The sequence below is a fragment of the Paenibacillus sp. 7541 genome (assembly GCF_002276395.1).
Taxonomy (GTDB): Bacteria; Bacillota; Bacilli; order Paenibacillales; family Paenibacillaceae; genus Paenibacillus_AQ; species Paenibacillus_AQ campinasensis.
This window is the reverse complement of sequence record NZ_NQLZ01000036.1, coordinates 1-57,671: the sequence shown is the minus strand read 5'-3', so window position 1 is coordinate 57,671 and position 57,671 is coordinate 1. Positions and strand designations below refer to the sequence as shown.

Genomic DNA, 57,671 nt, shown 5'->3' with positions numbered 1-57,671 from the left:
ACAGAATATTTGTAATATTACGCATACTACGATACGATAGAAGTGATTGCAAAAAAAAGCAGATGAAGGAGGTCTTCAATGCACGACATAATGTTCGAGGTTGGCACCGCCTTAATTTTGGTTGCCATCGCCTCCGTAATTGCCGGAAAGCTTAAGTTTTCCATCATCCCTTTTTTGATTGTGCTTGGTATGTTGGTTGGGCCCCACGCGCCAACGATCGGTATCTTTGACTTCAAGTTTATTGACAGTCAAGGCATCATTGATTTTCTAGGGCAAATCGGTATCTTATTTCTGCTCTTCTATCTGGGGCTGGAGTTTTCCGTGCAGAAATTAATCAAATCCGGGCGAAATATCGTTGTAGGCGGGACGGTATACGTGACGCTAAACTTTGCGCTGGGGCTGGCTTACGGCTTTATCGTCCAAATGCCGCTTTACGAAACGCTCATTATTGCCGGTATGCTCTCCGTCTCTTCCAGCGCAATTGTCGCCAAAGTGCTCGTCGATTTACGACGAACCGGGAACTCCGAAACCGAGCTGATTCTGGGCATGATTTTGTTCGACGATATTTTTCTTGCCGTGTTTCTATCAATCATGTCCGGCTTGCTGCTCGGTGGCGCTACCTCCATCGGGGCCACGCTGCTGTCGGTATGCATTTCCATCGGCTACATGCTGCTGTTCTTTGTCATTGCCCGCAAGGGCCCGCCGCTATTGAACAAATGGCTGCGAATTACGTCTAACGAGATCTTCATCATCGTTGTATTCTCCGTCATGTTTTTTATTGCTGGCTTCTCGGAGAAATTGCACGTGGCCGAGGCAATCGGCGCGCTTCTCTTTGGCCTGGCGCTCTCCGAAACGGAGCATGGCGAACGCATCGAGCAGCTGGTCGTGCCATTCCGCGATTTCTTCGGCGCTGTCTTCTTCTTCAGCTTCGGGCTGAGCATTGATCCGACCACGCTTGGCGATGCCTTCTGGCTGGCGATCGGCGCTGTGGTACTTACGATTATCGGCAATTTGGTTGCAGGTATGATCGCTGGTCGCAGGGCCGGACTATCGCATAAATCATCCCTTAACATTGGACTGACGATCATGGCGCGCGGAGAGTTCACCATCATCGTGGCCAATCTTGGCGTCGCCGGCGGCCTATCGGCCATGATCAAGCCATTCTCGGCGCTTTACGTATTGATATTGGCCATACTTGGGCCACTGTTGACCAAGGAGTCGAAGCATATTTACCGCGGCATTAACCGGATCTTCCGCTGGAGCTCTCCTGAAGAGAAGGTTAAGAGGCGGCAATCAGAATAGCCACTCGCAAGCTGATGTTCATTGTATGAGAGGAGGAACTTATATGAGTTTTATTCGCGAGTCCGAATTACCGGGTATCGGTAAAAAATTTCTTATTCAGACCCGATCGGGAGACAGGCTCGTTGTGATCATCCACAATGATGGCCGAAGAGAGATGTACCATTTTAACGACGATGATCCTGAAGAAACGATATCGCAAATCTCATTGGATGATGATGAAGCCAGACAAATTGCCGCGATTGTCGGCGGCATGGTCTACAAGCCTCAAGCGCTGGAATCCATCGAGGTGTCGGTGGAAGATTTGATCATCGAATGGATCCGCGTGGAGGCCCATTATGACGGTGCTGGCAAGTCGATTGCCGAACTGGAGATTCGCAAGCGGACGGGAGCCAGCGTCCTTGCGATCGTTGGGCGGCAGAACCGTGTCATTAATCCGGGACCCGAGCACATCTTTGCTGCTGGCGCAACCATTGTACTGGCCGGGGAACGGCAGCAGATCCGGAATTTCAAAGAGCTTCTGATCGGCAAACCGTCTAAAGCGACCGAGGACTAGATATTCGATTTAAATATCCTTCGGGCACGCTTGTGGAAGGGCCGCGAGTCTGTTATATTTTTAGTGAACAGATTTTCCAATCCATAATTTAAAGGCAATGTTATCTTGTTGAAGGTACAACCTCGGCGATTTCAAACCGGGTTGTGCCTTTTTTATTTGCCCGCAGCGGCATTAAGGAGGATTGATCTTATGTTTCTGGAAGCTGTGTATCACCGTCCGCGCAAAAACTGGTCCTATGCGTACAACGGCACCACCGTTCATCTTCGGATCCGCACCAAGAAAGACGACATGACCGCCGTCTATGCTCTCGCCGGTGACAAGTACATGTGGGACCACACGATGGAGTATGTCCCGATGACCAAGCTGGCGACAGACGAGCTGTTCGACTACTGGGAATGCGAGGTGACCCCGCCGTACCGAAGAGTGAAATACGGGTTTCTGCTGCAGCAGGGTCATGAGAAGCGCTGGATGACCGAGTATGATTTTCTGACCGAGCCGCCGGCCAATCCCGACCGACTGTTCGAGTACCCGTTCATCAACCCTGTCGATGTGTTCCAGCCGCCGGCATGGGTGAAGGATGCCATCTTCTATCAAATTTTCCCTGAACGGTTTGCCAACGGGGATACCCGCAATGATCCCGAAGGCACGCTGCCATGGGGGAGTGCCGATCCGACGCCAAGCTGCTTCTTTGGCGGTGATCTGCAAGGCGTCATCGACCACCTCGATCATCTGAGCAAGCTGGGCGTGAACGCCGTATACTTCACCCCGCTCTTTAAGGCAACCACCAACCATAAGTACGATACGGAGGATTATTTTCAGATTGACCCGCAGTTCGGGGACAAGGATACGCTGAAGAAGCTCGTAGATCTGTGCCATGAGCGCGGAATTCGCGTCCTGCTGGACGCCGTGTTCAACCATTCCGGCCGAACCTTCCCTCCCTTCGTTGATGTCCTCAAGAACGGGGAGAAGTCCAAATACAAGGACTGGTTCCATATCCGCTCCCTGCCGCTTGAGGTGGTGGACGGCATTCCGACGTATGATACCTTTGCCTTTGAACCGCTGATGCCCAAGCTCAATACCGAGCATCCGGAAGTGAAGGAATACTTGCTGAAGGCCGCGGAATACTGGATTCGCGAAACGGGGATCGACGGCTGGCGGCTCGATGTTGCCAATGAGGTGAGCCACCAGTTCTGGCGCGAGTTTCGCCGGGTGGTGAAGCAAGCGAACCCCGATGCCTATATTCTGGGCGAGGTATGGCATGAATCGTCCATCTGGCTCGAGGGCGACCAGTTCGATGCGGTGATGAACTATCCGTTCACCAACGCCGTCCTTGATTTCTTCATTCATCAAATCGCCGATGCCGAGAAGTTCTCCTTCATGCTCGGCAAGCAGCTTGCCGGGTATCCGCGCCAGGCCAGCGAAGTCATGTTCAACCTGCTGGACAGCCATGACACCGCCAGATTGCTGACCCAAGCGGACGGCGACAAGCGGAAGATGAAGCTGGCGGTGCTGTTCCAGTTCACCTACTTCGGCACCCCGTGCATCTATTATGGGGACGAGGTCGGCCTTGATGGCGGGCATGACCCGGGATGCCGCAAATGTATGGAATGGGACGAGACGAAGCATGACAAGGATCTGTTCGCGTTCTACCAGACGGTCATCCGGCTCCGCCAAGCTCATGCTGCTCTGCGCACCGGCACCTTCAAGTTCCTCACGGCCGAGAAGAACAGCCGGCAGATTGCTTACCTGCGTGAGGACGACCAAGATACGATCTTGGTCGTCATGAACAACGACAAGGCGGGCCACACGCTTACGCTGCCTGTCCGGCATGCACAGTGGACCCATCTGTGGAACGACGATGTCCTGACCGCTGCTCACGGACAGTTGACCGTGAAGCTCCCGGCTTACGGCTTTGCCGTGCTGAAGGCCTCATCCGATTGATCATCATGAGGGCGCCCTCCGTTCACTGCGATACACGCAGCCGAGCAGCGGGCGCCTCTTTTTGTCGCTCCCCCTCCTTCCCTTGACATGATGACATTGACTTGACCCGGTATGAACGTTATAATGCTCATGAGTTCAGTTATTTAGTAAATTAGTAAATTATAAATTTAGTGAACAATTGAGCTGCATGTCATTGAAATCATGAGAACTGGAAGGTGATCCGCTTGAAAATACCGACAACGTTAAAGCATAAACCTGTCATCGTGTCCGAGAACTATGAGAACATCGATGGCCGATACGCCTATGATTCAGATGCGAAGGGGCTCTCTCTGGGGCTTGCGCAGTGGAACGACCGGGGAAAAGTGGATATTTCCGCGAAAGTATGGAGACATACGGGCGGCAAATGGTCCAGGCAGTCCGAGGAGCTTCCTCTCCACCGGGTGATTGACCTTGCGATTTTGATTTGCAGAGCCAAGCTCCATTTTCAAGAGGCCTACCGATATGATCATTTATATGATCCCGACAATCCCGTCATAGACCGGGTAGGGCTGCAAGGGGATGCCATGACGGTATCCGTATCCACCGATAACGAGCATATCCATGAAGATATCAAGCTGTTCAATCAGGCGCTGAGCGAGGATGGCGAACTGATTGGCGAAAGATTGCGCACACTGTCCCGGATGTTGAAGGAGATGGGGTATTAACACTTAGCGTTACCATCCCCGCGGCTAAACTGTTCATGCTTCTATTGATTCATGCCCTGAATCCGTTATGCTATGAATAATAGACCATGTGAACGCTTATAGGAGGATGACGTCATGACCCTTCACTGGATCAAGCAGGACATCGCCGAGTGCACGCGCAGGGGGATCGTATATTTCACATCCGAGCTGGAAATGATGAGCGGCCTTCCCTGCAAAATGTACCGGATCAACGAGGATTACGGGAGCATGTCGGATCATATGCACGACTATTTTCAAATCTGGTACGTTCGCCGCGGCGAGTTTGATCACACGATGGGCGGGCGTAAATACAGCGTCGTTCAGGGCGATATTGTGGTCGTTCCTCCCTACTGCATCCACCGGGTCGAAATGCTTCCCGGCCGGGAGCTTGAGGTGATCGGGTGTGAGTTCACGCCCGGATTCATCAATGAGCAGCTTGCCAGCCCCGAAGAGGGATCCAGGCTGTTTGACCAAGCCTTTATCGAGGCTTTTGTCGCTCCAGAGCATGAGATTCCGCCGAAAATCCCCCTGTCCGGCAGCAGTGATCTGGCCGCGCAGGAGCTGTTGAATGAAATGCTCGGCGAGTACAGCAGGCGTAGCCCCTGCTTCGAAATGCTGCTGAAGGCCAATCTGCTGAAGCTGATGATGATTGTGAACCGGGAACATGACGCCGCCTCCGCTCACGCCAGACCTGCGGGCGGCCAGTACCATGAGCAGATGCTTGGAGCGATTCAGTTCATCCATCAGCATTACGATCAGCCGCTAAGGCTGGAGGAGCTGTGCAGCATGACGATGATGTCGCGCACGAACTTCTGCCGCCACTTCAAGGAGATCACCGGCCGCACCTTCAGCCAATACGTAGCCAGCTATCGCATTCGCATGGCGATGAAGCTGCTGACCGAGCCGGAGCTGACCGTAACGGAGGTATGTTATAAAGTCGGGTTTAACGAGCTGCCCTACTTCTGCCGCATCTTCAAGAAATATACCGGAACGACCCCGGCCTATTACAAGAAAAATAGCGACCGGAGCAGTCGCTAGCATAACGGAACCATCATCGGGAATCGTCTTCACCCAGATTCGACATAGCAGTGGAAAAAATTCGTCACAGAATGAAACTCAGGCAGAGAGCTGGTATTGACTCCTCTGCCTGATTATATACATGGGCTTAGTAGGAAATTAGCCTAAAGCGACATCTCTATCCCTTCTGATTCAAGGTCAGACTTGAGCCATACCGCCATCTACGAACAATTCGACGCCGTTGAACGTCATCACGCATTCGTTATTTGACTTCCCCATTCGCCCTTCGGCTCTAACCAGCTGACGCTTCTATCCACAATTAAATCGCCCAGTATTCTTTCGTAATTCTTACGGTAGGGTTTAATAAACTCTTCCGCAAGCCAGCTATCTCTGGTGCCCTGCCATGTTTCATAAATGATCAAGTCATCCGGCTGATCCAGATCGTCTGAAACAATGGCGCTAATGAATGCCTTCTCGGATGACATCTCTTCAATAAGGGAATATAGCTCCTTGCGGAATTCCTCTTTCTTCCCTGGTTTAGCTTTGAATCGAATATTCAGTTGAACCTGTTGATTGGACATGGCTACTCCTCCTATAAGTTTCATATTTGCAGGGTTTCCGCTGCGGCATTTATCATAACGCTAGATGAATAATTCGTCAGTAATTTAGATTACGTTGAAAAGCATGCAATCGAAAGGAGATTCATACGGATCATGAATCAAGACAGCTCTTGCATCGCTTTTTCGATATGAATCATGACCATTCTACGGCTGGTCACGATAATACCTTCATTGGATAGCTCCTGTAAGGTAAGCGATACCGCTTCTCTTGTGGCGCCGATCATATTGGCCAATTCTTGATGAGTCAGGGGAATATCGATTTTCTGGTATCCATTTTCTTCTATTCCGAACTTCTTAGATAGTCGGTTGAGAAAGTAGAGCACTTTGCCACGCAAATCTCGAAAAACCAATTTCTCCACCAATTCATCCTGATCTCGCAGGCGTTTGCTTAGCTCCGATAGAAATCGTAAAGACAATTCAGAATACTTGACTAAAAGCGGTTCAAATTGTTCAGCCGGAATCGAAAAAACAATCGAGTCTTCCATCGTCTCCACATAAGTCCCTCTTGTGCTCAAGGAAAACGTTTCAACTTCGCCAAACATACCGCCCTCACTTAGGATGCAAACTGTATGTTGTTTGCCGGCCGAATTGGTTTTGTATAACCGAAGTTTACCGGCGATGACGAAAAACAAGCCATTCTTTTCATTACCGGGCGACTGAAGAATTGTGTTATTTGAAAGTTTATACGTATTTGATCTTGTTACCAATTGTTCGATTTCACGGATAATTTCTGCCGGAAGCGATTCAAATATTTTTATTTGTGGCAAAAATGAGGTTACTCTTTCCATTGTCTCATTCATCGTCTCATCGTGTAACATGGTGCTCCTCCTTTCCATGCTGCGAACGACAATCACTCGACTCGCTGCAATCATTATTCCTCATATAACATAATCTATAGCCGGAATGTTACATTCATCATAAACCACCCTTATTTCCTCTTCTGTAACCCAGATTACAAAAGCTTCTGACATAGAACCCTAAGAAAAACAAGAACCTATACCCCTACAAATACTTACGACAACTTATGCTTTAAATTTGCCACTCCCCCGCCCACCTCTGTACGATAATCCAATAAAAAAACACGATAGTGAAATCGAGACCTATCCGCACCATGATATACTCTTGGCAAAACATAAGCTATATGCATTTTCGAAAGGTATCGTATGTTTTCAACTATTCGTGATGATGGAGGGAATATAATGAACAAAATTACAATCGCTGTCATCGGCTGCGGCACCATCGCCAACAGCGCACACATTCCGGCGTACATCGCCAATCCGGATGCCGAGATCAAGTACTTCTGCGACGTTCAGCTGGACCGGGCGGAGCAAGCTGTTACGAAATATGAGTGCGGACAAGCGATCGCTGACTACCGTGTCATTCTGGAGGACCCGGAAGTAGACGCGGTGTCGATCTGCACGCCGAATGATGTGCATGCCTCGATTACCATCGCTTGTCTTCGCGCCGGCAAGCATGTCCTCTGTGAAAAGCCCGCCGCAAGAACCTACGCCGAAGCGCTCGAAATGCAGAAGATCCAGCATGAAACCGGCAAGATTCTTAACATCGGTGTCGTGAACCGTTACAACGAAAGCGTGAACCGGATTAAGAAAATGATCGAAAACGGCGATCTGGGCGAGCTGTATCATGTGTATGCCAGCTTCCGCGCTCACCGCTCCATCCCAGGACTTGGTGGAGCTTTCACCACCAAAGCGATCGCCGGCGGCGGCGCTCTGATTGACTGGGGTGTGCATTTCCTGGATGTGGTCATGTACTGTACCGGCGACCCGCGCCCTATAACCGTATCCGGTCAGGCATACTCCAAGCTCGGCAAGGATATGGAGAACTATACGTATCTGAAAATGTGGGCCGGCCCGCCGAAGGTTGACGGCACCTATGATGTGGATGACTTTGTTACCGCCCTCATTCGGACCGAAGGGCCGACCATCTCGCTTAACGGTGCCTGGGCCCAGAATATCGGGGTCGAGGAAATGTTCATCGACTTCCTTGGCGACAAAGGCGGCATCCGCCTGAAATACGGGGCGGAATTCACGTTCTACACCGCCCAGGACGGCGCTTTGATTGAAACGACGCCGAAGTTCAACCTCGGCAGCATGTTCCAGAACGAAATCGACGGTTTCATCCGCTCGATCCAGACAGGAGAGAAGCAGCCATCACACATCGACACGGTTATCCTCTCATCGCAAATCATCCAGGCTATCTACGACTCCTCCGACAAAGGAGCGGAAATGTCCCTGCTGTCGGCAACAGCCGAGACCAATCGCTAAGCCAGCTCAAATCGCCAGGGAGGCTATCAGATATGAAGACCATCGGATTTATCGATCTCCATCTTGACCAGTTTCACGCGAACAAGTATCCGGGCTGGATCGAACAGGCCAGCGGCGGGAGCATGAAGGTGGCCTACGCCTATGCCAAGCAGGACAAGGAAGGCGGCAAGACAAACGAAGCCTGGTGCCGGGAATACGGCGTGCAGCAGCTATCCTCCATCGCCGAGGTGGTGGACAGAAGCGACTACCTGATCGTCCTGTCCCCGGACAATCCGGAGTATCATGAGGAGCTGTCCCAGCTTCCGCTCGCTTCCGGCAAGCCAACGTATATTGATAAGACGTTTGCACCTGACCGGGACGCCGCCCTTCGCTTGTTTGATCTGGCAGCAAAGCATGGCACGCCGATGTATTCCACATCCGCCCTCCGCTTTGCCAGCGAATACGCAGAGCTGAAGGCGGGGGACATCCAGACCATTAGCAGCTGGGGCCCCGGGGCTTTCTCCAATTATTCGATTCATCAAATCGAGCCGATTGTTCACCTGATGGGCCCAAGCCCGAAACGGGTCATGTTCACCGGCACGCCGGAGTCCCCGTCCCTGTTGATTGATTTCGGAGAAGGGCGGCAGGCGAATGTGAATCATTTAGGCGACAACTGCCCGTTCACCCTTGGAGTGAGGTACACCACCGGGGATTTCAAGCAAGCTTCAGCGCAGTCCAATTTCTTTACTGCCTTCATCGACAATCTCGTTCACTTCTTCCATACTAGCGAGCCTGCCGTTGATCCGGCAGAGACCGTGGCTATCGTCACGATCATTGAGTACGGTTTAAAGGCTGCTGACACACCGTATCGCTGGGTGGAGCTGCCCGTATAACAGACATTGGACAGCTTGGAAGTCAGCACCTTCTATCATGATCAGGGTTCACAGCAAAAGAGCCGCTCTCCCTGGGACGATCCGTCCCGGGACAGCGGCCTTTGCTATTTCAAGGGGCATATGGCGAATGAACAGGCAGGATCACACACACTATTGTCCCCTATATCTCCTTGCGCTGAAAATATAGAAGCCCCGCCATAAAGAACAGTAGGAATCCGCCGACCACCACCAGCATGAGACTCTCAAACGGCAGGTTGAAGGCTCCGAAATCGGCGCCTCCCGTCGGCATCATAGCCAGCAGCGGCTGGGCCCACGGATAATAAGGCGCATACGTCGCCGAATTGGCAACCAGCATATTCGGAATCGTGAAGACCACATTCAGCGCAAGCGGTGCCGCAAAGCTGCTCCAGGCCGTCGATACGGCAAGCTGAAGAGCTGCCAGCGGCAGGCAGGCGATCCAGCCGCCAGCAAGGCACTGCAGCAGCATCCCCCACGGAATTGGCTCTGCATAGCGATTCACCACGCCAACCAGCAGCAATCCACCCAGGAACAGCAGCTGAATCACCGCCAGCAGAATGCATACGACAGAGAACTTGGACAGATACACCGCCCCCCGGGAGACCGGGAGCACGAGCAGCTGCTTCCATCCGCCGCCGGCATGCTCATATCTGCATACCATCGCACTGAAGACCCCCGTCATAATCGGCAGAAACAGCATCGCGTGGAGAATGCTCATCGTGGTTAAGGTTCTTTCCCAACGAAACGCCCCCACCTCCCTTCCATCAAGGATGCCGAGCAGGGTGGATGCTGCGATGCAGAGCAGGATTTGCAGCCATAGTCTGGACCTGGCCAGCTTCAGCCATTCGGCTGACAAGGCTCGGGTATAGGATGACATATCAGTTCACGTCCCTTCGGTTAAAATGAATCAGGCCCATCAGCGAAATGACGAGACCCAGACACAGACCGGCTCCGACCACCTTCACTTCGCCCGGACCAACATAAGCAAGTACCGGCCATTTCAGCGGCATCCAGTTGGGGAACTGGTACGTGAAGACAGACACAACCGATGCCGTAATCCCTATCCCGACAGGCAGCCCCTGGTTTTTGAGTGTCATCGACATCCAGAGCTGAATTGCCAGCAGCGGGATCGCGGCAAGCATCGGCGCGAAGCCAACTCGCGCCAGATCGACATAGGGTATCTCCTGCGGGGACATGCCGAGCAGAAGTCCAAGGACTGCCGTTCCTGCGGAGAGCAGAATGCAGGATACGGTCAGGAGCAGGAACGCCTGCACGAACTTGGCGCTGAATACCGCCGTTCGGGAAATCGGCAGTGCCAGCAGCTGCTTCCATGAACTGAGCTGGTGCTCTACATTCGCCATCAGCGAGCTGATCAGCGTGATGCCGAGAAACAGCGCAATCGGTACAAAATTCGCAATATTATGAAGCAGCCCGCCCCACGGGTCATCCGCATATTGATTCATCAGGTAATCATACCGCAGGCCAAAATTCAAGCCCTGCATCGCCACCAGCCCGATGGGGCCTAGCGCAGTCAGAAACCAGATCCCTTTGCCGCGGATTTTCATCCAGTCTGCAGACAGTGCGCGGAGCATCATATCCGGTTCCCCTCCCCGACGATCTGCATGAAAATATCCTCCAGCGATCTGCGCTTCTCCTCCACCCGATAAACCGCATGCTGATGCTCGACCAGCCGCTTGACAAGCAGCGCCACCTTCGCATCGCTCATGGCCCCAAGCTCCATCATTCCGCGATTCAGCACGCCGGAGCAGCCGAGCTCAAGCGCGTGCATCAGCGCCGCTTCCGGCTCAGAGACCGACAGGCGGAAGCCGCTCGACGCGGCAGCGGTCAGATTGGTGATCGTATCCTGATACACCAGCCGCCCCTCGCGAATGATGCCTACCTTGTCGGCCATCAGTTCCACCTCGCTGAGCAGGTGGCTGGATACCAGCACTGTGATGCCGAATTGACGCGGCATCTGTTTAATGAGCTCGCGGATTTCCTGAATCCCCGAAGGGTCCAGTCCGTTGGTCGGCTCATCCAGAATGAGCAGCTCTGGATGATTCAGCAGCGCTGCAGCAATGCCGAGCCGCTGCTTCATGCCGAGGGAGTAGCCCTTAACCGGCCGCTTGGCTTCCTTGGTCAGCGAGACGATGTCCAGCACCTCAGCGATGCGAGCTTTGGGCCCGCCCGTAATGCGGCGGATCGTCTCCAAATTTTCAATCGCGGTTAAATGCCCGTAATAGGACGGGTATTCGACCAGCGAGCCTGTCCGCCGCAGAATGTCCATCTTCTCCTTTTTCAAATCCTTGCCGAACAGATGGATGGAGCCGCGCGTGGGCTGAATCAGCCCGAGCAGCATGCGGATTGTCGTTGTTTTGCCCGCTCCGTTCGGTCCGAGAAACCCGTAAATGTCGCCGCGCGCGATTTCCAGGTTGAGATCCTCCACCGCTGCGCGTTTTTTGTACAATTTATACAACCCTTTTGTCTGTATGACCATGTCCGTCACATCAATCACCTCGAGAACTATCCTACCTGCCCCAGGTTAAATGACGGTCGCCCCGAAGTTTAAATTTGATTTAAACAAATAGCTTTCCAAGTCGGGTCACCCCTTCGGGCGCACAAAAAAGGCGACCTATCCCCGGCCCTACCGGGAACAAATCGCCGTATAATGCCCCGCACCGCTGTCCTCATGACATGTTCGAGGACCTCGTGACAGGCTGCTCACTGTGATCTTGATCAGTTACAAGGAAGTGTCATCAGACGCAGCATTCGTCAGAAGGGGATTCGACTTCCGCCACACCCTTACCGCCGAGCCCGCAGCCGAGCTGACGATCTCATAGTCCAGCCCCATCTCTCTGGCAAGATGATCAACGATGGCCAGGCCGATGCCTGTCCCCTTGTGCTCGGAGTCCGCATTCATCCCAGGCCCTCTGTCCGAGATGACCAGCATCCGCTCACCGTCCTCACGCCCGGCCATTCGAATGCCGATATAACCTCCCGCTTTAGCGTGACGCACCACATTTTGGAACAGATTATCCACGATGCGCCGGAACCACAGTTCATCTACATCCCACACGACCGGCTCTCCTTCAAGGTCAATGTCAGGCTCAATCCCCGACTTCTCCCATACCGGATACCAGGCTGCCGCGCTCTCCCTCACCAGCCGCAATATATCCACTGGCGAAAGCTTCAGCTCAATCCGGCCGCTGGTCAGCAGATTATAGGACAACAGATTGTCAATCAGCTCCCCCAGATCCCCGATCTTCGATTCCATCAGCGCCAGTGACTCCTGCCCTTTCTCGCTCAGCTGCTCCTTCCCAATCGAAAAAATATGGCTTCGTATCACAGTGAGCGGCGTCCGCAAATCATGGGACAGATTGGCGATGAGTGCTTTGCGCAGCTCCTCTTCCTCACGCTGGCGGCGCAGGCCAATCTTCAGCTGCTGCACCATATCGTTATACCCTTCCTCCAGCTGGCCGATCTCGTCCCGCTTCGTGAGCTGAACCGGCTGTGGGATGCCCGTCTCAGAGTGCGGCGATGTCATCGCCTTGCGCAAGCGGATCAGCCTCCGCCGGATGCCGACGAAGAACAGCCAGGAGACAAGAATGAACAACAGCGACAAACCGGCCATGAAGGCGGCATAGATGGTCGTCTCACTGGCAAAAGGCTGCTGAACGCTAATATATTGTCTCGGAATCCGCATCACCATGAACCCCTGGCCGCTGCCCTCGTCGCCCCCGATAAAAGCCACCACCGTGAACGGATCGTTGCCCACGGCGGTCTTCATGAACTGCACCGTATACTCGGCACTCCATGTATCAGGGATATCCGGCTGTTCCGGGAGCTCGACCCTTACTTCATTCCGGGCGTCAACCCAGAGGATGGACAACTCCGGATATTCCTCTCGAAGTTCACCAAGCCTCTGACCGATGTGCTCCGCGGACGCGCCGCCGAGCTTCGCCGCTTCGGCATGCCACATCTTGACCAGCGGCTCACCGCTCGTATACTTCGCAGTTGGCACATAGACCGTTCTGGAGAAGGTGTCATTCACGAACCAGTAGAATACGGAGGCCAGCGGCATCACGATCGGCATAAACATCATCGCAGCCATAATCAGCAGCAAATACCGGGAAGTCAGCGAGTTGCGAAATCTCCCCTTGGTTTTCCGCCACTTCATGCTCTCACCCGGTACCCGAGACCGCGGACGGTCTCAATAATGGCCGGAGCTGCCGGATCTCGCTCCAGCTTCTCGCGGAGGTAGCGAATATGCACCATCAGCGTTTTGTCTCCTTCGATGTAGGACTCGTTCCAGACCGCCTCATAGATCTGCTCCTTCGTCATGACCCGCCCCCGGTGCTGCAGCAAATACATGAAGATATGATACTGCTTCCCTGTCAGCACAATATCCTCTCCCGAGTCCATATTCACTATCCGGTTCTCCTTTACATAGATGCGGAGATGTTCGATCTCGACCGCTTCCTCGACGTGGGCCGCCGAACGGCGCAGCAGCACCTCGACCCGCGCTGCCAGCTCGTCAGGATGAAACGGCTTCGTCAAGTAATCGTCGGCAAATTCGAGGCCTTGAAGCTTGTCATCAATCGACGTACGTGCAGACAGCATCAGAATCGGCAGAACCGGACAAGCCTTCTTGATTCGCTGCCCCACCGTGAAGCCGTCAAGCCCCGGCAGCATCACGTCCAGGATGACAACGGCGCAGTTATCCGCTTCCTCCACAGCACGTTCCCCGCTGGTAAGCCACGTGACGCTGTACCCCTTTTCCTTCAGAAACTCACTCACCCATTCGCCTATTTCACGGTCATCCTCAATATATAAAATGCTTGCGCTCAAGTAACCTCTCCCCTTCATCCCAAGCTTGTCCGCCGGGCGTCCCTCCGGCTCCTGTTGGCATTCATTGTATCATGAGCAGACCCGCCCTTAAAACGGGTGCTTCGTTTCACCATTACGTTGTAACCTTGTCACCCAGCCTTTTCACTCAGCTATTCCCTCCAGCTACTTTCTCAAGCCATTTTCTTCGGACTACTTTCTTCGGACTACTTTCTTCGGACTACTTTCTCAGGCTACTTCCTTAAGCTGCATCCTTAGCCATTCCTCAACCCCCTCTCTTACGCCACTCTTTTCCGCCGCTCTCTCTGCTAATTCCCCCCTAATATTGTGCAAACGTTTGACTCCAATCGGGATTTTTGGAGAAAAAGAACCCCCTGATCGTGAATCGTCCCGCCTTCCTGCTGTTGCACAGTATATTTACAAGCACACCGTTTAACGTTAATATAGCAGTTGTAACCGTTTAACTCTATCTGTGCCAAAGGATTGGTTAAACCTTTAACACTATGGATCCGGACCGTATTAAATGGAGCCTGCTTCACGATTTTCTTCCATTTAATCAAGCAAACGGTTCCACAGGAGGTCCTTGTTATGAATGTAACGATTAAAGATGTTGCCAAACGGGCGGGAGTATCCCCCTCCACGGTCTCACGCGTGCTCTCCAATCACCCGAGAATCAGCCGCGAAACATCGCAGAAGGTTCGAGACATTATGGAGGAGATGGGCTATCACCCGAATATGATGGCCAAGAGCCTGGTGTCCAAAACGACGGAAACGATATGTGTCATTCTGCCCAAGCCCGCCGAGGAACTGTTTCTGAATCTGTTCTTCATGGAGCTTATCCGCGGCATCGTCACCCAGGCCAACCGTTCCGGCTATGATGTGCTGATCAGCTCGGGCGGCAGTGAGAAGGAAGAAGTTGAAGCGGTGTCCCGCTTGCTCAATGGCCGCCGTGTGGACGGAGCTATCCTTCTGTATTCCAGGCAGGACGACGCGGTCGTTGACTACCTGAAGGCGAATGAATATCCGTTCGTGCTTATCGGGCGCAGCGAGAAGTATCCGGATCTGCTGTCTGTCGACACGGATAATGTACAGGCCGCTTATGATGCGACCAAACACCTGATTACCTTCGGCCATGAGCGGATCGGCTTTGTCAGCGGGCCACCGAATCTGATGGTGTCCCAGGACCGCCTGAAGGGGTATGGCCAGGCATTGGCAGATGCCGGGCTGACCATGCGCAAGGAGTGGATCGTGGAAGGCGAGTTTCTGCAGGAAAGCGGCTATCGTGCGATGTCCTTTTTTATGAATTTGCCGGAGCGTCCAACAGCGCTTGTCATCGTGGATGACATCGTTGCCTTCGGGGTACTGCGGGGATTAAACGAGCTTGGGTATAAGGTGCCCCAGGATGTATCCATCATCAGCTTCAACAATATTTCGTTGTCCGAATTGTCCAATCCGCCGCTCAGCAGCGTGGACATCGGCATCTATAACCTCGGCTACACCGCTTCCCAGGCATTGATCCAGAGCATTCGCAATCCTAACGAGAAGGGCCGCCCAAGCCGCTATATTATCCCGCACCGGCTCATGATTCGCGAATCTTCGATGCACTCTGCCCCGAAGTAGTGGTGCATCGCTTTATTCAATCGTTTGCACATAAGCCGGTTGCTGCTGGATGCGACCTCTTATACCACCCTGCTGCAAGCTCAGGAGAAGTGCTTCCCTGGGCTTGCTCCCTATAAAGCTTTCAATCACACAACTATCCTGATAAATAAAAACGAAGGGAAGTTTCCTCCCCCTCGATCATTTTCCATATCATATGAATGTTGAATCCCTTAACATAGCATCAGTTGCGACTGGGGTCCCTTGAGCGGTCTTTCCGCCGGTTTCCCAAATAAATAGCCCTGGGCTAGTTCGATGCCGATCTGCCGGCAGTATTGGAACTCCTCACGGCGTTCTATTCCTTCTGCAAGCACCTTGGCCCCGAATTCATGGGCCGTTCGTGTAATCATCTGAAGCTGTTGTTGTTTCACACTGTTCTGCTCGCAATGGTCAATCAGGCTGCGGTCGATTTTGACATAATCGGGCTTCAGCAGCACCATCTGCTCCAATGTGGAGTATCCGGCGCCCACGTCATCCATGGCTAAGGAAATGCCGTGTTTACGATAGGTATCAAAAATCGCCTGGAGATGCTGAATATCATCAATTCTTTCCGTCTCAACAACCTCGAACACGAAATCGCACGGGTCCAGATGATGGCTCTCCAGCACGCGGAACGTCTGCACCAGCGATTTCTTCGGGTCCGAAATCGAGGAAGGCAGAAAGTTGATAAACCGCTTTACACCACTCGGCAGCCACTTGGCGCTGGCCTCAATGGCCGCATTGCGGGCTTCACGGTCCAGAAAATAATGCAGACCTGCACGTCGTGCTGTATCAAAGAGCTTCTGGGGAGGGAATGGCCTGCCGTTCTTAGCCGGACGCAGCAAAAATTCATAAGCCACAATCTGCTCGCAGCGGTCTACAATAGGCTGCATATGGCTCGTAAATTGTTGATCCAGGATAATATTCAGCATATCGCATTGATCATTCTCCGGCCCGAGCTGCTCGGCCATCGTCCACGGATGGTGCTGCTGTGGAGTCGCTCCGTCCATGATGCGGAAGCTGATCTCTTCCCTTGATCCATTCGGAAGTCCCCGAAGCAGCCGGATTAGCGACACCAGCTCATCCCGCCCCTGATAGCTGACAGCACACCCTTCGCGGGTATTGCGCACGGTGCCGCCCCACCCGTCAAGCAGATGAAGAAGCTCTGCGTAAGCTGGTCTGATCTGAACAATTCCCTGGTCCTCAAACGGTTCAAAGGTGCTGCGGTTGTCGCACAACATGTTCATCCCCCTCGGCAAGCTTTCACTAAGCTTCTTATCGGCATTTGGATATGAATTCTTTGTATAATATGCTTTTTTGTAATGAATATGTAAAACAAAACAATCAAAGTTAATCATTTGCATTATGTCTGACAAGCGTTGAAGCAATAAAGAAGAAGGGGAACGCGGCCCGGCCACTTTCGTGATCCCATGATTTATGTAAACCTTGCTGGTGCAAAAGGATTAAAAATCGATCTATAAATCATGATACTTTTCACCCATTAAAATGTAAAGAAAAGTTAAGCGAGAACATATATACCCACTTGACAGGTAGGAATTATATGTTAAGATGTGATTCAAATTGGACGAACAGGAAAGGATGTGGCCAGTATGCCATCTCATAAACGGCTCGATCATGTCGGAGTTATGGTGCGGGATCTTGAGGCGACCATCGACTTCTACACGAAGGTTGTCGGTCTTGAATTGAAGGATCGTGTCAAGCATACGAACGGGGTGATCGAACTTGCCTTCCTCGGCTTTAACGGCAGCGATGAGACCGAAGTGGAGCTTATACAAGGATACAGCGACAGCCTTCCGGCTGAAGGAGCGGTACATCACTTTGCAGTGAGCACAGACCAGATCGAGGCGGAGTACGCCCGGGTTCAGAAGCTCGGCGTGCCGCATCTTGATGAGGAAATTGTGACGCTGCCAAACGGCTACCGTTATTTCTTCCTTCATGGGCCAAACGGAGAATGGATTGAATTTTTCCAGCGCTAAAAATGATTCCCCCGCGCGATCACGACGAGACGAGGCTTTAGTATACGAGTCTCGTCTTTTTCGTATTGCTTCATCGATGCGATATTCAGCGCCCATGCCCATCGAGTCTGGCGAATGCAGCTGTTTGGGGGCTGGATGTGATCAAAGACGAGCATCCCGCCTGGAAATAGTCCGGCTCTCTCTCAGCCCGCACAGGCTGGACAGCTCCAGCCATTAGGTCTATAATAACGGTTAGTTAAGCCTATAACTTCATCATACTTACAGGGGAGCTGGAATCGGCCGGCTGAGAGTGTATCCCATCAAGATACTGACCCTTACACCTGATCTGGGTAATGCCAGCGTAGGAATCCTGACACTGCGGCTCGATATGGATGCCGTGGAATACTTACGCCGTCATGCGCCCCGAGATCCTCGGGGCGTTTCTTATTATTGTGAAGTCACAGGCAGCTAGAATGAAGATGAGGGAGAGAGAAGAACATGATTAAACCGAAATGGACCGCGTTATTGCTCGCATGCATGCTGCTTCTTGTCGCGGCCGGCTGCGGCACAGACAATCAGAAGAGCGGCAGTACGCCGAATCCGAATGATGCTGGCAACAGCGGGGAGACCGCGGAGGCGCCGCGCGATATCCAGCTGATGCTGGATTGGTCAGCCAATACCAATCATACGGGACTGTACGTCGCCAAGGAGCTCGGCTATTACGAAGAAGAAGGACTCAACGTAAGCATTGTGCAGCCGGGCGCCGGCGGCACGGATACGCTGGTCGCCTCGGGGAACGTGCCATTTGGCATCAGCTATCAGGAGGGCGTGACACTTGCACGGACGCAAGGACTTCCGCTCGTGTCGATTGCGGCAGTCATTCAGCATAACACCTCCGGATTTGCCGCTCCGGTCGACCGGAATATCAAGACCGCAGCTGACTTTGAAGGCAAGGCCTACGGCGGCTGGGGCTCGCCGGTGGAAGAAGCCGTCATGAAATCCATAATGGATATCGACGGCGCTGACGTCAGCAAGGTGAACATCGTCAATATCGGGGATGCCGATTATTTTACGGCGGTTAAACGCGACATCGATTTCGCCTGGATCTTCTATGCCTGGACCGGGATCGAGGCAGAGCTTCGGGGAGAGCCGCTGGACATGATCTATGTGAAAGACTACTCGGACAAGCTGGACTACTACACCCCAGTGATTGTAACCAACGAAACGCTGATTCAGGAAGATCCGGAGCTGGTTAAAGCGTTCATGCGCGCCACGGCAAAAGGATATGAATATGCGATCAACCACCCGGAGGAGGCTGCCGATCTGCTGATCAAGGCCGTTCCGGAGCTGGATGCAGAGCTGGTGCTCGCCAGTCAGAAATGGCTGAGTCCGCGCTATCAGGACGATGCCCCTCGCTGGGGAGAGCAGAAGGCCGAGGTATGGTCCGGCTATGCCGAATGGATGTTTGAACGCGGCCTGCTGGACCAGGAGCTGGATGCGGACAGCGCGTTTACGAATGAATTTTTGCCGGATACCCCTTAATTAACGAAAGGAAGATTGCTCATGGCCAACACACTGTTAAGCATTCAAGTCATCCCGAAGACACCGGACGGCGGGGACAGCATCCCCTATGTCGACGAGGCGATCAAGGTCATCCAGGAATCGGGCGTCAAATATGAGGTGCACCCGCTGGAGACGACGATGGAGGGCGAGCTGTCCGAACTGCTGCAAATTGTCGAACGGATGCATGAAGCGCTCGTCAAGGCAGGCAGCCCAGGCATTATATCTCAAGTCAAAATCGCACACTATCCAGACGGCATCAGTATGGACAAGCTAACGGAGAAATACCGTCCATGAGAAGCTGGTGGAGCTTGATATGGCCGCCCGTGGGGGCGGTCCTATTCTTTTTGGTGCTGTGGCAGGGCGCCGTGTGGCTGTGGGATATTGAACCGTATATTCTACCTGCCCCTTCATCCATCGGGCTTGAGATGGTATCCGGCTCACCAGTGCTGCTGAATCATACGCTGGCCACCCTGCGGCTGACCCTGATCGGCTTCCTGATCGGAACAGGCACCGGCATTGTCATTTCCCTGGCGCTGCATCTTATTCCAATGCTTCGAAAGGCACTGTATCCGCTGCTTATTCTCAGTCAGAATGTGCCTACCATCGCGCTGGCCCCGCTGCTCATGATCTGGTTCGGGTTCGGGATGCTGCCCAAAATCATTGTCATCACCCTCGTCTGCTTCTTCCCCGTAGCGGTGGCTGCCCTGGACGGGCTGGCCCGGACAGACCGGACGATGTTGAATTATATGAAGATGACCGGGGCGGGCACCTGGCAAATCTTCACCAAGCTGGAGCTGCCTCACGCCCTCCCTTCGATCTTCTCGGGGCTACGGATCGCCGCCACCTATTCGGTCATGGGCGCGGTCATTGGCGAGTGGATCGGAGCTGACCGGGGCATCGGCTACTATATGATGCTGCAGAGAGCCGGCTACCGCACCGACCGGGTCTTCGTTGCCATTCTGATCATCGTGCTGCTCAGCCTGCTGATGGTGGCGCTGATCGCCCTGTTGGAAAAACGGCTCATTCGCTGGAGCCGCAAGTCATGAAGCCGGCGGGAAGCCCAGTCACTTACATGTCTATAGAAAGGAGATCCACCGCATGCGTGTGAACAACATGAACGACACCCCTTCTAGCTCCCCGGAGTTATCCGGGACATCCACCCCGGCACGGTCTGACTCTACGGATAATCCCGCACTTGAGGTCCGTCATATTCGCAAGGCGTTTCGTCAGCGGCGCGGGGAGATGCAGGTGCTGGACGATCTGTCGCTCGCTGTACAGCCAGGAGAATTCGTCTCCATTATCGGTCCCTCCGGCAGCGGAAAAAGCACGTTGTTCCACATCATCGGCGGGCTGATGCCTCCGGGTGCCGGTTCTGTTCATATGGACGGCCGGGACGTAACGGGCCAGAAGGGCCTCATCGCCTACATGCCCCAGCAGCCCGCACTGTTTCCGTGGCGTACGGTCGAAGACAACGTCATGCTGCCCGAGGAGCTTCGCGGCGTATCCAAAACGCAGGCGCGGGCGAATGCGCGCCAATGGATCGAGCGGGCCGGGCTCGGCGGCTTCGAGAAGGCCTACCCGCATACGCTCTCCGGCGGCATGCAGCAGCGGGCCTCCTTCCTGCGCGCCCTGATGAGCCCGCAGGAGGTCATGTGCCTTGACGAGCCGTTCAGCGCCCTGGATGCGCTGACCCGGAGCGAGATGCAGCACTGGCTGCTGGACATCTGGGAGGATACGAGACGCTCTGTGCTGATGATCACGCACCATATCGAGGAAGCGCTGCTGCTCTCCGACAGCATTTATATATTGTCAGCCCGGCCGGGCACCGTGCTCCAGAAGATCGAGGTGCCGTTCCCCCGCCCAAGGCGGGAGGATATCTTAACCGATCCTGCGTTCCTGGCACTTAAGTCAGACATCTCGTCCATCATGCGACAGGAACAGCAGAAGAGGCAGCAGGTCTCGACGTGACGGGTCTCTTCAGAAATAGAAGCCGAAGGGAATGAGAATATGAGTTCAATCGTGAACCACAAGGGTGGCGGCCCCCTCGCTCCATTGATCGACACGCATATACATCTGGACAGCTACCCGGAAGATATCGGCCTTGCCATTGCGGCCGACCTGGCGAACAGCGAGGTGCAGTCCGTTATCAGCGTGTCGATGAACCTGCCTTCCTGCAAGCGGAATCTGGAGCTGGCTCGCCTGTATAACGGCGGGATCAGACCGGCATTCGGCTATCACCCTGAGCAGCCGCTCCCGTCTGCGACAGAGATTCAGGAACTGCTGCAATGGATGGAGGTCCATAGCGAGGAGATGGTCGCCGTAGGAGAGGTCGGGCTTCCCTACTACACCAGGCTTGAAGCAGCTACCCGAGGCGAAGCATGGGATGATCAGCCCTATGTGGAGTTGCTGGAGACGTTCATTGCGTTTGCCGCAAAGCACAAAAAGCCCGTCATCCTCCATGCGGTCTACGAGGATGCGGAGATGGCCTGCGATCTGCTTGAGCGATACAGCCACCCGCTTGCCCATTTCCACTGGTTCAAGGGAGCGGAGAAGACGCTGCAGCGTATGGCCGAACAAGGCTACTATATCTCCTTCACCCCCGACATTGTATATGAGGAGGAGATCCGCCGCATTGCGCTTGGGTATCCGGAGCATCTGGTCATGTCGGAAACAGACGGCCCCTGGCCGTTCGAAGGCCCCTTCACCGGGCAAACGACCCATCCGCGCATGACGTCGAGCGTGGCCAGCGCCTGGGCCGAGCTGCGCGGGATACCGCTTCTACAGGCCCGCAAGCAGCTGTATGACAATGCCGCCAGGCTATACGGCATATAAGCATGTTCAGAGCAGTTTAGGGCTTACTTGGCAGCAGAGCTTGTGCTCTTCAAGCTTATGAAATATTGATTGATCAGTTCATCAAGCAGCACGGACTGCCGCAGCACGACCGGATGGTTGAAGTCCCGGTAATGTCGTTTCATCTGATGCAGTTTGCTTCTTTCTTGCTCAATGGTATATTGAATCCTCGCCGTGTTCATTATGAATAGCCTCCTTATACAAGGGATTTTATACTTTAATGTAAAATTATAGAATAATAGAGTTATGGCATCAGGAACTAAGACAAAAAAAGGGGCGTCTCCGAATAACGGAGACGCCTGAAGTGGTTTAATCTGAAGCTAGCTATCTATGTATCTATTTGAGTATCGATTAAGTATCAACCAAAACCAAAACCATGACTCAATGGCTTAATTTGACCAGGATCGGCATCCACTGAAGTGACTGGCAGTTGAACAGAGAACACGATCAACACAGAAAAGAGTAATAAAGACAGTTTCTTTTTCATGTTTTACTGAACCTCCCTTATTAGTTTCTGGTATTGATTTATGTCGTTTTTGTCAGCTTTTACACGATATTGCTCGAATAATGCTACACTTTTAATTATATTGCTTTTATTATTAATCGCAATAGAAAAATCCAAACTTTGTAAAAGAATTTCAATTCCTTCTCTTTTTCCATTTCTTAAGTGGTACATAGCTACTTCAACTAATAGGCGAGCATATTCATCTGCGTAAACCTGTTGATTGTACTCCCCAAACAGCTCTTTAAATTTCTCATAAGAGAGATAGACAGAAAACTGGTTGATATATGGATCTACATTCCAATTATGCCGATTCGCAGCTTCGATTATATATAAAAAAGCTTTGAGCTTATAGCTATCGACACCTTGAGCAACAATATACTTTACATACTCCGGCAGCACGTCATAGTGCCCCGTCATTAACCGACATATATATAAGTCAGCCTTTGCCCATTCTTGAAATTGCTCTATGATTGCCTGCACTTCGGAGGACTTCTCCTGTATCCAATCTCCATCTGAATACATCTGTATATAGTGTTTCATTCCCTCATAATCCCCGTTATGCTCACATACGGTAGAGCGGATTAAATAAGAATATAAGATATAATAATATACAGGCTTCTCCGGTGATCGGCTCCCTTCTTGAGGCTTCTGACGACGAAGTTGGTTCTGATTATACAAAATTGTTGCAATTCTGTGCATCTCCTTCGCCATCATATCAACCTTATCCCAGCGATGAAGAGAACCGTATACATGCGCCAAATGCTTGTAAGCATCTAGCTGATACTCCTGATCCAAGCGGTCTACATAACCTTCAAACAGCGTTGCCGCTCTCAGATTCGCATCCTGATCGTTCCCAATCGAAATCAAGAACAGTCTGTACTGGCATATGGCCAGCCGTTCGGAATGCTGATATTTCTCGCTTGTGCTCACATGCTTGTACAATATGGCAGCGGCCGCCTTTTTTCCTTGGTGGAACAGTTCTTCTGCTGTCTCAAACAGCATCGGTGTGTAGGCAAGATTGTCAAGCAACGTAGTAACCACACGTTCAATACAATCCAGGCGATCCGTGTCGGCACAGCGAAACAGAAACGGTCTTAATCTTCTCCAGGTTGGTGTCCCGTTAAAGAAACATTCCTCGATGTACATCTCATAGAAATGATCCGTAGGAAGGTTCAGACCGGATGTAATTCGCTCAAGCTGCCCCATAGAGATCGGCTGCTTCTGACTAAGAATTCTGCTGAGTGTTCCGGAGTTCACACCGGATATATTCGCAAATCGGTTGATGTTCATCCCGTTCTGCTCAATGTAATCTTCTATGTGATCTCGAATCGTCGTTTTTTGCGCCATATTTCCACACCCTCTTCCATATACCAATAAATAGGAAAATATTATAATCTATTCTAAGTTATAATATTACAGCGGTCAATAAAGACGAAAAACTAGAATCCGCCCCTGCCCCCGGGATAAATCTAGAAGTATTAAAACACTTCCCCTAAGAAAAGAACAGTCAGCGATTGTCAAAATCAAAAACCGGACCCTAGGGTAACTATCCCTGCGAATCCGGTTTACTGTTCCAATGGAATATAGAGGCCTATGTCTTTCTTCGCTCCGGTCTCAGCTTCCGCGCTCCCATTCGGGTTTCGGTTAAATAGTATTTGGTTAGCTCGCTCAAAAACTCCTGAGATCCGCAAACTCATCTACACCACAAATATGATTGAGAAACGCTCTATCTGGCCACGATAGATGTGACACGCAAATGGACAGGCCTCGTCCAAAACTGGGGACAGATGCTGCTCCAGCTTTCGGTCTTCTTTCCGGATCGGGTCAGCAACTACTTACGTTGAATGCAATTGATAGCGCCTTAAGAAGTAACTTTTTCAACCTTTAATTTTTAGTTTGAGCCCTTTTTAAATTAAAAAATTTTAATAGCAGAGCAACAAAAAAAATAAAAGTTATCATCGCAAAATATGAACTCAGACCATTCAACCATGTATATTTTTCAATTAAGAAAAACAATTCTGTTATATTCTCTTTAGAGGACACTGAGAGTTTACTTGATAAATTTTCGATTTTGAAGATGCTCCAAATTGCAATTGATGCTAACAAAAGATCTGTCAACAAAATAACAATAATGGAAATTTTAATATTTCGTTTGTTCGAAATAAACTCATTTATATGTTCTGAATATATCCAGAAAGCAATAATAAAAAGCATAACTAAAAGAAATTTAACTAAAGAAGGGAAACTCGTTATGTAAATTATACTGATCACAAAAAAAGAAAAAACAATAAGCAATATTCCATTTTTCACATTAATCACCATACTTTTTGCTCATCATTCTAAATGAATCTGAAATAATTGCAAGAGTAATTTAATTATTTCCATGTTCATCTCTCTCCATTAATTCAATAAAAAAATCATACGTTTCTTTTGAAAGATCCATATCATAATATTTCAATGTAGAATCGTTGCTCGTTCTTCTATTTTACGGAGAGAGAAAAGTGTGTCTCTTTAACATTTAAAGGTCAATTTAACAAGCGATACTGGCATAAAGCCAGCCGCTCGGAGTGCTGATACTTCTCACTCTCGCTAACCAGTTCATACAGCAGAGCTGCTGCCGATTTACTGCCGCGATGATACAAAGCCTCGGCAACCTCGAACAGCTTTGGAACATAACTTAGATTGTCCAAGAGATATCGTGCTGCCTAATCGATGCAATCCAGCCGGCCAAGCTCTGCGCAGCGGAGCAGAAACGGGTGCAGCCTCCTCCAAGAAGAAGCGGAATAATAGAGACATTCGTCAATGTATAAATGAAAGAAATAGTCTTCAGGCAGATTCATGCCAGATGTAATTCGCTCCAGTTGCCCCATCGATATGGACTGCTTATGGTTGATAATTCTGCTAATAGTTCCTGAATTCAAACCTGTCCTGTTAGCAAACTGATTGATCGTCATCCCATTGCACTGCAAGTACTGTGCCAAATGATCGCGAATTGTAGCTGCTGCCTCCATAGGCCGCACCTCCTGACATTACATACAACTTGCTTTCATAGTAAGTAAATATATGGAATCGATCAATAGAAATCTACTTTCTTCCAAAGCTCAGGTTGTCAAAGCATGCGAAAAGAGCTAACTTATTGATAAGGAGTGAGCATCCATATTGAATATAAAGCCGATTCCGTGGTTCATATCGCTTCTCATGATCGGATGAGCTCCAAAAGCGACAGTATTATTAATTTAATGGATAAGGAGATATACGATGACACAACAGGCACTGCTCGTCATTGATGTTCAAAACGGAATGTTCCAGGAAGGAAATGCCGTATACAACGGAGATCAGCTGCTGCACCATGTGAATGAGCTATTAGCTAAAGCGCGTTCCAAGAACATTCCTGTCATCTACGTCCAGCATCAAGAGGCAGCCGGAGAACCTCTGGAATACGGAACCAGGGACTGGGAAATCCACCCTGATATCGCGCCTGCCCCGGATGACATCATCATTCATAAGAAAACGCCGGACTCTTTCCTTCATACTCCACTGGATGAGGAACTCAAGAAGCTTGGCATTGAGCATGTCATTCTCACGGGAATCCAGAGCGATCTCTGTGTGGATACCACCTGCAGAAGAGCATTCAGCATGGGATACAAAGTGACTTTAGCCTCGGATGCGCACAGTACGTGGGGCCATGAAGATATGACGGCAGCTCAAATTATCAGGCATCACAATGAAGTGCTGCGCTGGTTTGCCCGGGTCTGCCCAAGCGAGGAAATTGTGTTCTGATTCCACAATAAAACCGGACGGCAAGGAGGCCACCTCCTTGAATCCGTCCGGTTTCTTTCGTTCACATAAAGCAAGCTTCTCTTGCTCAGCCTCAGCGGCGGCGAAAGGCCTGCTGCCCATCCATCCGCCCGTTTACCTTGCTTCATCCCACATTACCGCTTCATAAACCCTTTCTGCTTCAGAAAATCCTGCATATGCAGTCTGACAGGCTCTGCGAGCCGCTTGGCCATCAACTGGGACCACGGCGCGGTGTTCGCACCATTCGTGCGCTCGGCCAAATAGGCCGAGGAGATCTCGTCATACGTCTTCACTTCCGCAAGCGCCCCCGGATCATAGCGATCCCGATGGAGCACCGCTGGCTGAGGAAGCCGCGGACGAAGTCCCGGTTCCTGGTCCGGATAGCCGAGGCACATGCCGAACACCGGGTAGACAAGCTCCGGCAGCTCCAGCAGCTCCGAGGCTTCGGCAATCGCATTGCGAATTCCGCCGATGTACACGATTCCCATGCCGAGCGACTCGGCGGCAACTGCTGCATTCTGCGCAGCCAGGGCGGCGTCCACCGTCGCCACAATGAAGTTCTCCGTCGAATCTTCATATGTCGGGCTGTCCCCCAGATGCGGCTCCGCACTCTTTTTCAACCGATACAGGTCCGCGCACCATACTAGGAATACCGGGCATTCCACGATATAGGCCTGATTTCCAGCCAGTCTGGACAGCGCCTGCTTCTTATCCGAATCCGTCACCGCAATCACGGTATAGGCCTGCACGTTGCTGGAGGTGGATGCCATTTGCCCCGCGGCCACAACAGCAGCCAGCTGCTCCTCGCTCACCGGCTTGTCCGAATATTTGCGGATCGACCGATGATTCATCAGTAATGCCAGCGTCTCATTCATCGCCAAACTTCCTCCTTCACCATATCACATTTCATATTGTAACAAGGGACACCTGCCGCGCAGGTGATTGTATCTTGCTCTTTGACTTACTCATTTATTATGAAACGCGGGCCCCGCTAGTGCAACTTCCCGCATCTGTCGGAAAGGGCTTTCATATTTCCTGCGCGCCCGGACCCATAGAACTAGGAACGCTGAGCTGCCCCTCCCTCCCCGCCACGTTCCGGAGAACAAAAGCCCCCAAACCGCCATAGAGTCCATGACGTCTTGTTCGTTCCGGGCAAGCCCAAAATAAAATATACTCTGCACTCCCCTGCCCAGCAGAAAGGATCGGAGCTTAAAAAAACGGTGCAAAAAAACCGGCTCGCAGGATCAGCCACGGCCGGTTCATATGTCGAAAACTGGAGTTGTTGATAAATGTCGAAATATCAGGAAACGACGTCGTAGCCTTGTTCTTCGATAGCTTCCTTGAGCGAATCCAGACTCAGCTTCGACTCGTCGTACTCTACGGTTACCGTCCCCGCTGCCAGATCGACCTTGCCGGTTGCCCCCGCTTCCTTCAATGCGCCTTCAACGGAAGCTACACAGTGATTACAAGACATCCCTTCCACAGTCAATGTCACCTGTTGCATGATGGTTTCCTCCTTGTTTCAATGATTTAAGCTACTCCCACTGTACTATACCCCCCATAGGTATGTCAAAAGAAACAAGGACTATAGACTGCCTGTTTCTGAATTCTAAAAACACGAAAAAAGTAGGAAGATTTATCCTTTGTCCATGATATAATGATACATAAATCGCTAGATTTCTTGCTGATTATCCATTTTTTATAATTTTACCCTATCGAAATCCATCTCTATAATCGGATGCTGCTGCAGGAATTGCAAACCCGTTGTCGAACCTTCTATAACGAACACATGAAAGTTGAAAGTAGGAATCGATTATGGTCTTTGACGGCATTATTCTTGGATTATTTGTCGGATTGATCCGAGGCGGCCTCCGCCACGGCTTGCAGCAATTCAGCAGAATTCGCCTTAAGGGCGGCTTCATCTTCCCGATCCTTCTGATCGTACAGCTGCTGATCTTCCGATTCCAAGACAATTACGACTGGCTTGCATTAGCTAGTGGCTATGTTTTTATGCTGATTTACATTTTTGGCATGCTGTTTCTCTGGCTGAACAGAGAGCAGAAAGGCTTCTCCAGCATTCTGGCTGGTGTATTTCTGAATTTTCTGGTTATGGCTGTCAATGGTGGCAGAATGCCCGTATCCATCCAAGCCGTCGAAGCGGTCCTTGATCCGTATTATGTGGAAATCTTGCGCAACGGCTCGACCGTTACCAAGCACTATTTAATGGATGCTTCTACACGCCTGGCCTTTCTTGGTGACATTATCCCTCTGGCTCCGCCCTATCCAAGAAGACAGGTGATCAGCATCGGGGACATCATTATGAATATCGGCATCTTTATCTACATCGTGAACCTGATGACATCCGGCAAGAATGCCGCTGCAAAGACGCTGAGCCGAACCCCTGATCGCTCTGAACATGCTGAACCACAAAATTTATAATACATCATACCAAGTTGAAGGGAGGGAAATACGAATGAAAAAGCTTGACCAGATTAAATATTCCCGCATTGTCATCAATGCGATCATCGTGGCTTCCGTAGTCATCGCACTGACTTCCGGTTACAGATTGGGAGGCGCAATGTGATCCAGGAAGAAACAGGCTGGTCTCTCAGCCTGTTTTTTTACGTCTTTAGCGTTGTCTTGCCGCCCAATATACCTTAAAATGTGGAGAAAAACCATTGCACTTTTTGAGGAGAAATCATTTATGTCCATTCTGAAGCGTCCACAAATCGCAGGACAATTGTACTTCGTTTTTATTTCTCTAATGGGCTGTCTGATATTTGTATTCATGCATCGAGGAGAATTTCTCCACTATACCCCATCTCAGTGGGTCTGGGTATATGCAATGCTGGGCGCTGCCATGATTCTGAACTATTTTACGTTTCAGCTCCCTCCCGAAGGGAATTTGCAGTCCATGGATTCTTCGATCTATCTGGCCTGCATCTTTATATATGGTGCCCCTTTCGCCCTGACCATCATTCTGTTTAATACGGTGGCAATGGCGTTATATGACCGGAAAATTCCCGTTTGGAAGCATTTCGTAAATTTTTCGATATACACGCTCATGATTGCCGGCTCTGCGCTGATCTTTCAGGCTGCAGGCGGAATCACCGGGCCTATGGTCAACGACAAGTTCGGCGCTTATCTCGCAGCGCTGCTCGTATATTTCCTTATTAACGTATTCCTCATCGGATTTTACTACTACTTGCTGTACCGTGGATCTTTATATGACATTCTTAAAAATTTCATGAAAGATACCCTGCTCGTCTATTTGAGCACCCTGATTCTCTCACTTGTATTATCCGTGCTTATTGTGCACAACGGCATCTTCGGGCTTGCGCTGTTCATCGGGCTGAGCGTGATGCTCTCCTATTCCTTCAAGCAGCTGTTCAGCATGTACAACGAAGCCCAGGAAAAAGCCATCAAGGATCAGCGCACGGGCTTATACAACCACAGCTATTTCGAAAGCCTGCTGGATGCGGAGATCAAGAAAGCGACCGCTTCGAATACTGCACTATCGCTGGCTATGATCGATATCGATGACTTCAAAAAATACAACGACCAGTTCGGGCATCTGAAAGGCGACATGCTGCTCGGTTTCCTTGGCAGTTTTCTGAAAAAAGAATGCAAGGTTGCGGAAGTGGTCGCTTCCCGCTTCGGCGGCGAGGAATTTACGATTCTGATGCCGGGATACGATGAGAAGCATGCGGGCTTGTTCATCAATCGGCTGCGCAAAAAGCTCAATGACACTTATTTTGACGGTGTAGAGATTTTTCCTTCGGGATGCCTCTCCTTCTCGGCTGGTGTCGCCACGTATCAGGTCGATATTCATGACAAGTCCCAGTTCGTTGATCTGGCGGACCAAGCGCTCTATTATGCCAAGAAGCAGGGGAAGAACATCGTCCATGTTTACGGCAGCGCATCCAAAAAGGAGTCCGAAATCGACTTCACCGAAGATGTGCGGGACATTGAACAACAGCTGAAGCTGTTCCTGTATAAAGACGTTGACACATTCAAGCATTCGAAAAGGGTGTTCCGCTATGCCATGGATATGAGCGAGGTTCTCGGGCTAACGAATACGGAACGGCGCAATTTTGTGCTTGGCGCTCTGATCCATGATATCGGCAAATTGGAGATCCCTTGGGGGATTCTGAATAAAAAGGACAAGCTCACGCCGGCGGAATGGGAAACGGTCAAGCGTCATGTAAGCTGGGGCAAACGCATTGCGGAAACCAACGACAGATTTAAAGAACTGGTGCCGTTTATCGAGCTTCATCACGAGCGTTATGATGGCCATGGATACCCGCATGGCTTCAAGGGCAAACAGATTCCGAAGCTGTGCCGGATGCTGACCATTATCGATTCCTTCGACGCCATGACCACCGAGAGACCGTACCAGAAAACGAAGACGTTCGAGGAAGGCATTGCCGAGCTGCGCCTCTGTGCAGGCACCCAGTTCGATCCCGAGCTCGTCGAGCTGTTCATCGCTTATATCGAGCAGCGCAGTTTGGAGCGTCAGGAGCCTGCTGCCGGTGCGGAAGTGTAATCATCTGCTTCCCCCATGTTTGAGCCGCCTCAAAAAAAGGTATAAAGGTAGTATCAACGGTAAATGAGGTGAGATCATGGCTGAGCATAAGAAGGATCTTCCACTGGATAACGGGCCGGGCAACCGGGACCATCCGGAACAGTACCCGACTGAGAAGGAAAGCCTGTTTGACAAATTTGAGAGCGAGCAGCACGTCGATCCGATCCCGATGGAGGATGTCATGCTGGAAATGGAAGAAGAACAGCAGCGCGATGGCACTTCCAAGAACCGTTCTTCCAGTCCTGCCAAGTACAACCGCGGCTTCTGAGGATACACAGCCGACCGTGAAAGCGAATCATTCGGGACTCCGTGTAATGCGGAGTCTTTTTATTTTCTTCATTTTTCATTAATATAGAAGAGCGTAATACCATCAGTTCCATAATCGAAATGTCTTCACGATAAAAATAAAGAGTGGAGTGGAGCAACTTTGTTTTCCATATGGACGCTAAACCGAATGCAGCGAAAAATGCTGTTTTCGCTGATTGCTATTGTCCTTTGCATGTCTTTCCTGCTCGTCCTGACCGGCAGAAACAGCAGCTCCTACGATGTCAGCCGGGTCATGGAACAACGCTATATCGACAGCGCGGCATTGATCAGCCATTCCCATAGCAGCGATATCGATCTTGCGACAAGCGTCATGCCCGGTGTGCCTCTCATCATCGCGGGGCTTACCGCCCTCATTGGCAGCACCAGCAAAGCCCTGGTCGCGTACCAGCTGCTACAGTGTCTCCTGCACGCACTGTCGGTGTACCTGGTCTTTGTACTGTCCAGGTATATGTTCAATCCGAGAATCGCCTTTCTGGCCTGCCTGATCTATGCGCTATACTGGCCTGCCTATGGAGCCGTCCGGCTGATCTTGCCTGACATTACGATGCAGGCGTTGATGCTGCTGCTCGTCTGCGCAGTCATCGGCGCGCTTGAGCTGAAACAGGCGGGCTGGTATGTCGTCGCCGGAGCGCTGACTGCATTCATGGCCTGCTACAACCTGCAGGCGCTGCTCTATCCGGTCCTGTTCGTCGCCTTCTGGATCAGATACAGAAGCCCGCTCAAGGTGGTCGCCGGAGGCACGCTGCTGATTCTCGCCGGGTATGTCATCATCATGTCCCCCTGGCTATTGAACATCCCGCTATTGAATAAGTTGAAGGTTCTTCCAGGTCCGTGGAACCTCGCGCCGCTGTGGGTGGAGGCCCGCTATCTCGGCGAGCACACATTCACCCATCTGTACCGCAGCATCTTCGGTGGCCACACGACCCGCTACGCCAGCTCATTCGGGGATGAAGAAGCCCGCCGCGTCATGCAATCGGCGCTCGATGCCGTACGGCTGCTGCTGCTCTATATCGGCGTGGGCGGCATCGTCTGGACCCTTTGGATGTACCGGCTCAAGCGCCAGCTGCCCGTGCTGCTAACGCTGCTGTATTTTCTGGCAGCCGAGTGGATGGTCCCTAGTCTGGACGGAACCGGGTTTCCGTATGCGGTCTTCCTGCTTCTCTATACCGCTTATTTGGCAGACAAGGCCATTCTGTATGCTCATAAGTCCAGGCTGCTGCGCAGCTGACCGATCCCGGTAGAGAATATTTCTCGCACCGGGATTTCTATGTTATGGTATATTATGGATTCCTTATATTCTGAAATAGATGGAGGTTGGTATTGTGAAGAAAAAATGGACGACCGTTCCTAGCTTTGTGCTAGGTGCCGTGGTCGGAACGGCATTAACGGCAGGAACAGCCGTTGGAGCAGCCTATTATTTGAAAGCGGTTCCGTCAGAAATCGCTGTAGTCGTTGACAACGAAGAGGTCAAGCTGTCTGCCCCGCCGGTTGTCATTGATAACAAGCTGTATGTACCGGTTCGTGAGTATTCGAATGCGCTCGGTTATCGGGTCAGTTCCGTCCAGTCCGATCAGATCGGCATAGTGAAAGAGGAGGGCCCAGAGAGCTCTGTTTCAGCCCCAGCATCCGATTCCCCGCCGCCTTCCTCTTCATCCTCGTATTCCCCTTCCGCGCCAAGCAGCCTTTTTGAAAGACAAATCGTGAGTGATTTAGGAGACCGGTTGAAGGTTAACGGTGAAATCATCATCGAGAAGATCTTTCTGATGGTTGCTGCCGGAGAAATTACGCTCGTGTCCAAGGACGAAGCGACAGGCAACGGTCTGCTGCATTACATCATCATGAGTGAGAACGAATCTCTCTACGAACCTGTCGTGAACCTCGACGGACAGGCTGGCAATCTGGATTATAACCTGCGCAATCTGGAGGGGCAGACGCCGCTTCATATGGCCGTTATCCATCAGAGCGACTTCTATCTGGATAAACTGCTGAACGTGCACCAGGTCGATGCCACCATCAAGGATGCGCACGGCAAGACGCCGCTTGATTATGCCGACAAAGGGAGCGCGATCTACGAGAAGCTGGAGAAATATCTCACCTCCCGCTAAGTTCTTCCCTTCCGGCGCATAATCCGTTACACTGGGTAAGCATGTCTTTGAACAGACCTGTACTCTCGATTTACATATCACTTTTGATTGGTGAGTTTCATGACATCTAACCCTTTTTATAAACGCCCATACGGCAGTATTAGCAGAAGCATCCCTTTTGCGAAGCTGGCTTCGAGCGAAACGAGCAGAACCATCCTTCGCGATGACGAGCCGGACGCTTCTTTCTTCCGCGGTCTGGAGTCGGCGGGCCTGCACCTGAACCGGGCGCAGCTGCAGGCCGTTCGGCATCTGAACGGTCCGCTGCTGACCCTGGCCGGAGCCGGATCTGGCAAAACCTCCGTTCTGGTCAGCCGAACGGGCTATTTAATTGCATGCGGGAACGTGGACCCCGCCTCTATTCTGCTCGTGACCTTCTCCTCCAAGGCAGCTGCCGAGATGAAGGAACGGATTCTGTCCCTGCCCGGGCTGAATTCATCCGACGCCAGCAAGGTGACGGCCAGAACTTTTCATTCCTTCTTCCTGTATTTACTGCGTACACGCGGCTACAGGCAGAAAATACTCAGCAGTTCGCGCCATCAGCAATTCATCATCAAGATGATATTGCGGGAGATGGGGCTGCAGGACAGCTATGATGCCGAAACGCTGCTCTCCCTATGGTCCGCTTATCGCATGAATATGGTCGGTCTGGATGAACTGACTGTGAAGACGCCGGCAGAGGTGGAGCAGAAACAGATTTTTGCCCGCTATGAGGCCTGGAAGCAGGAGCATGAGCACATGGATTTTGACGATATTCTGGTCTGGTCCTACCAGCTGCTGTCCACGGACGATCGGCTTCTCTCTTCCTTGCAGCGGCGTTTCCGGTATGTGATGGTGGACGAGTTCCAGGACACGGGGCTGCTGCCTTATGAGCTGCTCAAACGAATCGTAGCCCAGCACCGCAACCTGATGGTGGTCGGGGACGATGATCAGACGATCTACAGCTTCAACGGGGCGCGCAACGAGTTCATTCTCGAGTTTGACCAAACCTTCCCGGGCGCCAGAATCGTCACGCTGGATACCAACTACCGTTCTCTCTCCTCGATTGTCGGGCTCGGCAACGAGCTGATCCGGTTCAATCAGAAGCGCCGTCCGAAACAGCTGCGCTCCACCCGCAAAAGCAGCAGCGTGCCGTTATATGTGCGTCCGGAGGACCCGGACCGGGAAGCCGAGTTGCTGCTGGCCCATATTACAGACCAGGTCAAGGAGCATGGCCGGTCCTTCCGGGATTTCGCCGTGCTGTACCGGACGGGCAATGACAGCCGCGCCTTCTTCGAGCAGCTGGTGATGCGCGAAATTCCGTTCATTCATTACGAGCACACCGAGCTGTTCTACGAGCAGTGGATCGTCAAGCCGGTGATGGATCATCTGCGCCTGTCGCTTCATCGGCGCAATTTCACCGCGATGGAGGGCCTCATCCATACATTGTACATCAACCGCGATGCCGGGATGTCGTTCATTCGCGAGAAGGACGCGCCAAGGCCGAAGAAAGGGCCGCTCGCCCATCTGCTCTCTTATCCGGGGTTGAAGCCCTATCAGATCGAGTCGATCCGGGCAAGATTGAAGCTCATTCGCACGCTCCATGCTCTCGCTCCGGTGGATGCGATCAAGGAGATCCGGCTGCGATTTTACAACAAGTTTCTGGAGGCGGACGAGCGGCAGGAAGCTACGCTGCATAAAGAATTTATTCAGGAGAGTCTGGACGAGCTGGAGGCATCTGCCAAACGATTTGAGCGTGTGGAGGACTTTGTGGAGTTTGTTGACCGCCTGATCGTGGTGCACCGGGAGATGGCAGCCATGAAACGGGATGAAGACGCCGACGCCATCAAGCTGATGACGATTCATAAGTCCAAGGGGCTCGAGTTCCCGTCCGTCTGTCTGATCGGCGCGTCAGAAGGCATACTCCCCCATTCATCAGCGCTCCATGCCGAGAAGCTGGACGATCATCACCCGCTGGCCAGCAAGGAGGAGAAGGCCGCAGCGGCGCTGGAAGAGGAGCGGCGGCTGGCCTATGTGGCGGTTACCCGGGCCAAGGATGAGCTGATCATCAGCTCCCCGGCTTACTGCCGGGGACGCAAGACTGAGGTATCCCGCTTCTTCCGGGATGTCTTCGCCCGGGATGAGCAGCGTGAAGAATCAGCCGCTGCCGTCCGGCAAACGGCTGCTTCCTCCTCGAAAGCCACACTTTCCACCTGACATAGGAAGAGGAAGACCAATAAGCCCAACAGCGATTGCTGTTGGGCTTATTGATTTCATCCCCGGTATAGGTTGATTAACCAAGGGGGCGAACCATCTAGTGGTGAATGAGGCGCCGGGAGAGCTTCGAGGTCGAGGAAGGACCATCAAACTCTAACGGCTGCGGCCCTGCGGCAGCTACAGCACTTTGGTCATAAACACACTGTTCGGGTCCGCTTCATAGTCTGCAAACGGGTCACAATAGGAAAAGCCGAAGCTTTCATACAATCTGCGCGCCGCGTCAAAAGCCTCCATCGAGCCTGTCTCCAGGCTCACCTGACGGTATCCGCGCTGCCGCGCTTCTTCCAGCAGATGGGCGAGCATATGGCGGGCGACACCTTGTCTGCGATGTGCGTGAGCCGTACGCATCGATTTGACCTCGCCATGCTCGCGACCCAGTTCCTTGAGCGCGCCGCAGCCAGCCAGCTCCCCCTCGATCCAGAGGCTCCAGAACGTGACGTCCGGTTTCTTCAGCCCTTCCAGATCAAGGGCATGCACGCTTTCCGGCGGAGAGGTCTCAAACATATGATGCAGGTGCTCGCTAATAAGGGCCCTGATTTCCGGCCCGCTTAAATCATCCCGTCTGATTTCCATGTCATGTTGGCTCCATTCTATTTCATGTCAGGCTGGGCGCCTGCTGTCTTTCCACCACCCTTAGCACCATTATCCCTTTGGTTCAGGGAGAAGCCTGATCAAACGGCATCATCATCATGCTAAGGCTGAGTCTCCGGAAGCGAGTCCGCGTTCCCGCGCCCTTACTTCGGCTGAATGTAACCTTCCGCCTTCAGCAGCTCGGCAATCAATACCGCACCGCCTGCGGCGCCGCGCAGCGTATTGTGCGACAGCCCGACGAATTTGTAATCATACAGCGTATCTTCGCGCAGACGGCCTACCGAGACGCCCATGCCGCGCTCAATGTCGCGGTCCAGCTTCGTCTGCGGTCTGTTCTCTTCCTCGAAATAGGTGATGAACTGCTTCGGTGCGCTTGGCAGCTCCAGCTCCTGCGGTCTTCCTTTAAACTGGCGCCAGCGATCGATAATCTCATCCTTCGTCGGCTTGTTGTCAAACGAGACAAACACGGTCGCCAGATGGCCATCGGTAACCGGAACCCGAATGCATTGGGTCGTGATAATTGGCGAGCTCGCCTTCACAATCTGGCCGTTGTCAATGCTGCCCCAGATGCGCAGCGGCTCCTGCTCACTCTTCTCTTCCTCGCCGCCGATGTACGGAATTACGTTGTCCAGCATTTCAGGCCAGTCGTTGAAGTTCTTCCCGGCCCCGGAAATCGCCTGGTACGTAGAAGCCACCACATTCACCGGCTGATACTCCCGCAGCGCGTGCAGCGCAGGCACATAGCTTTGAATGGAGCAGTTCGGCTTCACCGCAATGAATCCGGTTTTCGTCCCCAGACGCTTGCGCTGCGCTTCAATGACCTCGATATGGCCGGGGTTGATCTCAGGAACGACCATTGGCACGTCCGGCGTCCAGCGGTGAGCCGAGTTGTTGGAGATCACTGGCGTGCCTGTTTTGGCATAAGCCTCTTCCAGCGCTTGAATCTCATTCTTCTTCATATCGACCGCGCAGAAAATAAAGTCAACGCCTTCAGCGACCTCTTCCACCTTGGAAGCATCCTGAACAACGATCGATTTCACGTTCTCCGGAATCGGTGTATCCAGTTTCCATCTGCCTTGAACAGATTCCTCATACGTTTTGCCCGCCGAGCTGCTGCTGGCAGCAATCGCGGTCACTTCAAACCAAGGGTGGCCGTCCAGCAGCTGGACAAACCGCTGCCCCACCATTCCTGTTCCGCCGACAATTCCGGCTTTTAGCTTTTGAGACATATCAGTTCATTCCTTTCCTCTATGTGTATTTCATGATTCGCCTGTTCCTTCAGCTGTTGTTCGTCTGATCCGACTTCGCACGATTCCTTCTACTAGAACACTATTCCGACGGCAAGCCTGCGGTGTGTGTTCTCTCCTGAAGTGTGCTGCATTTTTCCATTTCATGATCCAAATAAAAAAATCCCCCCCCCAAGACCGCGGTCTTAGGGACGAGATCGGATCCTCGTGGTACCACCCCAGATTTGCCAATATGTCACCATATTGACCTCATCGAGTACGGCATTTCTTCAGCAATGCATAATACTCTAGCTCTGTAACAGGAGCTCCTGTCACACCATCCCTGCTCACAGTTCCGATGTGCTGCTCAGAGGCTTTATTCAATAATGAGTTCTTTACTCCTTCCCAGCTGACCGGAGCTCTCTGCAAAAGAAAATCATTATCTACTCATCTCGTCATCGCATTTATTACAATTATAATATACAAGAAAGCCGTCCGGGGCAAACATTTATTTCTGGATATTGCAAAAATATCGGACCGAACCGCTTCCCGCACAGCCGATCAACAGCGCGCATAAAACACCCTATCTTGCTCCATATTCCCCGCCAGGATACAGTGTGGAGTGGGACAGCCGCTTCGGCTGCGGCAGCGGTGTGCCTGACGGCGGGGCTGCCGGATCGATGGGGCTGCTCGCGTAAATGGCCGCGACCGCATCGGTATAGACAATGACCTGCTCTGTCTCCAGCCCAAAGATCGGACCATGAACGACATATCCATCCAGCGGAAACTCGGCCACCACGTTCATAAACCCGTCATACAGCGAGGGATGGACCCCGCCGCCGCGCCGGTAGGCCAGGATGTAATCCGGTGCATCCGCGCTCCAGCGGCTGAGCGTCTCGGCAATGGTGAGCCAGCCGCTCGTCGATCTCGCTTCCTTCCACAGTTCCCGTCCCTGCTCATCCAGCAGGAAGAGCGCATCCTTGCCCTTCAGCCCTTTGCCGTCATCCTCGCGGGTGATCCGGTCGAGCCCGACAATCTGCAAGCCAGGCAGGTCGGTGCGGAACTTACCAAGCGCAATATGCTGGGATTCCACCGAGCCCTCGTACCGCCACAGCTCGCTGCCGTTTCGGTCGTACATCACCGTCACACTGCCGCCGATCACCAGCTCCGGCTCGCCGTCCCCATTGACGTCGCCAACCCAGATGCAATCCGCATGGTCGTCCAGGTTCCGGCAGGACCAGCGCAGCCTGCCGGTGTGATCCAGCAAATCGTAGCCCGCCATAACCTCGTCGTATCCGTCGCCATCCAGATCGTACACCCAGGGGTAGTGGCCGACATTTCCCTTATGTGTCCACAGCACCTCTCCGTCGCGATTCAGCGCCCACATGCGCTCATAACGGTCCTTCAGCAACAGATCCGAGGCATGCGCTTCGCCAGAAAGATTGGCAACGATAATGCAATCATGGGCGTGCGGATCCGGAAGCAGAAATGACGATTTCACACGCCCGGTGGCGCCATCGAGCATTTGCAGTCGGCCATCCATGACGCAGAGCACCTCCAGCGCGCCGTCTCCGTCAATGTCGTAGATTTGCGCCGGGTAATCCGAGCCCGGGCTGCCGGCCGTTTCGCTCGGCGTCCCGTGCTGCCACAGCTGGCGGCCGCTCAAGTCATAAGCCGTCAGGCACTGCACCTGATGCGGAATATACCGCACATCCTGTCGGTCGTCCGGCTGGACCAGCAGCATCTCCATCCGCCCGTCTCCGTTCAGGTCTCCCAGCAGCATTTTGCATCTGGGCCCGGCGGCGGATATATCCACCTTGGCAATCTCGTAGACTTCCTTCACCTAGCTCATCCTCCTTCATTCGTTGGAATTCGTTGTATGAATCGCATGTGTGTTCGTGGGACCAGAAGTTATGCCTCTCAAGCACCCGCAGTACTTAAACCGTTGAACGCTCAAATACGCCAAGTTCCCCTTACCCTATGCCTCTATGTCACCTCATAGACTGTCAGATTGGCGTATTCCGCTATGAGCGGGGCCATCTGGCGGAACCCGACTCTCCCTCCCGCCAGCGGCGGGCCATAACGGGCCCCGTCATCCATCCAGGAGAACACCTGCAGTCCGTTAACAGAGAACGTCACCTGTGCGCCTTGCTTGAGCGCCAGCAGCCGGTACGGCCCTGCGGCATCGGCCGTGCCCGGGATCGGGTCGGCCCCCTGGGCAACGAGGTGAAAGCCGTAACTTTTGCGGAGATTGCATGTATGAAAGCTTCGCTCCTCCGGCCACCGCCGCCGAAAATAGGAAATATGCAGCGCATGCATCTCTCCATGATGATACTGCTCATACACTCCCGTTCTTGGCGCCAGTACAGGATCGAACAGATCCCGCCCCCCGGCGCCTACAGCCGCCAGAAACATAATAGCAAGCCCGGGCTCGCGGATCGGCCAAAACTCCCATGTAATAGCAATATCAGGCGGGAACTCCTCCGGGCACCAATATACAAAGTTAGCCTTCTGGCCTTCCTCCGCCTGACGGACACTTTCCAGGCGCATCCTCCCCAGCGGAAAAGTAACCGCCCCCGCCCCCTCCATCCGGAAGCCAGCGATGCACTCCGGAGACTGGAGCGGATTATGATACAGGAGCTTCCAATTGTCAGGTACCGCTTGGTGTGCCTGAGATGATGAATGATCCGTTTCGTATGGGGTATCCATGCAGCTCCGCCTCCCTTAACAAGTTGAAACGACCGGCGATACGCATGCGGTGTGATCGGTGATACCCCATGCTGGTGCAGTGGGCGGCACACAGGTTGATGCGACCGGCTGCGTTTATGCCCGGCTAAGCTGATCCGCCAAAGCCGCCGCTTCCTCCAGCTTCTCCGGCAGCGAATTGCCGATCAGCTCCAGGCTGATGATCGTGTTCAGCGACCACTGCGAGGCTTCGTTCGTATTCATCCAGTCAATTTCCCGCAGCTCCCGTACATGGGTTACCAGCTGCTCCTTCTCTTTCAGATCGGTCTGGCCGAACGGATTGCCAAGCAGAATCGACCAGCAGCGCGCCGCCGTTGCGGCATGGTTGCGGTAATAGGCTCCGTAAGCGGCGATGGCCACGCTCAGCACCGGGTGCTCGAACCGCAGCGGCTCGCCGGTGATCACGCCATTGGTCAGCGCTGATTTCTCCTCGGATGGCAGGTTGTAGAATACGCCGAACTCAGCCAGCATATCCTCCCATTCCGGGTCCTCCAGCATTTCGGCCAGCTCGAACCACACCTGCGGTCCGCCCATGCAGATCGCCAGATGGCGGCCCCAGTTGTCATCGCCCATGCCCGTCAGCACTCCCGTCTTCGGATCGTAACCATACGTCGGGCCTGACAGTAGCCGGAAATTCGCCTGCTTGATGCTGTTGATGCCGGTTATGATTTTGTTCCTGTAAGCCGTGTCGCCATGCCGCTCCCACCAGGTCATCCAGTTCGAGCTGAACGCTGCCCAATCCGGCCCCACCCGAATGTGCGTCGGGAATTCATCCTTGGGAAAATAAGCGCGCATCGGGTCCAGCGTGACCGTAGCGTAATCCGCGTCTCTGACTTCGTCCATGATATCGCCGATCCGCTCGTCGGCCGTCAGGTAGTAGTAATAACGGTGCAGGCCTGCCATAGCAATTCTCGCTTCCTTGCAGCCACAGCCCCAGTGCACCACATTATGCCTGGAGCCAAGCCCGGCGTATTCTCCAAAATGGTACACGTCCACCTCGCTCGTATGCCGCGTCATCGCCTCTGCCAGCCGGAACACGTCTTCCCTTCCGGAGCGGAGGAACATGTACCAGAGCCACATATTCGGCGCAAGCTCCGTGTTCTGCCAGGCACAGCCCCCTAAATCGTAATTCCACACATGCCGAACCGGATCATAGCTGTGCATGAAATCGCCATAATCCCAGAAGCCGTACCATCTGCGCTGCTCCACCTCACGCTGGTAGTAAGCGATAATGCCATCGAGCCGGTCCTCCAGATAAGCCTTTACCGGCGTGCTGCGATCCGGCAGGCTCCACGGCCCAAAAGCCCGGGTATCGTGATAATGCTCCGGGGTGCATACCAGCTGCGGCGGACGCGCAGCCGCTTCGGCCATCCGCCGCAGCTCGTCCTCCCCGGGTGTATCGGCCGTGCACCACAGCATTAGCTCGTGGGTATTCGCAATCCCATACGGCGTGGCACGCAGCTCCTCTGCCCCTTCATAGGCGGATTCCACATGCGTCTTCGTATCGTAATGTCGCAGATCCATGCGCGGCGCTTCCGGCGACCAGAACCAGGCGGTGAAGCGGGCGCTGCCACCCGCCGGAACCGTTGCTGCTTCCACTTCCAGCCCGGCCGGATGCTTCTGCCAGAAATCCTTCATCCCGACCGATAGCCCCCCGCCTTCGCCGCCCAGATACCCGATGCCGCATGCCCGCCTTCCTTCCGCTGCCTTCACCGCACTGCAGCCTGCTTGCGTCCGCTTCGAGATCCGGTAATGATCGGCGGAGGCTTGCACTAGGCTGAAGCTGTCCCACTGCGCCGAATCATCCAGCAGCCCGAGGAAGTAGGCATCGTCCTCCGGCGTGAAGCTCACGATGCTCCCTGCCGTCTGATCCCGATACAACGCCAGATAACGGCCTTTGGTACGGCGGGTATGGAGCGACTTCGGTGACTCGCTGAATATCCCCGTATCCCCGCCGAACCGGATATGCCGATTGTACAGTTCACCTCGCATCGGGACGCTAAACACCATCCCGAGCCCCCGAATATAATCCTCCGCCGGGTTGCCGTCATAGTGAAAGGTATGGACCATCCGGATCGAGTCCAGCCCAGCATAGAAATACAGCCGCAGCGAATACGGCAGCCAGGCGCGAGATCCGCTCCGGGAGCGATGCCTTCCCTCCAGCTTGATCACCGCCCGTACGGGCCCTGCCTGCTCCAGCTTCGCCCGCAGCGTCTCCCCTTCAAAGCGCTCCTGCTGCAGCGTCATAAGCCCGGTGACGCCGCTCTCCTTCTCCCGGATCGCGACAAGCCGCCCGCCGCTGCAGATTTCGCGGCCTTCCCGGACGATGCGGTCGATGATCCCCGGCCCCTGCTTAGGCACGCGGCAGGTGATCACCCCGGTATCGACGATGTATACCTCCGGCGTATCGCGCACCAGCACGCCCCGGCGGCCGGCCTCGGGCTTATCCAAGGCCCCTTCCGGCGCTGAAGCCAAGGCCAGCCTGTAGCCGGAGGGAGCCGGGCGCTGGCATACCGCTGCATGCGCCGACCATTTGATGCTGCCGTCAGGCCAGAAGGCAGCCGGCCAGCTCTGCACCTGATGCCGCTCGGGCTCGCCGGACGCCTCCTCCAGCTGCAGGAGTGCAAGCTGCTGCTTAGACAACTCCCCTTTTTTCCATGGAACTCCCCATGTTACACCGGTCGCCACCCCCGGCTGTGTCAGCCAACGCAGATCGATGGATACTGGCGAAACCATTCGTGCCTTCATCCCTATCATCTCCCGTCTCAGAGTCGTACCCCCAGTGTAGAAGGCCCCGGGCTTGCAGGCAATTGGACTTTCTTGCGCATACCGCCGTGCGGTGCGGCCCTTTGCTTGCACATTTTTATCCGCTTTGGACATTATTGTCCGGTGGATTTCGGGATCGTTCAGCCTGACTCCGGACAAAAAAATAACCGGCGCTATGTGCCGGCCATCGCTGCAATCTATGGAGAGGACATACCGTCATACTGGCTCAGCTCCCGGTATTGGGTCGGGGTGATGCCCTCTTGTTTTTTGAATATCCGGTTAAAATAGCTGTGCTGATACCCCACCTGCCCGGCCACGTCGCATATGCGCATCCCCGTGTCCCGAAGCAGCTCCTTCGCTTTGTCCATCCGCAGTCCGGTCAAATAATCGATGAAGTTCTTGCCGGTCACCTGCTTGAAGGCTTTGCTCAGGAAGAACGGGTTCGTCCCGATATGATCGGCACAGCTGTCCAGCGAAATATCCTGCATATAGTGCTGCTGCATGTAAATCATCGCCTGTTCGATGAGCATCTTGACGCCGCCGTCTGCCCGGTCGGCCAGCTCCTGCATATACGGAGACACCACCTTCTCCCGGAACCAGCTTCCGATCAGCTCGGGCTCCCGGATTTCCGACAGCGCCTCGTACATGTTGACGCCCTTGAACAGTCTGCCCGGCTGAATCCCGGACACCATCATCGCATGCTGAACGCTGCCCAGTAGATGCAGCATGCCCTGCTGCACCTCCATCGCTTTCGCACCGCCCGCTCCAAGAACGGCCAGAAATTCGTCCAGAATCCGGAAGGCCTCCTCCCGCTGCCCTGTCCGCAGCGCCTGGATCAGCTCCCGCTCCAGCGTGAAGGAATACCGCGGCTCGGTATCGTAAACCCCGTCCCGGTCCAGCTCGCTCATGTCGATCAGCTGATTGTCGCTCCCGAACAGCCGATGGCTTGCCGCCTGCTGCGCGGCCTCGAATACGAGCGGAATCTCGCTGACCCGGGTCACGGGCGGGCTAAAGGCGGCGGTAACTCTCAGCCTCAGTATGCGGTTGATCGTATCCGTCAGCTCCCCGCCGAAGCGAAGCACCTTCTCCCGGATGGGCGGGCCGCTCGGAAGAATGAGCAATAGACCGGCTGTAAGGTCATGAAAGTTGATCACGTCCGATTGGCCGAACTGCTGCTCTGCCAGCTCGCGGACGATATTCGCGGATGCGTAGGAGACGAGCCCCTCGTCTCCGGTCTGGAACTTGCCGTCCAGCCGGGTCATTCCGGACAGCTGTATATACATCACCACCAGACAGTGGTCATCCAGCGTCCATTTGAAATGCGCCATCCGGCTGCGCAGCTCCTGCTCCGAATAGGCGGACAGATATCCGAGCAGCAGCTGGTGCAAGAAGCTCTCCTTCACATGCGGCAGCTGTTCGGTCAGCTTCCGCTGCAGGTCATGGCTCTCCCAGTGCAGATGCTGCCACTGCCGCTCGATCAGCGTGAATTCGTCGTCCCGGCCGCCGGCGTTCATCTGCTCAGGCAGCAGCTGCTGCAGCAGTCTTCTTACCGGGGAGTACATTTTGCGGGAAGCCAGCCAGGACAGAATGCCGGCCACGATCAGGGCGCTGGCGCTGACGGCGAAGATCAGCTTCGATATGAACACAACCGGCATCGTAATGCTGCTGATCGGCGCGGCCGACACATAGTTCCAGTCCGCCGCAATCCGGGAGAACGAGCCGTAGGTTACCGTATACGTCGCGCCGTCCCAGTTCATGAAGAAGGATGTCCTGCTCCCCGCCTCCCGCGCCGCGATGCTGCTTCGCAGCGCCGTCACCAGCGCCCCATCGCTGCCGCTGCCGCTGGCCGAGGCGAACAGCTCGCCCCCGGTCTCCACCAGGAACGTCTCGCCGTCATTGTACGGCGTCATCGTCCGCAGCATGGCTGCAACCTTCTGCGGGTCCATGCGTATCAGCAGCGCGCCGAACGGCTGCTGGCTTCCGCCGGGGATATGATGGACCAGCGTCAGCTCCTTCACCGCCGGACGCTTCGGGTCAAATACCCACTCGGTCCAGTACATGCTCTGCTCACTCTCCAGCAGCCTGCCGTATTGGCGACTAAGCTCGCCCAAGGCGATCTCCCCGTACTCGGGATTGAACAGAATCGGCTGCTCCTCGGCCAGATACAGCTCCACTTGCTTCACCATCGTATTGGAGCCCTGCATGACCAGCAGCGTCTTCGTAATGTCCCGCGACCGTTCGAAGGCTAGCTTGAAATCAAGACCGCTGAGGCTGTAATCAAACTTGGGATCAAACGCCCAGTGCGCCAGCATCAGTTCCAGATTCGAGAGCTGTTCATTAATGTTGGCCGCCCGCTGTTCAATCTGGTCATGATGCATCTTGAGCAGCTCCGCTTCGAGGCGCCCTCCCGCCATCCAATACAGCAGCCCGGCCGTAATCAGCCCCGGGATGGCAGAGACCACGAGCATCATGATCAGGCTGCTGCGATAATATTTTCCCCCGCGATGGAACAGCCGGCGGGGCTTCAACTGCTGCAGGCTCAGGATTCGCATGCTCTCACCAACCGAAATGATTTTTTGAGGACTTCTATCATCCTAACCAATAATCACCGACTTTTCCTTCTATTGCATAATTAGAATGTAAACGCATTCAATTTGAAATACAAGGTTTTTTCCGCTTCTTTTTTTGTTTGATCGGAGATTTGTCCGGAGATTTAATCAGAGTTTTAATCAGAGATTTGTTCAGGGAACCGAGAAATGACGGTACAGAAAGAAGGCTCTTCCGTACCGTCATGATTCAGCGATATCGATGGCTCAGGCTGCAACAGGGAAAGGCCCCTGCACCTGGCTGGCTGCGAGGCAGACCAGCTGCCCTGCCTGATGCAGCTATGAATGGGTGTATATTTAGGAATATTGGTTAAGGCGCGGCCTGACTGTACAGCTCGTTCATCTCCTCAATCAGCTCGCTTCCGCCGGTGTTGCGCCATACTTGGAATGCCGATTGCAGCCCGGCCTCATCGATCTGTCCGACGATATACTTGATCCGGGCATCATTGATGATGTTATCAAGCTGCGCGCCCTTCTGCGTGTATACGGTGGAGATGAACGGCTCGGCCGGATTGCTGACAATGAACTCCTCGTTAGCCCTCTGCACTTCCTCCTGCTTAATCCGAAGCGGTGTCTGCTTCACCTTCCGCCCCTGGTCCATCGGTATAAAGGTCAGCATCTGGTTCAGCCCCTCCACCTCCGATTCCAGCAGCACCGTATCCTTAACCGGCACAACATGCTCGCCCTCCAGCGTGTAGTGCGTCCCTTCCAGGCCGAAGCCGAGCAAGGTCTGCAGCTCCGGCTCATTCAGCTGGTCCAGGAAGGCCAGCACCCGCTTGAACTCCTCCTCGCTCTTGACCGTCGATTTCGGGATGGCCAGCATGCCGGCGAACCCGGAGGTTGGCAGTGTGCGCAGCTGTCCATCGTTTCCGGCAACAGCGCCCACTACATCCATGTAGTGCTCGCCTTCCGGAAGCTCCTTTCCTTCCTGGGCAGCCGCGGCCTTGATTCGGTCATCAATCCGGGCCGCAGTATCCACGACGTCGACAATGACCCCGGCCGTGCCGTTTACAACCGGATCATTCCACTTGGCGCTGTCCATCACGGCAAAATCCGCATTAATCAGCTTCTCGTCATACAGCTTCTTCATGAATTGAAGCGCTTCCACATACTCCGGGAATTCATGCTCCGGCATAAGCTTGCCGTCCTGAAGACCCCATTTGTTCGGGACACCGAACCACAGCTTCATAATATCGAAGCCGCTGGCCCATTGACCGGTCCATTTGACCAGCACCATGCCGTACGTGTCGTCCTTGCCATTTCCGTCAGGGTCTTGTTCCTTAAAAGCCTTCAGCACATTATAGAAGTCATCGATCGTTTGCGGCGGCTCAAGCCCGACATTCTCCAGCCAGTCCTTGCGGAACACCACCCCGTTACGGCCCAGCACGCGGCCGCGGTAGATGCCGTAATTCTTCCCTTCAATCGAGGAGTTTCGGAGAATGACTTCATTGGCCTGGCTCAGGTTCGGGTAATCCTTCAGATAAGGCCCCACTTCCCAGAAGGCTCCGGATTTGGCCGCGCTGACAAAGCTGGATGCCTTAGCATCCGGAACGTACATAATGGTCGGCAGCTTGCCTGAGGCCAGCGTAATATTAAACTTGTCAGTATAGGATGCATTCGGCACCCATTCCAGATGAATGCGGGTGTTGGTCCGCTGTTCAAGCTCTGCTACGACCGGGCTTCCGTCCTTGGGATAATTCGTCTTGAAGATCGGAAGCATGATCGTCAGGTTCAGCGGTTCCTCCGTCTGCTCACCTTCATTCGGCGTAGGCTCGTTCGCGGAGCCCGGGGTTTCGGTCGCCGCAGGCGCTGATCCGCCGCATCCGGCCACCAGCAGCAGGACCATGGCCAGCAGCATGGCCAGCCAGCTTCTTCTGTTCCATCGTTGCTTCACTTGTCCTTGATACCTCCTTCTTATTTCGGAAAAAGTTGGATATAGTTACACCGACAGCTGTTCCGGCACTCGCAGCCATAAGGCCGGGGCAGGGCACGGACAGGACCGGTGCAGTTCCCTCAAGCTGAATTGATGAAGACGCTGAGCTGCAATACGCTAGCCCTTGATCGACCCGAGCAGCACCCCTTTGGCAAAATGCTTCTGCAAGAACGGATACACACACAGGATCGGCAGCGTACCAACCACGATGACCGCCATCTTGACCGACTGCTCCGGCGGCGGCACAAAGCTCGGGTCCATCGACGTGATGTCCCCGGCCGACTGGGACAGCATGACAATCTGGCGAAGCATGACCTGCAGCGGCCATTTCTCCGGATCATTGATATAGAGCAGCGCCGAGAAGAAGTTGTTCCAGTGGCCCACCGCGTAAAACAGCGTAAAGGTCGCAAGCACGGGCTTCGAGAGCGGAAGCACGATTCTCCACAGCAGCCCCAGCTCGTTGCAGCCGTCAATCCGGGCGGCCTCCTCCAGCCCCGGCGGAAGCTCCTGGAAGAAATTTTTGACAATGATGAGGTTAAAGGCACTGATGGCGCCCGGAATAATTAAGGCGTTCAAGGAGTCGAGCAGATTCAAGTCCCGAATGACCAGATACGTCGGTATCATTCCGCCGCCAAACAGCATCGTGAAGATGACCAGGTTGAGAATGAGATTGCGGCCCATCAAGCCTCGCCGGGCGAGCGGATAAGCCATCGTCACCGTAAAGATCAGGTTGACGATCGTTCCCACCACCGTGACATATACCGACACCCCGATGCTGCGCAGGATCGTGTCTGTGGAGAAGATGAATCGATACGCATCCATGGAGAAGGTGGAGGGAATCAGGAACACGGCTCTTTTGGTAATTTCGGCATCAGTGGCAAAGGAGCCGGACAGGACAAAAATAAACGGAAGCACCGCCAGCAGGCCGAACAAGCCGAGGAAGACGTAGTTAAGCAGATCGAAGACGGTGCCGCCCGCGGTTCTGTAATGCTTCGTCACCGCATTCCCTCCTTTCTAATAGAGTCCAGACTCGCCGAATTTTTTGGCCAGCCAGTTGGTGCCGACCACGAGAATGACGCCGATCACCGATTTAAACAGGCCGACCGCCGTACTGTAGCTGAACGCCCCTTGCGTGATGCCAAGCGTGTACACATAGGTGTCAAACACTTCAGCGACCTCACGGTTGAGCGCATTCATCATCAGGAAGATCTGTTCAAACCCGTTATCGAGAATGGAGCCCATCCGCAAAATGAGCAAAATGACAATCGTGCTTCGGATCGCCGGCAGCGTAATATGCCATATCTGCCTCCAGCGGTTCGCTCCGTCCACAATCGCCGCTTCGTACTGCTCCATATCGACGCCCGCCAGCGCCGCCAGGAAGATGATCGTTCCCCATCCGCTCTCCTTCCAGATCGTCTGGATAATGATCAGCGGCCGGAACCAGTCCGGATCGGACAGAAATTCGATCTTCCTCCCTGTAAACGCATACAACAATTCGTTGATGACGCCGCCTTCGGTGGTCAGCAGCACATAGGTGAGGCTGGCCACGATAACCATCGAGATAAAATGCGGAACATACAGCATCGTCTGGATCGCTCTTTTGTAAAAGGAACGCCGGATTTCGTTCAGAAGAATCGCCAGGATGATCGGGGCAGGAAAGAAAAACACAAGATTGTACAAGGACAGGATCAGCGTGTTGCGCAGCAGCATATAGAAGTCCGGATTTTGAAAGAACACCCGGAAATGCTCGAAGCCTACCCAAGGGCTGTTCCAGAACCCGACAAAGGGCTGATAATCCTTGAAGGCCAGCAGCACGCCCCACATCGGCACATATTTGAATATCAGGAAGTACAGCAGGCCGGGAATTAGCAAAATGTACAGCCATTTATCCCTTCTCAGCCGTCGTAGCTTCACCCCCCGGGGCGTGCCCGGCCCCTTGCTTGTCTTAAAGCGCTCCCCGTTCACAGCGGCCTTCGGCGCTGCGGCTTGATTCACCTCATTCACCTCCGTATTCTAAAAGCGCTGGTTGTTGTTCTGATGTAGATTTTATTATGGGTCAGCAGGCATTTTCCGGCAATTGGACTTTCTTGCTATTCGCAGAAAATGCCGCCGCGCAGGGTCCGCTCAAAAAAGTGCAAACCGGCCAAAACAATGCTAACGGCGAGCAACCTCCAGGGATTGACGTTGTCACTAGAGGCGGTTGTCAAAATGTATTGGAAGCGGATACAGTTAAAGGTACAATAGGAAGCAGGGATATGCCGATGATGGTGTAAACAGCCCTAGCGTTTACCTTTGGGAGGGGATATAGGATGAAGATCAAGCAAATTGCGCACCTGGCCTTTGATGTGGCCGATATGGAGCAGTCGCTGCATTTTTACTGTGATGTGCTGGGGTTCACCCGGGCCTTCGATATTCGGGATGATCAAGGCAATCCATGGATTGAGTATATTAAGGTGACGGAAGGACAGTTTGTGGAGCTGTTTTACGGCGGACGCGACAAACCAGCCGCCCCTCCTCGCCCGGTCGGTTTCTCGCACTTGTGCCTGGAGGTGGAGGATATCCATGAGACGGCAGAACACCTGCGGCGCCATGGCGTGAAGCTGGATGTGGAGCCGGTGAAGGGAAAGGATCACAATTGGCAATGCTGGGCCAAGGACCCGGACGGCAACCGGATCGAATTTATGCAGCTTGATCCCAGCTCACCGCAGATGAACTGCTGAGCAGTAGTTAAACGCCAACTGATCGCACATAGACTGCTGGGCAAGCATTCAAGATCAACGGTTGGCTGAAAGTGGTCAGCACCGGACGCCAGAGATGAACTGCTGAATAGCAGCTCTTACATCGGCGCAGATGGACTGCCGAATAACAGCTCTAACATTGGTCGCTGATGGACTGCTGAATAGCAGCTCTAACACCGGTCGCAGATGAACTGCCGAATAGCAGCTCTAACATTGGTCGCTGATGGGCTGACGAATGTTGGCGGGTTGACGACTGCCACCATGCGGGGTGCCCCCGTGCCCGCTCCCGCGCCTTGAAGAGCGCGTTGAGGGGGCACATTGTCAACCGCCCGTACTAGGAAGTCAATGCAAGAATCCGCTCCTTCGGCTGCGGGTTCTTTTTTACTTCTACGACGGCCTCCCGCCTCCAGCTGCTTGCTGTGCTGCCCTTCGGAACCCACCTTGCCAACATCTGTTAATCGAACTACAATATAAACATCGTGACGTTATGTACGTTTTGAAATATACAACCCTGAGACATTAAAGGAGCATCCATTACATGAATGCACAGCAAAGCAATATTAAGCTTGTCGTTGCCGGGCTATTGCTTGGTATTTTTATGGCCGCCATCGACAATACCATCGTCGCGACGGCCATGCCCACCATCGTTCGGGATCTGCAAGGTTTTGAACAGTTCGTCTGGGTGACATCTGTGTATATGGTAGCCGTGATGGCAGGAACGCCGATCTTCGGCAAGCTATCCGACATGTACGGTCGGAAGCGATTCTTTATATTCGGGCTGATCGTGTTTCTGATCGGTTCGGCGCTGTGCGGAATGGCCGGGAGTATGACACAGCTCATTATATTCCGCGCCATCCAGGGCATCGGGGGCGGAGCGCTCATGCCGATTGCCTTCACGATTGTATTCGACCTGTTTCCGCCAGAGAAGCGCGGGAAGATGACCGGCCTGCTCGGCGCCGTCTTCGGCACCTCCAGCATTATGGGGCCGCTGCTCGGCGCGTTTATTACCGACAGCATTGGCTGGGAGTGGATTTTTTACGTCAATGTGCCGATCGGGATCATCTCTTTCATCCTGATTCTGACCGCATACAAGGAGACGGTCTCGAAACGGAAGCTGCGCATTGACTGGACTGGGGCTACCACGCTTGTCGGCGCTGTCGTCTGCCTGATGTTCGGGCTGGAGCTCGGCGGCCACACGTTTGCATGGGATTCTCCGCAAATTATAGGCCTGTTCGCCGGGTTCGTGCTCCTGTTCCTTGTGTTTCTGTTTGCCGAGACCCGCGCCAGCGAACCGATCATTTCCTTCGAGATGTTCCGCAAGCGGCTGTTCGCTTCCAGCAACCTGGTCGCCTTATGTTACGGTGCAGCCTTTATCGTGGCTACCATCTACATCCCGATCTTCGTCTCCGGCGTCTATGGCGGCTCAGCCACCAATGCCGGACTCATCCTGATGCCGATGATGCTGGGCAGCGTGGCCGGAAGCCAGGGAGGCGGCCTGCTGGCCACCCGAATCCCGTTCCGGAGCATTATGCTCCTGTCGGTGGCCTGCTTTATTGCCGGCATATTCTGCCTCAGCACCATCGGACCGGAAACGCCGAGACTGCTGCTCACCGCCTATATGGTGCTGACCGGCTTCGGCGTCGGCTTCTCGTTCTCTGTCCTGAGCATGGCCGCCATCCATAACTTCGATGCCCGGCAGCGCGGTGCAGCCACATCGGCGAACTCGTTCCTGCGCTCGCTTGGGATGACGGTTGGCATCACCGTCTTCGGCATCATTCAGCGCAACATCCTGAGCGGGACAATGGCCGATGCAGCCGCCGCTGGCAGCTGGCCGGAAGGGCTTAACGTCAGCGCCGATGACGTGCTTACGCCGGAAGTGATGGCGACGATTCCGCCGGACATCCGCCAGCAAATTGTCACCTCGCTCGCCGGCTCGATTGCGGATACGTTTATGTGGGCCCTTGTACCGGCAGTTCTGGCGCTCGTCTTCATTCTGATGATGGGCGGCGAGCGGGTCACGGTGCAGCGTAAAGCCAAGCAGGCCCCGAATTAAACCGAGGGGCTGGCAAAGCCGCATCCCCTGATCAATGTAGAACGGTGCACGTCCCTTATAATAGAAAAGCGAGCGTGACCTGACATCAGGTTGCGCTCGCTTTTTTCTATACATCGATGGTCTTCAATTAGAACAGGAATTCGCTCGGATTCGGACCAAAGCGCTTGTTCTCGTTCAGGCTGTCAATTCGGGCCATATCTTCTGCGGACAGTTCAAAATCGAAAATGTCAGCATTTTCCCGAATCCGATGCTCTTTGATCGATTTCGGAATGACGATGATGCCGTTCTGAATGTCCCAGCGCAGGATGACCTGAGCGATGGTCTTGTTGTACTTCTGGGCGATCTCAGCCAGCACCGGCTGATCCAGGTTGCCCTGCATGAGCGGGCTCCACGCCTCAAGCACAATGTTGTTCTCCTTGGCATACTGCAGCAGTTCCTTCTGGGAAAGCAGCGGATGCAGTTCCACCTGGTTCACCACCGGAACGACGCCGGAATCCTCAATAATATCTTGCAGGTGATGAACATGGAAGTTGCTGACGCCGATAGAACGGACGTAGCCTTCTTGTTGCAGGTGGATCAGCGCCTTCCATGTTTCCTTATATTTATCCTTGCCAGGCCAGTGAATGAGGTACAGATCAATCACATCCAGCCCCAGCTTCTTGCGGCTGGTCTCGAAGGCCTTCAGCGTCTTGTCGTAACCCTGGTCTTCGTTCCACACCTTCGTGGTGATGAACAGCTCATCCCGGGAAACACCGGATTCCCGAATGGCTTGTCCTACGCCTTCTTCATTTCCGTAGATGGCAGCTGTATCGATACTGCGGTATCCGGCAGCAATTGCCGATTTGACGGCATGGATTACCTCTTCTCCCTCTTTGGTCTTCCATACGCCAAGACCCAGCCATGGCATAGCCACCCCGTCATTCAGCGTAGGTCCGGCAGTAAATGGTTGATTGGCCATTCTGAAAATCCCTCCTGGTTTATGTAAATCTCAAGAAAGGCGGCACGAAAGCCGCCTCCTCAAGTATATCAAATTCCTATTATTCCGCTCAAGTTGACATGATATACATTCCAAACCGATACAAGCAAGCCAACACGGCTCCCTGCAGGCTACAGTCTGCGTCTGAATATCCCGAAAGTCAAAAGCCCGCACGCCACCATAAACAGGTACGGTCCTGCCCCGGCTCCCCTGACGGTCTCTCCGAAGAAATCAACCGTCTTGGAATTAACAAACATGGCCGTGAAGATGACGGCTAGAAGGGCAAGTATATATCCGACCAGTTTATTTAATGGCTTGTCACGCAGCACCTGCACAAGCGGATAGATAAAGCACAGAAAAAAGAACACGCCTCCTTGAGCAAAGCCGTTCTCCGTCGCGATCCCAATGTCCAGCCAATTAAAGAACAAGGAAATCAGCGCTATGCCGGACGCAATAAATATGAACTTGCCCCCGAGGTCCCACTCGTTGAATCGAAGCTTCACAAACTACACTCCCCTTGGTATGTCTGTTGCCAACAAGGCGGATGCCTTCCGGCAAAACTTAGGGTTTATTATACCGAAAAGCAGCCGCTAAGGATAGACGGATTACAGATCCGCCGTGCTGTTCAGCCACACCGTTTTGCTGGCGGCGCTTTGTCTGCGCCCCGGCTTCGGCTCCATGTCAGGATAGCCGAGGTAGAGGAAGCCCAGCAGCTTGTCATCCGGCTGCAGCCCGAATGCCTTGTTCATCAGCTCATGGAAGCAAGGCTCCCCTGTTCTCCATACCGCTGCGAGTCCAAGTGCATGGATTTCAAGCAGCATGTTCTGGATAGCGGCAAACACCGCGCCATATTCCTCCAACTCAATCACCTTCGGATCCTTCGACGGCTGGACTGCCACACCGATGACAACCGGTGCCCGGTAAGCCTTAATGCGTCCCGACTCCCTAGCGGCCGCGATCGCTGCTTCGCTTGTGTCGCCGGCATTCGCGGCCTGAATATCGCCGAGTGCATTGCCCAGAATATCGCGTCCTTCCCCTTGCATGACATAAAACTTCCAAGGCTCCGTAAGCTTGTGGTTCGGTGCCCATGTTCCGGCTTCCACAATTTGTTCTATCATCTCTTGAGGCACTTGGTCGGGCTTGACTTTACCAATACTCCGACGCGTGCGGATCGCTTCACTAACGTTCATCTTCCGATTCCTCCTCTATGATCATGGTTCCATTGTACTCCTAATTGAGAGTCTATCTCAATTATAACAAATAGATGGAACGACTGCGCTCTCTCGGAGAAAATAACAGACCCTGATTCGATGCCCGCACCGTAAGATTAGATCTTTGTAATAATTGACCCCTTGATAATTAATCTGCTGAATTTCTTACAGCCTAAATTCTGATATCCCGTAATATGTAAGCATGATGATAGACATAATGAACAAGCGATCGTTTACCCCTGCACTTTTCTCTGGATTTTCGTACCATAATCTAGCATAATGAGATTTAACCTTAACCAAGATTAGGAGGAACCCTTATGACTGCGAAACGACTGATCACCCCAGAAGACTTGTATCGGATGCACTGGGTTAACGACCCCGTCGTCTCTCCCGCTAGTGGAGCGATTGCTTATGTACATAAATCGGTCAAGAAGGAGATTGACGGCTATACCTCCCATATTCGCCTGCTTCACCCGGATAACCATAAGGATACTCCTTTCACTTCCGGCGAGAATGACTCCTCGCCTGCCTGGTCCCCAGACGGATCTCAGCTTGCCTTCCTGCGGAAGAAAGGCGACAAGCCACAAGTATGGACGATCCCTGCTGACGGCGGGGAAGCGCGCCCTGTAACCGATCTGAAATACGGCGTCAGCGCTTTTAAATGGTCGCCGGATGGAACGCAGCTGCTCGTCCGAAGCGAGGTATCCGAATCGGATGGCACCGACCAGGACCAGAACACAAGCAACGCGAATAACAGTAACGACAACAACGGAAATAACGGAAACAACGGGAGCAAGAAGCTGCCTGAAGAGGCGATCTACGACCGGATTAAATATAAAGGCGACGGCATCGGCCTGTGGAATGGCCGCCGCGCTCATCTATTTCTTATTAACCTGGCAACGGAAGAAAGCAAGCAGATCACTTCCGGCGAGTTCCAGGTGGGCAGCTTTGACTGGTCGCTTGATGGCTCCAGCGTCGCTTACACTGCCAGTATTTCGTCCGAGCAATATCCGGACCCGGATCTGCGCCTGACGAACGATGCGTTCATCCTGAATGTCCAGGACGGCTCCGTACGCCAGCTGACCGAAGGCACGCATTCCATCTACACGGTTGCTTATACGCCGGACGGACAGTCGCTGCTTATGCTTGCCAGCGATCTCTCCTGCGGATTCGCCACCTTGGCGCGCATTCATCTCATTGCCCTCGCAGACGGACAAGACCAGGTGCTGTACACCGATATGGATGTGCAGCTCGGACATGCTGCGGTCAGTGATATGAGAGCCAGTGCAGGCACGCCTCCACTGTTCAGCAAGGATGGCACATCGGTATACCTCCAGCTTAACCAGGATGGCGGTGTCCACATCGGCCGGTTCGCTCTGGATGGCTCCTCGTATGAGCTTGTGCTCGGCGGCGAACGTGAAATCTATCAGTTCGCCTTGACGCCGGAGGAGAATATTGTGTTTGCGGCGGCTGACCCGCTGCAGCCAGGCGACTTGTTCGCATATAGTGCATCCCTTAAGCAGGAGCAGCGGCTGACCAACTGCAACGAGGAACTGTGGAACGAGCTGAATTTAAGCGAGCCGGAGGTGTTCACGTTCCAGACCGGGGACGGCTGGACGATCCAAGGCTGGATGATGAAACCGACCGAGTTCACGGAGGGCAGCAAGGTGCCGGCCGTACTGGAGATCCACGGCGGTCCTCAAGCGATGTATGCCCATACATTCATGCATGAATTTCAGCTGCTTGCGGCTGCAGGCTATGCGGTAATCTACACCAACCCGCGCGGCGGGCACGGCTATGGGCAGGTTCATGTCAATACCGTACGCGGCGACTACGGTGGCCGGGATTACCATGATCTGATGGAAGCCGTCGATTATGTACTGAACACCTACTCCTTCGTGGACGCTTCACGCCTTGGCGTAACCGGCGGCAGCTACGGCGGCTTCATGACGAACTGGATCGTAGGCCATACAGATCGCTTCAAAGCTGCAGTAACTCAGCGCTCGATCTCGAACTGGATTTCCTTCTATGGGGTCAGCGACATCGGCTACAACTTTACCGAAGACCAAATTTGGGGCAACCCTTGGGACGATCTGGAGAAGTTGTGGAAGCATTCTCCGCTCGCCTACGTCAAGGAAATCAAGACCCCGCTGCTCATCCTGCACGGGGAGCAAGACCTGCGCTGTCCGATCGAGCAGGCCGAGCAGCTATTCACAGCCCTGAAGCGTCTGGGCAAGGACACCCAGCTGATCCGCTTCCCGGGAGCGGACCACAATCTGTCCCGAAGCGGTCATCCATACCTGCGCGTCAGACGTCTCAGCCATATCGTGCGCTGGTTTGTCGAGCATATTGAAAGATAAATAAGGAACTCATGATTTCATATCTATGATTAAAAGCGCCCCTGCCGAAATGTTCACTGGATGCGAGTTACTTGTCCAATGAGCGCGGCAGGGGCTTTGTCTGTTAGATACTTGCCAACTACTTGTCAACTACTTACCAACCTCAAGCCTTGCACCATTATCCCGTTTGATCAGGGAACGCAAAAAAGACAAAACAGAAGGTAAATACGCTGCCCGACCTATTCACTCGAAAGCTAATCTACAATTCAATACATCTCTCCTATTACAGGTTTGCTGTCGGTAGGATTGTTTGTGGATTTTCGCCGGTACCTTGGCATGCTGCTGTGAGGAAGAGGAAGAACAAAAACAAAAACGAATATACCGTAACTTCTACTTCAATCCAATGTCAAACCATCCAACCCTGTCAACACTTGCACTGTTTAACGCGGAAGTATGCGAATAATGTTCCACGAGCGAAATCCGACAGTCATATTCATCCTCCGCCCCCTCTCGTCAAACTATCCTCTCGCTTCCACCCTCTCGCATCCAGCCTTCGCTCAGGCTGCGGCTAAGGCGTTCTCTAAGGGCCGATCCGGCTGACGGGCGATCAGCTGGCAGTAGGAGAGGCCAGGGATCGCGATGCACATCTGCAGCAACTTCTGCCTCATCGACTCCG

At 53.4% G+C, this 57,671-nt stretch carries 52 protein-coding genes, 1 pseudogene, 1 riboswitch and 1 other annotated feature; of the genes and pseudogenes, 26 read left to right on the top strand and 27 right to left on the bottom strand.

Translation table 11 applies throughout. The features are described 5' to 3' along the window. The first annotated feature begins 78 nt into the window (after positions 1–78). The 5 genes from CHH75_RS20515 (at position 79) to CHH75_RS20495 (ending at position 5,556) form a co-directional block, all read left to right on the top strand. The gene (locus tag CHH75_RS20515) at positions 79–1,302 is read left to right on the top strand and encodes a cation:proton antiporter (protein ID WP_095268060.1); all 1,224 of its coding nucleotides are present in this window, start codon (positions 79–81) and stop codon (positions 1,300–1,302) included. A 43-nt stretch (positions 1,303–1,345) separates the two neighbouring features. Beyond that, positions 1,346–1,855 carry a cation:proton antiporter regulatory subunit gene (locus CHH75_RS20510; RefSeq protein ID WP_095268059.1) on the top strand — a complete coding sequence of 170 codons (510 nt, stop codon included), beginning with the start codon at positions 1,346–1,348 and terminating at the stop codon, positions 1,853–1,855. A 189-nt stretch (positions 1,856–2,044) separates the two neighbouring features. After that, positions 2,045–3,796, top strand: a complete 1,752-nt coding sequence (locus CHH75_RS20505; protein ID WP_095268058.1) for an alpha-glycosidase — start codon at positions 2,045–2,047, stop codon at positions 3,794–3,796. 224 nt (positions 3,797–4,020) lie between these two features. Further along, positions 4,021–4,500, top strand: a complete 480-nt coding sequence (locus tag CHH75_RS20500; protein WP_095268067.1) for a DUF6530 family protein — start codon at positions 4,021–4,023, stop codon at positions 4,498–4,500. Positions 4,501–4,614: 114 nt separating this feature from the next. Beyond that, positions 4,615–5,556: a helix-turn-helix transcriptional regulator gene (locus tag CHH75_RS20495; RefSeq protein WP_095399063.1), complete on the top strand. Its 942-nt coding sequence runs from the start codon at positions 4,615–4,617 to the stop codon at positions 5,554–5,556. 230 nt (positions 5,557–5,786) lie between these two features. Here CHH75_RS20495 and CHH75_RS20490 read toward each other — a convergent pair whose 3' ends face one another. Together CHH75_RS20490 and CHH75_RS20485 are read right to left on the bottom strand one after the other, a co-directional pair. Continuing rightward, on the bottom strand, positions 5,787–6,116 hold the full coding sequence (locus tag CHH75_RS20490; RefSeq protein WP_095268056.1) for an antibiotic biosynthesis monooxygenase family protein: 330 nt from the start codon (positions 6,114–6,116) through the stop codon (positions 5,787–5,789). A 137-nt stretch (positions 6,117–6,253) separates the two neighbouring features. Next, a complete protein-coding gene (locus CHH75_RS20485) occupies positions 6,254–6,955 on the bottom strand; it encodes a Crp/Fnr family transcriptional regulator (protein ID WP_095268066.1) in 702 nt (233 codons plus the stop codon). Between the two features lie 399 nt (positions 6,956–7,354). Here CHH75_RS20485 and CHH75_RS20480 point away from each other — a divergent pair, with 399 nt between their 5' ends. Further along, positions 7,355–8,440, top strand: a complete 1,086-nt coding sequence (locus CHH75_RS20480; protein WP_095268055.1) for a Gfo/Idh/MocA family protein — start codon at positions 7,355–7,357, stop codon at positions 8,438–8,440. Between the two features lie 32 nt (positions 8,441–8,472). After that, on the top strand, positions 8,473–9,312 hold the full coding sequence (locus CHH75_RS20475) for a Gfo/Idh/MocA family protein (protein ID WP_095268054.1): 840 nt from the start codon (positions 8,473–8,475) through the stop codon (positions 9,310–9,312). 160 nt (positions 9,313–9,472) lie between these two features. Here CHH75_RS20475 and CHH75_RS20470 read toward each other — a convergent pair whose 3' ends face one another. The 5 genes from CHH75_RS20470 to CHH75_RS20450 form a co-directional block, all read right to left on the bottom strand. Beyond that, positions 9,473–10,207, bottom strand: coding sequence for an ABC transporter permease (locus tag CHH75_RS20470; protein ID WP_095399062.1), 735 nt, complete (start codon positions 10,205–10,207; stop codon positions 9,473–9,475). 1 nt (position 10,208) lies between these two features. Continuing rightward, positions 10,209–10,925: an ABC transporter permease gene (locus CHH75_RS20465; RefSeq protein WP_095268052.1), complete on the bottom strand. Its 717-nt coding sequence runs from the start codon at positions 10,923–10,925 to the stop codon at positions 10,209–10,211. After that, positions 10,922–11,836, bottom strand: coding sequence for an ABC transporter ATP-binding protein (locus tag CHH75_RS20460; RefSeq protein ID WP_095268065.1), 915 nt, complete (start codon positions 11,834–11,836; stop codon positions 10,922–10,924). The genes CHH75_RS20465 and CHH75_RS20460 overlap by 4 nt, the downstream gene beginning before the upstream one ends. Before the next feature lie 234 nt (positions 11,837–12,070). After that, positions 12,071–13,507 (bottom strand): sensor histidine kinase, encoded by a 1,437-nt coding sequence (locus tag CHH75_RS20455; RefSeq protein ID WP_095399061.1) that lies wholly within the window; start codon positions 13,505–13,507, stop codon positions 12,071–12,073. Then, positions 13,504–14,178 (bottom strand): response regulator transcription factor, encoded by a 675-nt coding sequence (locus CHH75_RS20450; RefSeq protein ID WP_095268050.1) that lies wholly within the window; start codon positions 14,176–14,178, stop codon positions 13,504–13,506. Before CHH75_RS20450 ends, CHH75_RS20455 begins: the two co-directional genes overlap by 4 nt. A 585-nt stretch (positions 14,179–14,763) precedes the next feature. Between CHH75_RS20450 and CHH75_RS20445 the strand changes: the two genes are divergently transcribed. After that, positions 14,764–15,795, top strand: coding sequence for a LacI family DNA-binding transcriptional regulator (locus tag CHH75_RS20445; protein WP_095268049.1), 1,032 nt, complete (start codon positions 14,764–14,766; stop codon positions 15,793–15,795). 209 nt (positions 15,796–16,004) lie between these two features. On the opposite strand, the gene CHH75_RS20440 is transcribed toward CHH75_RS20445, so the two are convergent. Continuing rightward, the gene (locus tag CHH75_RS20440) at positions 16,005–17,051 is read right to left on the bottom strand and encodes an EAL domain-containing protein (RefSeq protein WP_095399060.1); all 1,047 of its coding nucleotides are present in this window, start codon (positions 17,049–17,051) and stop codon (positions 16,005–16,007) included. A 369-nt stretch (positions 17,052–17,420) separates the two neighbouring features. On the opposite strand from CHH75_RS20440, the gene CHH75_RS20435 reads away from it, so the two are divergent. The 6 genes from CHH75_RS20435 (at position 17,421) to CHH75_RS20410 (ending at position 22,181) form a co-directional block, all read left to right on the top strand. Further along, complete coding sequence (locus CHH75_RS20435; RefSeq protein WP_095268047.1) at positions 17,421–17,807, top strand: VOC family protein; 387 nt, start codon at positions 17,421–17,423, stop codon at positions 17,805–17,807. A 252-nt stretch (positions 17,808–18,059) separates the two neighbouring features. Next, positions 18,060–18,171, top strand: a riboswitch (TPP riboswitch). A 113-nt stretch (positions 18,172–18,284) separates the two neighbouring features. Further along, positions 18,285–19,328 (top strand): ABC transporter substrate-binding protein, encoded by a 1,044-nt coding sequence (locus CHH75_RS20430; protein WP_095268046.1) that lies wholly within the window; start codon positions 18,285–18,287, stop codon positions 19,326–19,328. A gap of 21 nt (positions 19,329–19,349) precedes the next feature. Further along, positions 19,350–19,643 carry an MTH1187 family thiamine-binding protein gene (locus CHH75_RS20425; protein ID WP_095268045.1) on the top strand — a complete coding sequence of 98 codons (294 nt, stop codon included), beginning with the start codon at positions 19,350–19,352 and terminating at the stop codon, positions 19,641–19,643. Next, positions 19,640–20,395, top strand: a complete 756-nt coding sequence (locus CHH75_RS20420) for an ABC transporter permease (protein ID WP_095399059.1) — start codon at positions 19,640–19,642, stop codon at positions 20,393–20,395. Before CHH75_RS20425 ends, CHH75_RS20420 begins: the two co-directional genes overlap by 4 nt. 52 nt (positions 20,396–20,447) lie before the next feature. Beyond that, positions 20,448–21,317, top strand: a complete 870-nt coding sequence (locus CHH75_RS20415) for an ABC transporter ATP-binding protein (protein ID WP_230875599.1) — start codon at positions 20,448–20,450, stop codon at positions 21,315–21,317. A 39-nt stretch (positions 21,318–21,356) separates the two neighbouring features. After that, entirely contained in the window at positions 21,357–22,181 is an 825-nt protein-coding gene (locus CHH75_RS20410; RefSeq protein WP_095399058.1) for a TatD family hydrolase, read from the top strand. A 23-nt stretch (positions 22,182–22,204) separates the two neighbouring features. Here CHH75_RS20410 and CHH75_RS20405 read toward each other — a convergent pair whose 3' ends face one another. The 3 genes from CHH75_RS20405 to CHH75_RS20400 all read right to left on the bottom strand — a co-directional run bounded on the left by CHH75_RS20405 (position 22,205) and on the right by CHH75_RS20400 (position 24,051). Beyond that, positions 22,205–22,381 carry an aspartyl-phosphate phosphatase Spo0E family protein gene (locus tag CHH75_RS20405; RefSeq protein WP_095268042.1) on the bottom strand — a complete coding sequence of 59 codons (177 nt, stop codon included), beginning with the start codon at positions 22,379–22,381 and terminating at the stop codon, positions 22,205–22,207. Positions 22,382–22,557: 176 nt separating this feature from the next. Beyond that, entirely contained in the window at positions 22,558–22,686 is a 129-nt protein-coding gene (locus CHH75_RS25410; RefSeq protein WP_255223087.1) for a hypothetical protein, read from the bottom strand. A 3-nt stretch (positions 22,687–22,689) separates the two neighbouring features. After that, positions 22,690–24,051, bottom strand: a complete 1,362-nt coding sequence (locus tag CHH75_RS20400) for a helix-turn-helix domain-containing protein (protein WP_095268041.1) — start codon at positions 24,049–24,051, stop codon at positions 22,690–22,692. 330 nt (positions 24,052–24,381) lie between these two features. Between CHH75_RS20400 and CHH75_RS25405 the strand changes: the two are divergent. Beyond that, positions 24,382–24,548: pseudogene (locus CHH75_RS25405) on the top strand (IS256 family transposase); the annotation flags it as partial. 681 nt (positions 24,549–25,229) lie between these two features. Here the strand turns inward: CHH75_RS25405 and CHH75_RS25400 are convergent. Then, entirely contained in the window at positions 25,230–25,394 is a 165-nt protein-coding gene (locus CHH75_RS25400) for a hypothetical protein (protein ID WP_230875598.1), read from the bottom strand. 15 nt (positions 25,395–25,409) lie between these two features. Further along, on the bottom strand, positions 25,410–25,715 hold the full coding sequence (locus CHH75_RS25395) for a helix-turn-helix domain-containing protein (RefSeq protein WP_095399056.1): 306 nt from the start codon (positions 25,713–25,715) through the stop codon (positions 25,410–25,412). Between the two features lie 247 nt (positions 25,716–25,962). On the opposite strand from CHH75_RS25395, the gene CHH75_RS20380 reads away from it, so the two are divergent. Then, positions 25,963–26,484 carry a cysteine hydrolase family protein gene (locus CHH75_RS20380; protein WP_095399055.1) on the top strand — a complete coding sequence of 174 codons (522 nt, stop codon included), beginning with the start codon at positions 25,963–25,965 and terminating at the stop codon, positions 26,482–26,484. 152 nt (positions 26,485–26,636) lie between these two features. Here the strand turns inward: CHH75_RS20380 and nfsA are convergent, their stop codons facing one another. Further along, complete coding sequence (nfsA, locus tag CHH75_RS20375; protein ID WP_095264574.1) at positions 26,637–27,377, bottom strand: oxygen-insensitive NADPH nitroreductase; 741 nt, start codon at positions 27,375–27,377, stop codon at positions 26,637–26,639. 425 nt (positions 27,378–27,802) lie between these two features. After that, on the bottom strand, positions 27,803–28,006 hold the full coding sequence (locus CHH75_RS20370) for a copper ion binding protein (RefSeq protein ID WP_095264573.1): 204 nt from the start codon (positions 28,004–28,006) through the stop codon (positions 27,803–27,805). Positions 28,007–28,317: 311 nt separating this feature from the next. Between CHH75_RS20370 and CHH75_RS20365 the strand changes: the two genes are divergently transcribed. The 6 genes from CHH75_RS20365 to CHH75_RS20340 all read left to right on the top strand — a co-directional run bounded on the left by CHH75_RS20365 (position 28,318) and on the right by CHH75_RS20340 (position 35,751). Continuing rightward, a complete protein-coding gene (locus CHH75_RS20365; RefSeq protein ID WP_095399054.1) occupies positions 28,318–28,941 on the top strand; it encodes a DUF5317 domain-containing protein in 624 nt (207 codons plus the stop codon). A gap of 265 nt (positions 28,942–29,206) precedes the next feature. After that, positions 29,207–31,048: a bifunctional diguanylate cyclase/phosphohydrolase gene (locus CHH75_RS20360; protein WP_095264571.1), complete on the top strand. Its 1,842-nt coding sequence runs from the start codon at positions 29,207–29,209 to the stop codon at positions 31,046–31,048. A gap of 76 nt (positions 31,049–31,124) precedes the next feature. Then, a complete protein-coding gene (locus CHH75_RS20355) occupies positions 31,125–31,355 on the top strand; it encodes a hypothetical protein (RefSeq protein ID WP_095264570.1) in 231 nt (76 codons plus the stop codon). Between the two features lie 186 nt (positions 31,356–31,541). Further along, positions 31,542–32,642 (top strand): ArnT family glycosyltransferase, encoded by a 1,101-nt coding sequence (locus tag CHH75_RS20350; RefSeq protein WP_230875597.1) that lies wholly within the window; start codon positions 31,542–31,544, stop codon positions 32,640–32,642. 94 nt (positions 32,643–32,736) lie between these two features. After that, entirely contained in the window at positions 32,737–33,519 is a 783-nt protein-coding gene (locus CHH75_RS20345; RefSeq protein WP_095399053.1) for an ankyrin repeat domain-containing protein, read from the top strand. A 99-nt stretch (positions 33,520–33,618) separates the two neighbouring features. Continuing rightward, on the top strand, positions 33,619–35,751 hold the full coding sequence (locus CHH75_RS20340; protein ID WP_095264567.1) for an ATP-dependent helicase: 2,133 nt from the start codon (positions 33,619–33,621) through the stop codon (positions 35,749–35,751). A gap of 177 nt (positions 35,752–35,928) precedes the next feature. Here CHH75_RS20340 and CHH75_RS20335 read toward each other — a convergent pair whose 3' ends face one another. The 9 genes from CHH75_RS20335 to CHH75_RS20295 all read right to left on the bottom strand — a co-directional run bounded on the left by CHH75_RS20335 (position 35,929) and on the right by CHH75_RS20295 (position 49,673). Further along, positions 35,929–36,384, bottom strand: coding sequence for a GNAT family N-acetyltransferase (locus CHH75_RS20335; protein ID WP_095399052.1), 456 nt, complete (start codon positions 36,382–36,384; stop codon positions 35,929–35,931). A 161-nt stretch (positions 36,385–36,545) separates the two neighbouring features. Further along, positions 36,546–37,631: an aspartate-semialdehyde dehydrogenase gene (gene asd, locus CHH75_RS20330; protein WP_095264565.1), complete on the bottom strand. Its 1,086-nt coding sequence runs from the start codon at positions 37,629–37,631 to the stop codon at positions 36,546–36,548. Between the two features lie 202 nt (positions 37,632–37,833). Further along, positions 37,834–38,096: a binding site (T-box leader), on the bottom strand. A 115-nt stretch (positions 38,097–38,211) separates the two neighbouring features. Continuing rightward, positions 38,212–39,411 carry a hypothetical protein gene (locus CHH75_RS20325; protein WP_255223089.1) on the bottom strand — a complete coding sequence of 400 codons (1,200 nt, stop codon included), beginning with the start codon at positions 39,409–39,411 and terminating at the stop codon, positions 38,212–38,214. Between the two features lie 203 nt (positions 39,412–39,614). Beyond that, positions 39,615–40,337, bottom strand: coding sequence for a DUF1961 family protein (locus CHH75_RS20320; protein ID WP_095399050.1), 723 nt, complete (start codon positions 40,335–40,337; stop codon positions 39,615–39,617). Positions 40,338–40,451: 114 nt separating this feature from the next. Further along, entirely contained in the window at positions 40,452–43,109 is a 2,658-nt protein-coding gene (locus CHH75_RS20315; RefSeq protein WP_095399070.1) for an exo-rhamnogalacturonan lyase family protein, read from the bottom strand. A gap of 227 nt (positions 43,110–43,336) precedes the next feature. After that, a complete protein-coding gene (locus tag CHH75_RS20310) occupies positions 43,337–45,691 on the bottom strand; it encodes a cache domain-containing protein (protein WP_095399049.1) in 2,355 nt (784 codons plus the stop codon). Between the two features lie 364 nt (positions 45,692–46,055). Beyond that, complete coding sequence (locus CHH75_RS20305) at positions 46,056–47,603, bottom strand: extracellular solute-binding protein (protein ID WP_095399069.1); 1,548 nt, start codon at positions 47,601–47,603, stop codon at positions 46,056–46,058. Between the two features lie 192 nt (positions 47,604–47,795). Further along, the gene (locus CHH75_RS20300; RefSeq protein WP_095399048.1) at positions 47,796–48,677 is read right to left on the bottom strand and encodes a carbohydrate ABC transporter permease; all 882 of its coding nucleotides are present in this window, start codon (positions 48,675–48,677) and stop codon (positions 47,796–47,798) included. Between the two features lie 15 nt (positions 48,678–48,692). Further along, on the bottom strand, positions 48,693–49,673 hold the full coding sequence (locus CHH75_RS20295; protein ID WP_413773590.1) for an ABC transporter permease: 981 nt from the start codon (positions 49,671–49,673) through the stop codon (positions 48,693–48,695). Between the two features lie 56 nt (positions 49,674–49,729). On the opposite strand from CHH75_RS20295, the gene CHH75_RS20290 reads away from it, so the two are divergent. The 3 genes from CHH75_RS20290 (at position 49,730) to CHH75_RS20280 (ending at position 52,469) form a co-directional block, all read left to right on the top strand. Beyond that, positions 49,730–49,951 (top strand): hypothetical protein, encoded by a 222-nt coding sequence (locus CHH75_RS20290; protein WP_095399047.1) that lies wholly within the window; start codon positions 49,730–49,732, stop codon positions 49,949–49,951. A gap of 36 nt (positions 49,952–49,987) precedes the next feature. After that, entirely contained in the window at positions 49,988–50,398 is a 411-nt protein-coding gene (locus CHH75_RS20285; RefSeq protein WP_095264559.1) for a VOC family protein, read from the top strand. 556 nt (positions 50,399–50,954) lie between these two features. Beyond that, entirely contained in the window at positions 50,955–52,469 is a 1,515-nt protein-coding gene (locus CHH75_RS20280) for an MDR family MFS transporter (protein ID WP_095264558.1), read from the top strand. A gap of 127 nt (positions 52,470–52,596) precedes the next feature. Here CHH75_RS20280 and CHH75_RS20275 read toward each other — a convergent pair whose 3' ends face one another. From CHH75_RS20275 to CHH75_RS20265, 3 genes are all read right to left on the bottom strand, one after another. After that, the gene (locus tag CHH75_RS20275; RefSeq protein WP_095264557.1) at positions 52,597–53,427 is read right to left on the bottom strand and encodes an aldo/keto reductase; all 831 of its coding nucleotides are present in this window, start codon (positions 53,425–53,427) and stop codon (positions 52,597–52,599) included. A gap of 149 nt (positions 53,428–53,576) precedes the next feature. Then, positions 53,577–53,948 carry a hypothetical protein gene (locus CHH75_RS20270; RefSeq protein ID WP_095264556.1) on the bottom strand — a complete coding sequence of 124 codons (372 nt, stop codon included), beginning with the start codon at positions 53,946–53,948 and terminating at the stop codon, positions 53,577–53,579. A gap of 102 nt (positions 53,949–54,050) precedes the next feature. Then, a complete protein-coding gene (locus tag CHH75_RS20265) occupies positions 54,051–54,635 on the bottom strand; it encodes a nitroreductase family protein (RefSeq protein WP_095399046.1) in 585 nt (194 codons plus the stop codon). A 338-nt stretch (positions 54,636–54,973) separates the two neighbouring features. Between CHH75_RS20265 and CHH75_RS20260 the strand changes: the two genes are divergently transcribed. Next, positions 54,974–57,016 (top strand): alpha/beta hydrolase family protein, encoded by a 2,043-nt coding sequence (locus CHH75_RS20260; RefSeq protein ID WP_095399045.1) that lies wholly within the window; start codon positions 54,974–54,976, stop codon positions 57,014–57,016. Positions 57,017–57,671 lie beyond the last annotated feature (655 nt).

What these genes read in the sequence shown, in the direction of transcription:
- asd (WP_095264565.1), bottom strand. Translation starts at nt 37,631, where the DNA reads ATGTCTCAAAAGCTAAAAGCCGGAATTGTCGGCGGAACAGGAATGGTG.
- nfsA (WP_095264574.1), bottom strand. Translation starts at nt 27,377, where the DNA reads ATGAATGAGACGCTGGCATTACTGATGAATCATCGGTCGATCCGCAAA.
- CHH75_RS20490 (WP_095268056.1), bottom strand. Translation starts at nt 6,116, where the DNA reads ATGTCCAATCAACAGGTTCAACTGAATATTCGATTCAAAGCTAAACCA.
- CHH75_RS20335 (WP_095399052.1), bottom strand. Translation starts at nt 36,384, where the DNA reads ATGGAAATCAGACGGGATGATTTAAGCGGGCCGGAAATCAGGGCCCTT.
- CHH75_RS20350 (WP_230875597.1), top strand. Translation starts at nt 31,542, where the DNA reads ATGCAGCGAAAAATGCTGTTTTCGCTGATTGCTATTGTCCTTTGCATG.
- CHH75_RS20510 (WP_095268059.1), top strand. Translation starts at nt 1,346, where the DNA reads ATGAGTTTTATTCGCGAGTCCGAATTACCGGGTATCGGTAAAAAATTT.
- CHH75_RS20505 (WP_095268058.1), top strand. Translation starts at nt 2,045, where the DNA reads ATGTTTCTGGAAGCTGTGTATCACCGTCCGCGCAAAAACTGGTCCTAT.
- CHH75_RS20260 (WP_095399045.1), top strand. Translation starts at nt 54,974, where the DNA reads ATGACTGCGAAACGACTGATCACCCCAGAAGACTTGTATCGGATGCAC.
- CHH75_RS20320 (WP_095399050.1), bottom strand. Translation starts at nt 40,337, where the DNA reads ATGGATACCCCATACGAAACGGATCATTCATCATCTCAGGCACACCAA.
- CHH75_RS20465 (WP_095268052.1), bottom strand. Translation starts at nt 10,925, where the DNA reads ATGATGCTCCGCGCACTGTCTGCAGACTGGATGAAAATCCGCGGCAAA.
- CHH75_RS20425 (WP_095268045.1), top strand. Translation starts at nt 19,350, where the DNA reads ATGGCCAACACACTGTTAAGCATTCAAGTCATCCCGAAGACACCGGAC.
- CHH75_RS20370 (WP_095264573.1), bottom strand. Translation starts at nt 28,006, where the DNA reads ATGCAACAGGTGACATTGACTGTGGAAGGGATGTCTTGTAATCACTGT.
- CHH75_RS20475 (WP_095268054.1), top strand. Translation starts at nt 8,473, where the DNA reads ATGAAGACCATCGGATTTATCGATCTCCATCTTGACCAGTTTCACGCG.
- CHH75_RS20445 (WP_095268049.1), top strand. Translation starts at nt 14,764, where the DNA reads ATGAATGTAACGATTAAAGATGTTGCCAAACGGGCGGGAGTATCCCCC.
- CHH75_RS20415 (WP_230875599.1), top strand. Translation starts at nt 20,448, where the DNA reads ATGCGTGTGAACAACATGAACGACACCCCTTCTAGCTCCCCGGAGTTA.
- CHH75_RS20405 (WP_095268042.1), bottom strand. Translation starts at nt 22,381, where the DNA reads ATGAACACGGCGAGGATTCAATATACCATTGAGCAAGAAAGAAGCAAA.
- CHH75_RS20420 (WP_095399059.1), top strand. Translation starts at nt 19,640, where the DNA reads ATGAGAAGCTGGTGGAGCTTGATATGGCCGCCCGTGGGGGCGGTCCTA.
- CHH75_RS20430 (WP_095268046.1), top strand. Translation starts at nt 18,285, where the DNA reads ATGATTAAACCGAAATGGACCGCGTTATTGCTCGCATGCATGCTGCTT.
- CHH75_RS20360 (WP_095264571.1), top strand. Translation starts at nt 29,207, where the DNA reads ATGTCCATTCTGAAGCGTCCACAAATCGCAGGACAATTGTACTTCGTT.
- CHH75_RS20365 (WP_095399054.1), top strand. Translation starts at nt 28,318, where the DNA reads ATGGTCTTTGACGGCATTATTCTTGGATTATTTGTCGGATTGATCCGA.
- CHH75_RS20290 (WP_095399047.1), top strand. Translation starts at nt 49,730, where the DNA reads ATGGGTCAGCAGGCATTTTCCGGCAATTGGACTTTCTTGCTATTCGCA.
- CHH75_RS20480 (WP_095268055.1), top strand. Translation starts at nt 7,355, where the DNA reads ATGAACAAAATTACAATCGCTGTCATCGGCTGCGGCACCATCGCCAAC.
- CHH75_RS20305 (WP_095399069.1), bottom strand. Translation starts at nt 47,603, where the DNA reads ATGCTGCTGGCCATGGTCCTGCTGCTGGTGGCCGGATGCGGCGGATCA.
- CHH75_RS20310 (WP_095399049.1), bottom strand. Translation starts at nt 45,691, where the DNA reads ATGCGAATCCTGAGCCTGCAGCAGTTGAAGCCCCGCCGGCTGTTCCAT.
- CHH75_RS25395 (WP_095399056.1), bottom strand. Translation starts at nt 25,715, where the DNA reads ATGGAGGCAGCAGCTACAATTCGCGATCATTTGGCACAGTACTTGCAG.
- CHH75_RS20280 (WP_095264558.1), top strand. Translation starts at nt 50,955, where the DNA reads ATGAATGCACAGCAAAGCAATATTAAGCTTGTCGTTGCCGGGCTATTG.
- CHH75_RS20485 (WP_095268066.1), bottom strand. Translation starts at nt 6,955, where the DNA reads ATGAATGAGACAATGGAAAGAGTAACCTCATTTTTGCCACAAATAAAA.
- CHH75_RS20340 (WP_095264567.1), top strand. Translation starts at nt 33,619, where the DNA reads ATGACATCTAACCCTTTTTATAAACGCCCATACGGCAGTATTAGCAGA.
- CHH75_RS20265 (WP_095399046.1), bottom strand. Translation starts at nt 54,635, where the DNA reads ATGAACGTTAGTGAAGCGATCCGCACGCGTCGGAGTATTGGTAAAGTC.
- CHH75_RS20285 (WP_095264559.1), top strand. Translation starts at nt 49,988, where the DNA reads ATGAAGATCAAGCAAATTGCGCACCTGGCCTTTGATGTGGCCGATATG.
- CHH75_RS20440 (WP_095399060.1), bottom strand. Translation starts at nt 17,051, where the DNA reads ATGTTGTGCGACAACCGCAGCACCTTTGAACCGTTTGAGGACCAGGGA.
- CHH75_RS20495 (WP_095399063.1), top strand. Translation starts at nt 4,615, where the DNA reads ATGACCCTTCACTGGATCAAGCAGGACATCGCCGAGTGCACGCGCAGG.
- CHH75_RS20315 (WP_095399070.1), bottom strand. Translation starts at nt 43,109, where the DNA reads ATGGTTTCGCCAGTATCCATCGATCTGCGTTGGCTGACACAGCCGGGG.
- CHH75_RS20355 (WP_095264570.1), top strand. Translation starts at nt 31,125, where the DNA reads ATGGCTGAGCATAAGAAGGATCTTCCACTGGATAACGGGCCGGGCAAC.
- CHH75_RS20410 (WP_095399058.1), top strand. Translation starts at nt 21,357, where the DNA reads ATGAGTTCAATCGTGAACCACAAGGGTGGCGGCCCCCTCGCTCCATTG.
- CHH75_RS20400 (WP_095268041.1), bottom strand. Translation starts at nt 24,051, where the DNA reads ATGGCGCAAAAAACGACGATTCGAGATCACATAGAAGATTACATTGAG.
- CHH75_RS25410 (WP_255223087.1), bottom strand. Translation starts at nt 22,686, where the DNA reads ATGAAAAAGAAACTGTCTTTATTACTCTTTTCTGTGTTGATCGTGTTC.
- CHH75_RS20470 (WP_095399062.1), bottom strand. Translation starts at nt 10,207, where the DNA reads ATGTCATCCTATACCCGAGCCTTGTCAGCCGAATGGCTGAAGCTGGCC.
- CHH75_RS20325 (WP_255223089.1), bottom strand. Translation starts at nt 39,411, where the DNA reads ATGCTGCTGGGAGACCTGAACGGAGACGGGCGGATGGAGATGCTGCTG.
- CHH75_RS20380 (WP_095399055.1), top strand. Translation starts at nt 25,963, where the DNA reads ATGACACAACAGGCACTGCTCGTCATTGATGTTCAAAACGGAATGTTC.
- CHH75_RS20435 (WP_095268047.1), top strand. Translation starts at nt 17,421, where the DNA reads ATGCCATCTCATAAACGGCTCGATCATGTCGGAGTTATGGTGCGGGAT.
- CHH75_RS20275 (WP_095264557.1), bottom strand. Translation starts at nt 53,427, where the DNA reads ATGGCCAATCAACCATTTACTGCCGGACCTACGCTGAATGACGGGGTG.
- CHH75_RS20455 (WP_095399061.1), bottom strand. Translation starts at nt 13,507, where the DNA reads ATGAAGTGGCGGAAAACCAAGGGGAGATTTCGCAACTCGCTGACTTCC.
- CHH75_RS20515 (WP_095268060.1), top strand. Translation starts at nt 79, where the DNA reads ATGCACGACATAATGTTCGAGGTTGGCACCGCCTTAATTTTGGTTGCC.